General features: G+C 48.5%; 52 protein-coding genes (1 of these 52 running past the window's edge). 21 read left to right on the top strand and 31 right to left on the bottom strand.

All coding sequences use genetic code 11. The features are described from left to right. The 5 genes from ftsW to ACPEPR_RS04805 all read right to left on the bottom strand — a co-directional run. Positions 1 to 440: the 5' portion of a putative lipid II flippase FtsW gene (ftsW, locus tag ACPEPR_RS04825; RefSeq protein ID WP_160241699.1), read on the bottom strand. It extends 757 nt beyond the left edge of the window; 440 of the gene's 1,197 nt are visible here — the first part of the coding sequence; its start codon is at positions 438 to 440; its stop codon lies beyond the left edge, outside the window. Positions 441 to 454: 14 nt separating this feature from the next. Next, positions 455 to 1,807, bottom strand: coding sequence for a UDP-N-acetylmuramoyl-L-alanine--D-glutamate ligase (gene murD, locus ACPEPR_RS04820; protein ID WP_423562029.1), 1,353 nt, complete (start codon positions 1,805 to 1,807; stop codon positions 455 to 457). 154 nt (positions 1,808 to 1,961) lie between these two features. Beyond that, positions 1,962 to 2,210 carry a DUF6587 family protein gene (locus ACPEPR_RS04815; RefSeq protein ID WP_016659699.1) on the bottom strand — a complete coding sequence of 83 codons (249 nt, stop codon included), beginning with the start codon at positions 2,208 to 2,210 and terminating at the stop codon, positions 1,962 to 1,964. Positions 2,211 to 2,235: 25 nt separating this feature from the next. Then, a complete protein-coding gene (feoB, locus tag ACPEPR_RS04810) occupies positions 2,236 to 4,089 on the bottom strand; it encodes a ferrous iron transporter B (protein WP_005181591.1) in 1,854 nt (617 codons plus the stop codon). Further along, positions 4,086 to 4,346: a FeoA family protein gene (locus ACPEPR_RS04805; RefSeq protein ID WP_005181588.1), complete on the bottom strand. Its 261-nt coding sequence runs from the start codon at positions 4,344 to 4,346 to the stop codon at positions 4,086 to 4,088. The genes feoB and ACPEPR_RS04805 overlap by 4 nt, the downstream gene beginning before the upstream one ends. A gap of 168 nt (positions 4,347 to 4,514) precedes the next feature. Here ACPEPR_RS04805 and xerD point away from each other — a divergent pair, with 168 nt between their 5' ends. From xerD to thrC, 4 genes are all read left to right on the top strand, one after another. Continuing rightward, the gene (xerD, locus tag ACPEPR_RS04800; protein ID WP_005181586.1) at positions 4,515 to 5,432 is read left to right on the top strand and encodes a site-specific tyrosine recombinase XerD; all 918 of its coding nucleotides are present in this window, start codon (positions 4,515 to 4,517) and stop codon (positions 5,430 to 5,432) included. Between the two features lie 97 nt (positions 5,433 to 5,529). Continuing rightward, entirely contained in the window at positions 5,530 to 6,342 is an 813-nt protein-coding gene (locus ACPEPR_RS04795; protein WP_286427363.1) for a DsbC family protein, read from the top strand. Between the two features lie 122 nt (positions 6,343 to 6,464). Next, positions 6,465 to 7,769: a homoserine dehydrogenase gene (locus ACPEPR_RS04790; protein ID WP_016659702.1), complete on the top strand. Its 1,305-nt coding sequence runs from the start codon at positions 6,465 to 6,467 to the stop codon at positions 7,767 to 7,769. 57 nt (positions 7,770 to 7,826) lie between these two features. Continuing rightward, entirely contained in the window at positions 7,827 to 8,972 is a 1,146-nt protein-coding gene (gene thrC / locus ACPEPR_RS04785; protein ID WP_286424737.1) for a threonine synthase, read from the top strand. A gap of 92 nt (positions 8,973 to 9,064) precedes the next feature. On the opposite strand, the gene ACPEPR_RS04780 is transcribed toward thrC, so the two are convergent. Beyond that, positions 9,065 to 10,147, bottom strand: a complete 1,083-nt coding sequence (locus ACPEPR_RS04780) for a serine hydrolase (RefSeq protein ID WP_127799456.1) — start codon at positions 10,145 to 10,147, stop codon at positions 9,065 to 9,067. 217 nt (positions 10,148 to 10,364) lie between these two features. Here ACPEPR_RS04780 and gacA point away from each other — a divergent pair, with 217 nt between their 5' ends. The 3 genes from gacA to ACPEPR_RS04765 all read left to right on the top strand — a co-directional run bounded on the left by gacA (position 10,365) and on the right by ACPEPR_RS04765 (position 14,010). Then, on the top strand, positions 10,365 to 11,000 hold the full coding sequence (gene gacA / locus ACPEPR_RS04775; RefSeq protein ID WP_005181577.1) for a response regulator transcription factor GacA: 636 nt from the start codon (positions 10,365 to 10,367) through the stop codon (positions 10,998 to 11,000). Between the two features lie 14 nt (positions 11,001 to 11,014). Continuing rightward, a complete protein-coding gene (locus ACPEPR_RS04770) occupies positions 11,015 to 12,583 on the top strand; it encodes a sensor histidine kinase (protein WP_423562027.1) in 1,569 nt (522 codons plus the stop codon). A 71-nt stretch (positions 12,584 to 12,654) separates the two neighbouring features. Then, a complete protein-coding gene (locus ACPEPR_RS04765; protein ID WP_171526345.1) occupies positions 12,655 to 14,010 on the top strand; it encodes a sigma-54-dependent transcriptional regulator in 1,356 nt (451 codons plus the stop codon). Positions 14,011 to 14,026: 16 nt separating this feature from the next. Here ACPEPR_RS04765 and ACPEPR_RS04760 read toward each other — a convergent pair whose 3' ends face one another. The 4 genes from ACPEPR_RS04760 to lptF form a co-directional block, all read right to left on the bottom strand. Beyond that, positions 14,027 to 15,196, bottom strand: coding sequence for a S41 family peptidase (locus ACPEPR_RS04760; RefSeq protein WP_005181572.1), 1,170 nt, complete (start codon positions 15,194 to 15,196; stop codon positions 14,027 to 14,029). A gap of 23 nt (positions 15,197 to 15,219) precedes the next feature. Further along, complete coding sequence (gene gpmI, locus ACPEPR_RS04755) at positions 15,220 to 16,767, bottom strand: 2,3-bisphosphoglycerate-independent phosphoglycerate mutase (protein WP_005181570.1); 1,548 nt, start codon at positions 16,765 to 16,767, stop codon at positions 15,220 to 15,222. Positions 16,768 to 16,885: 118 nt separating this feature from the next. Beyond that, on the bottom strand, positions 16,886 to 17,956 hold the full coding sequence (gene lptG, locus ACPEPR_RS04750; RefSeq protein WP_005181568.1) for an LPS export ABC transporter permease LptG: 1,071 nt from the start codon (positions 17,954 to 17,956) through the stop codon (positions 16,886 to 16,888). Between the two features lies 1 nt (position 17,957). Continuing rightward, complete coding sequence (gene lptF, locus ACPEPR_RS04745) at positions 17,958 to 19,058, bottom strand: LPS export ABC transporter permease LptF (RefSeq protein WP_005181567.1); 1,101 nt, start codon at positions 19,056 to 19,058, stop codon at positions 17,958 to 17,960. 158 nt (positions 19,059 to 19,216) lie between these two features. Between lptF and ACPEPR_RS04740 the strand changes: the two genes are divergently transcribed. From ACPEPR_RS04740 to ACPEPR_RS04725, 4 genes are all read left to right on the top strand, one after another. Continuing rightward, positions 19,217 to 20,665: a leucyl aminopeptidase gene (locus tag ACPEPR_RS04740; RefSeq protein ID WP_005181565.1), complete on the top strand. Its 1,449-nt coding sequence runs from the start codon at positions 19,217 to 19,219 to the stop codon at positions 20,663 to 20,665. Continuing rightward, positions 20,658 to 21,065: a DNA polymerase III subunit chi gene (locus ACPEPR_RS04735; RefSeq protein ID WP_005181563.1), complete on the top strand. Its 408-nt coding sequence runs from the start codon at positions 20,658 to 20,660 to the stop codon at positions 21,063 to 21,065. Before ACPEPR_RS04740 ends, ACPEPR_RS04735 begins: the two co-directional genes overlap by 8 nt. Positions 21,066 to 21,088: 23 nt before the next feature. After that, positions 21,089 to 21,709 carry a cell division protein BlhA gene (gene blhA / locus ACPEPR_RS04730; protein ID WP_016659708.1) on the top strand — a complete coding sequence of 207 codons (621 nt, stop codon included), beginning with the start codon at positions 21,089 to 21,091 and terminating at the stop codon, positions 21,707 to 21,709. A 208-nt stretch (positions 21,710 to 21,917) separates the two neighbouring features. Continuing rightward, positions 21,918 to 22,136 (top strand): hypothetical protein, encoded by a 219-nt coding sequence (locus ACPEPR_RS04725; protein ID WP_005181560.1) that lies wholly within the window; start codon positions 21,918 to 21,920, stop codon positions 22,134 to 22,136. Between the two features lie 82 nt (positions 22,137 to 22,218). Here ACPEPR_RS04725 and ACPEPR_RS04720 read toward each other — a convergent pair whose 3' ends face one another. From ACPEPR_RS04720 to glnK, 7 genes are all read right to left on the bottom strand, one after another. Beyond that, positions 22,219 to 22,764: a VTT domain-containing protein gene (locus tag ACPEPR_RS04720; RefSeq protein WP_168384664.1), complete on the bottom strand. Its 546-nt coding sequence runs from the start codon at positions 22,762 to 22,764 to the stop codon at positions 22,219 to 22,221. 112 nt (positions 22,765 to 22,876) lie between these two features. Next, positions 22,877 to 23,536: a riboflavin synthase gene (locus tag ACPEPR_RS04715; RefSeq protein ID WP_005181557.1), complete on the bottom strand. Its 660-nt coding sequence runs from the start codon at positions 23,534 to 23,536 to the stop codon at positions 22,877 to 22,879. 27 nt (positions 23,537 to 23,563) lie between these two features. After that, positions 23,564 to 24,853: a DNA adenine methylase gene (locus ACPEPR_RS04710; protein WP_005181555.1), complete on the bottom strand. Its 1,290-nt coding sequence runs from the start codon at positions 24,851 to 24,853 to the stop codon at positions 23,564 to 23,566. After that, a complete protein-coding gene (ribD, locus tag ACPEPR_RS04705; RefSeq protein WP_160243613.1) occupies positions 24,850 to 25,938 on the bottom strand; it encodes a bifunctional diaminohydroxyphosphoribosylaminopyrimidine deaminase/5-amino-6-(5-phosphoribosylamino)uracil reductase RibD in 1,089 nt (362 codons plus the stop codon). The genes ACPEPR_RS04710 and ribD overlap by 4 nt, the downstream gene beginning before the upstream one ends. A 23-nt stretch (positions 25,939 to 25,961) precedes the next feature. Continuing rightward, positions 25,962 to 26,420 carry a transcriptional regulator NrdR gene (gene nrdR, locus ACPEPR_RS04700; protein WP_005181550.1) on the bottom strand — a complete coding sequence of 153 codons (459 nt, stop codon included), beginning with the start codon at positions 26,418 to 26,420 and terminating at the stop codon, positions 25,962 to 25,964. Positions 26,421 to 26,559: 139 nt separating this feature from the next. Beyond that, positions 26,560 to 27,963: an ammonium transporter gene (locus ACPEPR_RS04695; RefSeq protein ID WP_075174920.1), complete on the bottom strand. Its 1,404-nt coding sequence runs from the start codon at positions 27,961 to 27,963 to the stop codon at positions 26,560 to 26,562. Positions 27,964 to 28,025: 62 nt separating this feature from the next. Further along, complete coding sequence (gene glnK / locus ACPEPR_RS04690) at positions 28,026 to 28,364, bottom strand: P-II family nitrogen regulator (RefSeq protein WP_004650081.1); 339 nt, start codon at positions 28,362 to 28,364, stop codon at positions 28,026 to 28,028. Positions 28,365 to 28,640: 276 nt separating this feature from the next. Here glnK and ACPEPR_RS04685 point away from each other — a divergent pair, with 276 nt between their 5' ends. Both ACPEPR_RS04685 and ACPEPR_RS04680 read left to right on the top strand, forming a co-directional pair. After that, entirely contained in the window at positions 28,641 to 28,868 is a 228-nt protein-coding gene (locus ACPEPR_RS04685; protein WP_168384663.1) for an accessory factor UbiK family protein, read from the top strand. A gap of 69 nt (positions 28,869 to 28,937) precedes the next feature. Beyond that, positions 28,938 to 30,425, top strand: a complete 1,488-nt coding sequence (locus ACPEPR_RS04680; RefSeq protein ID WP_104473381.1) for a YifB family Mg chelatase-like AAA ATPase — start codon at positions 28,938 to 28,940, stop codon at positions 30,423 to 30,425. 58 nt (positions 30,426 to 30,483) lie between these two features. Here the strand turns inward: ACPEPR_RS04680 and ACPEPR_RS04675 are convergent, their stop codons facing one another. Next, a complete protein-coding gene (locus ACPEPR_RS04675; protein WP_423562026.1) occupies positions 30,484 to 31,218 on the bottom strand; it encodes a TorF family putative porin in 735 nt (244 codons plus the stop codon). Positions 31,219 to 31,977: 759 nt separating this feature from the next. On the opposite strand from ACPEPR_RS04675, the gene ACPEPR_RS04670 reads away from it, so the two are divergent. Next, entirely contained in the window at positions 31,978 to 33,294 is a 1,317-nt protein-coding gene (locus ACPEPR_RS04670) for an OprD family outer membrane porin (RefSeq protein ID WP_423562025.1), read from the top strand. 102 nt (positions 33,295 to 33,396) lie between these two features. Here the strand turns inward: ACPEPR_RS04670 and ppa are convergent, their stop codons facing one another. Together ppa and ACPEPR_RS04660 are read right to left on the bottom strand one after the other, a co-directional pair. Further along, positions 33,397 to 33,921: an inorganic diphosphatase gene (gene ppa, locus ACPEPR_RS04665; RefSeq protein WP_005181532.1), complete on the bottom strand. Its 525-nt coding sequence runs from the start codon at positions 33,919 to 33,921 to the stop codon at positions 33,397 to 33,399. 117 nt (positions 33,922 to 34,038) lie between these two features. After that, entirely contained in the window at positions 34,039 to 34,440 is a 402-nt protein-coding gene (locus ACPEPR_RS04660; protein WP_005181530.1) for an MAPEG family protein, read from the bottom strand. Positions 34,441 to 34,543: 103 nt separating this feature from the next. Here ACPEPR_RS04660 and ACPEPR_RS04655 point away from each other — a divergent pair, with 103 nt between their 5' ends. Then, a complete protein-coding gene (locus ACPEPR_RS04655) occupies positions 34,544 to 34,930 on the top strand; it encodes a hypothetical protein (protein ID WP_016659719.1) in 387 nt (128 codons plus the stop codon). 36 nt (positions 34,931 to 34,966) lie between these two features. Here ACPEPR_RS04655 and ACPEPR_RS04650 read toward each other — a convergent pair whose 3' ends face one another. From ACPEPR_RS04650 to ACPEPR_RS04625, 6 genes are all read right to left on the bottom strand, one after another. Then, positions 34,967 to 36,643 carry an AMP-binding protein gene (locus ACPEPR_RS04650; RefSeq protein ID WP_168389915.1) on the bottom strand — a complete coding sequence of 559 codons (1,677 nt, stop codon included), beginning with the start codon at positions 36,641 to 36,643 and terminating at the stop codon, positions 34,967 to 34,969. A gap of 149 nt (positions 36,644 to 36,792) precedes the next feature. Continuing rightward, complete coding sequence (parC, locus tag ACPEPR_RS04645; RefSeq protein ID WP_016659721.1) at positions 36,793 to 39,012, bottom strand: DNA topoisomerase IV subunit A; 2,220 nt, start codon at positions 39,010 to 39,012, stop codon at positions 36,793 to 36,795. Between the two features lie 257 nt (positions 39,013 to 39,269). After that, positions 39,270 to 40,589 (bottom strand): niacin transporter NiaP, encoded by a 1,320-nt coding sequence (locus tag ACPEPR_RS04640; protein WP_005181520.1) that lies wholly within the window; start codon positions 40,587 to 40,589, stop codon positions 39,270 to 39,272. A gap of 144 nt (positions 40,590 to 40,733) precedes the next feature. Next, on the bottom strand, positions 40,734 to 41,378 hold the full coding sequence (locus tag ACPEPR_RS04635; RefSeq protein WP_005181518.1) for a trimeric intracellular cation channel family protein: 645 nt from the start codon (positions 41,376 to 41,378) through the stop codon (positions 40,734 to 40,736). Positions 41,379 to 41,441: 63 nt separating this feature from the next. After that, positions 41,442 to 41,909 carry a YchJ family protein gene (locus ACPEPR_RS04630; protein ID WP_104489945.1) on the bottom strand — a complete coding sequence of 156 codons (468 nt, stop codon included), beginning with the start codon at positions 41,907 to 41,909 and terminating at the stop codon, positions 41,442 to 41,444. A 79-nt stretch (positions 41,910 to 41,988) separates the two neighbouring features. Next, entirely contained in the window at positions 41,989 to 43,566 is a 1,578-nt protein-coding gene (locus ACPEPR_RS04625) for a TerC family protein (RefSeq protein WP_005181513.1), read from the bottom strand. Positions 43,567 to 43,903: 337 nt separating this feature from the next. Here ACPEPR_RS04625 and ACPEPR_RS04620 point away from each other — a divergent pair, with 337 nt between their 5' ends. Continuing rightward, positions 43,904 to 44,524 (top strand): TIGR00730 family Rossman fold protein, encoded by a 621-nt coding sequence (locus ACPEPR_RS04620; protein WP_160243619.1) that lies wholly within the window; start codon positions 43,904 to 43,906, stop codon positions 44,522 to 44,524. A 77-nt stretch (positions 44,525 to 44,601) separates the two neighbouring features. Here the strand turns inward: ACPEPR_RS04620 and ACPEPR_RS04615 are convergent, their stop codons facing one another. Continuing rightward, positions 44,602 to 45,567 carry a hypothetical protein gene (locus ACPEPR_RS04615; protein WP_016659723.1) on the bottom strand — a complete coding sequence of 322 codons (966 nt, stop codon included), beginning with the start codon at positions 45,565 to 45,567 and terminating at the stop codon, positions 44,602 to 44,604. Positions 45,568 to 45,727: 160 nt separating this feature from the next. Continuing rightward, positions 45,728 to 47,542 (bottom strand): choice-of-anchor I family protein, encoded by a 1,815-nt coding sequence (locus ACPEPR_RS04610; protein ID WP_423562024.1) that lies wholly within the window; start codon positions 47,540 to 47,542, stop codon positions 45,728 to 45,730. 176 nt (positions 47,543 to 47,718) lie between these two features. Between ACPEPR_RS04610 and mdtD the strand changes: the two genes are divergently transcribed. The 5 genes from mdtD (at position 47,719) to ACPEPR_RS04585 (ending at position 52,921) form a co-directional block, all read left to right on the top strand. Next, positions 47,719 to 49,110: a multidrug transporter subunit MdtD gene (gene mdtD, locus ACPEPR_RS04605; RefSeq protein ID WP_005181486.1), complete on the top strand. Its 1,392-nt coding sequence runs from the start codon at positions 47,719 to 47,721 to the stop codon at positions 49,108 to 49,110. A 75-nt stretch (positions 49,111 to 49,185) separates the two neighbouring features. Next, the gene (locus ACPEPR_RS04600) at positions 49,186 to 49,971 is read left to right on the top strand and encodes a glycoside hydrolase family 25 protein (RefSeq protein ID WP_180061734.1); all 786 of its coding nucleotides are present in this window, start codon (positions 49,186 to 49,188) and stop codon (positions 49,969 to 49,971) included. Between the two features lie 49 nt (positions 49,972 to 50,020). Then, the gene (locus tag ACPEPR_RS04595) at positions 50,021 to 51,034 is read left to right on the top strand and encodes an MBL fold metallo-hydrolase (protein ID WP_423562023.1); all 1,014 of its coding nucleotides are present in this window, start codon (positions 50,021 to 50,023) and stop codon (positions 51,032 to 51,034) included. A 9-nt stretch (positions 51,035 to 51,043) separates the two neighbouring features. Further along, the gene (gene dinB, locus ACPEPR_RS04590) at positions 51,044 to 52,099 is read left to right on the top strand and encodes a DNA polymerase IV (protein WP_005181477.1); all 1,056 of its coding nucleotides are present in this window, start codon (positions 51,044 to 51,046) and stop codon (positions 52,097 to 52,099) included. Positions 52,100 to 52,567: 468 nt separating this feature from the next. Further along, positions 52,568 to 52,921, top strand: coding sequence for a RidA family protein (locus tag ACPEPR_RS04585; RefSeq protein ID WP_005181474.1), 354 nt, complete (start codon positions 52,568 to 52,570; stop codon positions 52,919 to 52,921). A 38-nt stretch (positions 52,922 to 52,959) separates the two neighbouring features. Here the strand turns inward: ACPEPR_RS04585 and ACPEPR_RS04580 are convergent, their stop codons facing one another. From ACPEPR_RS04580 to ACPEPR_RS04570, 3 genes are all read right to left on the bottom strand, one after another. Then, the gene (locus ACPEPR_RS04580) at positions 52,960 to 53,493 is read right to left on the bottom strand and encodes a DUF2726 domain-containing protein (protein ID WP_005181471.1); all 534 of its coding nucleotides are present in this window, start codon (positions 53,491 to 53,493) and stop codon (positions 52,960 to 52,962) included. A gap of 313 nt (positions 53,494 to 53,806) precedes the next feature. Further along, positions 53,807 to 56,206 carry a YgiQ family radical SAM protein gene (locus tag ACPEPR_RS04575; protein ID WP_104473390.1) on the bottom strand — a complete coding sequence of 800 codons (2,400 nt, stop codon included), beginning with the start codon at positions 56,204 to 56,206 and terminating at the stop codon, positions 53,807 to 53,809. Between the two features lie 118 nt (positions 56,207 to 56,324). After that, positions 56,325 to 57,554, bottom strand: coding sequence for an MFS transporter (locus tag ACPEPR_RS04570; RefSeq protein ID WP_423562021.1), 1,230 nt, complete (start codon positions 57,552 to 57,554; stop codon positions 56,325 to 56,327). Positions 57,555 to 57,671: the final 117 nt, after the last annotated feature.

Genomic DNA, 57,671 nt, shown 5'->3' with positions numbered 1-57,671 from the left:
TCGGCGGTAAAAATCGCCATCATCACCTTGGCCACTTCTGAAGCCTGCAAGGTAAACCCGGCCACCCGAATCCAGCGTTTGGAACCATTCACTTCGGTACCGACCACCAGTACCGCAATCAGCAAGGCAATGGTAATAATCCATAAAAAGAAGGTGTTATTGAACCAGAGGTTTAAGGGAACTTTATACACGGTATAGGCGGCAATTAGCGCTACCGCAATTGAAATACCATGCCGCAGTACATAATGGAAGGCATTTTCATGCATACGCTCGGCATAGGGCATTGAGGCAGACGCCACCATAATCGAGCCGATACAGAGCAAGGCCAATACGCTAAAAATGAGCACATTGCGCACATTCACTTCGGCCGGTAACCGCGGTAACCAGCGCTCATAGACCTGATTGATTTTATTGATCGTTGTCTGAGCAAAGCCAGCCATATCCCAAATCCTTATTATTCTTGACCAAGTTCGTTGACATAAGCCACGAACTGACGACCACGTTCCGGATAGCCCGAGAACATATCAAAACTTGCACATGCAGGTGACAATAACACGACATCCTGCGGCTGGGTATGCTGCTGGCACAGTGTGACCGCCTGTTGCAGACTGTCGGCATGGAGCAGCGTAGTGGTGCCCTGTACTGCCGCTTCAATCAGCGCGGCATCTTCACCAATCAACACTGCCAGTTTGGCATATTGACTGAGCGCCTGACGCAGTGCCTTAAAGTCCTGGCCTTTGCCCTGCCCACCTAAAATCATGGCCACCTGACCACCATACGGCTGAATTGCTGCACCCAAACCTTCTAGTGCCGCAAGGGTGGCACCAATATTGGTGCCTTTGGAGTCGTTATAATAACGCACGCCTGCGACCTCTTTGACGAATTCACAGCGATGCTCCAGACCTTTAAAGCTTTTTAAAGTGTTCAGCATACTGTCCATCGGCAGGCCAATCGCTTCACCCAGCGCCAGACAGGCCAAGGCATTGGCAATATTATGCGTACCCTGAATATACATGTCGCTGCTTTTCAGCAGACGTTCACGGCCACGCGCCAGCCAAATGGTGCCATCTGTTTCTTTTAAAATACCGAACTGGTTGATATCTGGTGCGTTCAGGCCAAAGCTCTGCATAGGGGTGGTATCTGGCACCAGCGGACGGGTCAGTGCATCATCACGGTTATACACCACCTGTTTCACGCCCTGGAAAATACGGTGTTTGGCGGTGTGATAACCGAGCATGTCACCATGACGGTCCAGATGGTCTTCACTCATGTTCAGCACCACCGCCACTTCAGCATTCAGGTTTGACGTGGTTTCTAACTGAAAGCTGGAAAGTTCCAGAATATACAGCTCCGGATCATCTTTGGTTAAATCCAGCGCCGGACGGCCCAGATTGCCTCCAACCGCGACCTTCTTGCCAGCATCGGCAGCCATCAGGCCAATTAGCGTGGTTACAGTACTTTTGGCATTGGAGCCGGTAATGGCCACAATTGGCTTGTCGGTAGCACGGCGCAAAATCTGGATTTCACTGACCACCGGAATGCCCTGTGCCATTGCCGCCTGAATTTCTGGCAGTTTTGGATCAAGCCCCGGACTGATGATAATTTCTTCAGCAGACAACAGCAGTTCCTGGTCAAACTGGCCAAAACTGGTCTGAACCTCGGCCGGAATCTGGTCATAACCGGGGGGTGTCGCTCGAGAGTCTGTTACGGCAACGCGGTAGCCCTGATCATGCAAGAAGTTGACTGCTGCAACACCTGAAATGCCAAGACCTGCCACAACTTTTAATCCACCGCGTTGTATTAACATTTGAGCTCCATCAATGATTTGGATTTTAAACTGCGGAAATGTTAGCACTTTGGGGTTTTGAATGCTTTTTCTGTTTGCAGTTTCTGGAAAAAATTTTGTGTCAGTGCGTAAAAAAGCCGTCATAGAGATGACGGCTTTTTTGATGCTCAAGGGCTTACTTCCACTTGACCCCTTGTACTTCAGTTTTCTTGCTGGCCTGCTCCGACACCGGACAATCACAGCCACCACCACAACCGGCAGCCATTTTCGGTCTGAACCATTTGCCCAGCGTGTGCCAGCCTTTTGCCGTACAGGCATCCGACAACTTCAGAAAGACTGAATTTGAAGTCTTCGGGAATACCTTTTTGAAGACCACCAGCGTGCTCCACATCACCAATACCGCCACAATCAATACTTCAATCATTTCAGTCTCCTTTTTTTGTTTCGGCTTAAGCCAACAGGTTGGATGCAATCTGATAGGTCAGGAATGACATCAAATAGGCCAGACCAAACAGATACACGGTCATAAAGCCCACTGTTTTCCACGATGCCGTTTCACGGCGTACCGTGGCCAGCGTCGCCAGACAGTGCGGCGCATAAATAAACCAGACCAGTAGCGATAAACCGGTCGCCAATGACCAGCCCAAGTCACCACCGCTGCTGATGATGCTGGCCAGACCATCGGCCATGGCATCTTCGTCCCCTGACAGGGCGTAAATGGTACCCAGTGCAGCCACCACCACTTCACGGGCTGCCATTGCTGGAATCAAGGCAATACAGATCTGCCAGTTAAAGCCCAGTGGGGCAAAAATTGGCTGCATGATATGGCCCAGCATCCCGGCAAAGGTATAATCAATCGCTGGCATGGTCGCGCCTTCTGGCGGCTGCGGGAAGGTACACAGGAACCAGAGCAGAATCGACAGGGCAAAGATGATGCCACCGACCCGTTTCAGGAAGATTCGGGCGCGATCCAGCAAACCAATCCAGACGTTTTTGATGTCCGGGAAACGGTAACTTGGCAGTTCCATCAACAGCATGTGATCGGACTTGTCTTTCTGGAAAAACTTCAGCACAAAAGACACGCCTAGCGCACTTAAAATACCAGCCATATACAGCGCAAACAGCACCAGACCCTGCAGGTTAAATAGGCCCCATACCGTTTGTTCCGGAATAAAGGCGGCAATTAACAGCGCATACACCGGTAAACGCGCGGAACAGGTCATCAGCGGTGCCACAAAAATAGTGGTTAAACGGTCACGCGGGTCGCTAATACTGCGCGTTGCCATAATCCCCGGAATCGCGCAGGCAAAGCTGGACAGTAACGGAATAAAGGCACGGCCACTTAAACCGGCTTTAAACATCAGTTTATCCAGCAAGAATGCAGCGCGCGGTAAATAACCGGATTCTTCCAGCATCAGAATAAAGAAGAACAGAATCAGAATTTGCGGAAGGAACACCACCACACCACCGGCGCCGGCAATAATCCCGTCCACCACCAGACTGTTCAGTAAAGGATGGGCAATACTGCCACCAATTACTTCACCCAGCCAGCCAAAGAAGGTTTCAATCCCGTCCATAAATGGGGCTGCCCAGGCAAAGACCGCCTGGAAAATGATAAACATCATGACCGCCAGACTGACCAGACCCAGCACCGGATGCAGGAACACCTTATCCAGGAAATCGGAACGTTTATCTTCCTGATCGACGTATTGCACCACATCATTCAGCAGGGTTTCGACCTTCTGATGGGCATCGCCTTTCAGACCGGTCAATTCGGTATGTGGCAGCGCATATTTACCCTGATCCAGCGCATTCATCAGGTTTTCAATCCCGGAACGGCGCACGGCCACGGTTTCTACCACCGGCACACCGAGGCGCTCAGACAGTTTCTGGGTGTTGATCTGCATGCCACGACGACGCGCTTCGTCCATCATGTTCAGCACCAGCAACATTGGACGACCCAGTTCAATCATTTCCAGTACCAGACCCAGATGCAGCTTCAGATTGGTGGCATCAACCACACACAGGAAAGCATCCTGCTGGCCTTCTTCTGCCAGTTTGCCCTGTACCACATCACGGGTAATGGCTTCGTCCGGGCTGGCAGCATTCAAGCTATAAGTGCCAGGTAAATCCAGCACCCGTACCGGCTTGCCTGAAGGTAAATTAAAATGACCGACTTTACGTTCGACCGTTACGCCGGCATAGTTGGCAACTTTCTGGCGTGTACCAGTTAAATGGTTGAATAATGAGGTTTTACCGCAGTTAGGATTCCCTACAAGGGCAATACGTAAGGCATCACTCATGTAGTGACTCCATCTTCAATTTCAATTTTCTCTGCTTCATTTTTGCGTAAGGCAAAACGGGTAAAACCGACCTGAATCAGAATCGGGTCCCCGCCAAAAACACCTTTGGTAATGACCTGAACGCGCGTGCCCGGCACAAACCCCAATGTTTCCAGACGGCTGGCCACCAAGTCATTGTGTGACTCGCCCCCCTCATCCTGCCGGATAATCTGGCGGATAATGGCCGTCTGCTTTACCTTTAACTCTGATAAACGCACTGTGAAATTCCTAAGCTCTTTTAAATAGTATACAAACAAATGAGAATAATTAACAAATAAGGATTGATTACGTTTCCGTTCTTATATCACATCGACAGCCCGGAAAAATTACTCTACATTGGAGAATTCCAATGATCTTGATCGAATTCTTAAATTAAAGTGATCCACATGCTCAATAAAAAGCCCCGCATTCCTGCACCTGTCACCATTCCGGAACATTTAAGCTATTTGCAGGGCTTTCGCGATCATCTAGTAGCACAAACCGTCAGTCCACATACCCGCAATGCCTATCTGTCCGACTTAATGTTATGCAGTGCCTGCGTGCCCAGTTCGATGCTGGACTGGAGTCATGATGATATTTCCGATGTCCTGATTGAATTGACCAAACAGCAAAAAAGCCCACGTTCGATTGCCCGCTGCCTATCGGCCTTAAGGGCTTTTTATAAATTTCTGCGTGAACAGAAACTGCGCGCCGACAATCCGGTCGCCGCACATAAAACCCCAAAACTGGGCCGGGCCTTGCCCAAAGATCTGTCCGAAGCCGATGTTGAAGCGCTAATTCAGGCACCGGATGTCAATACAGCGCTGGGCCTGCGTGACCGGGCCATGTTTGAAGTGCTGTATGCCTGTGGGTTACGGGTGTCTGAATTGCTGAATTTACGTCTGGAGCTGATTAACCTGAAACAGGGTTATTTGCGCATTGTCGGCAAAGGCAATAAAGAACGTCTGGTGCCTTTAGGCCAGGTCGCCTGTGAATGGGTAGAACACTATCTGCAAGAGGCGCGGCCGCAGCTATATAAAACCAGCACCGATTATTTATTTCTGACCCAGCATGGCGGCATCATGAGCCGGCAGAACTTCTGGTATGCGATTAAACGCTATGCACTACAGGCCGGGATTCAGGCCGAATTATCGCCGCATACCTTACGCCATGCCTTTGCCACGCATCTGCTCAATCATGGCGCGGACCTGCGCGTGGTGCAAATGCTGCTGGGGCATAGCGACCTGTCGACCACACAAATTTATACCCATGTCGCGCAGATTCGCATGCAGCAGCTGCACGCGACCCATCATCCTCGCGCTTAACCGCACTGCCGAAATACGACCAAGAAGTTTTCGATCGGTCATTTTTTTTTGTTATGCTAGCCTCCTTGTTTTTATATCGATAAGAAAAGGGTTAGCAATGACATTTACCCGCGCGAAAATTGTAATGGCCATGACACTTGCTGCAGGCCTGGGCCTGACGGCATGCTCGAGCAATAATGATGAGAAAAAACAAACCACGCTTACGGCCAGTGCACCGGCAACCGGGGAAGCCTCTACCCTTTCTGAACGTAATGCCCAGCAGCGTCTGGTCAAAACCCTGGAACAGCATTTTAAAACTGCTGGCATTCAGGCCAAAATCACTGAAGTTAAAACCACGGAAGTCCCGAATCTATACTGGGTCAGCCTGGAAGGCATGTCTGCGGTCTATGCCACCAGCGATGGCAAATACATTTTCCAGGGCGATGTGATCCGTTTAGGCGACAAACAGCTACATAACGTCGGTGAGAGCCTGCAAGCCGGCACCAATAAACAGATTTTTGCCAGCCTGAAAGAGCAGGACCTGCTGATCTATAAAGCCAAGAGTGAAACTAAACACGTGATTTATGTGTTTACCGATGTCAGCTGTCCATACTGCCACAAGCTGCATGAACATATGGATGAGCTGAACAGCAAAGGCATTGAAGTGCGCTATATTGCCTGGCCACGTGGTGAACAGTTTATTCCGGCCATGGAAAGCGTCTGGTGTAGCCAAGACCGCCATGCGGCCTTTGATCAGGCCATTGCCGGTGCTGAACTGCCTGCCGCCAGCTGCAAAACACCAGTACGTGAACACTATCAGCTGGGTCTGAATATCGGGGTGAACGGTACACCGGCAATCTATAGTGCAGACGGGATTTACCTCGGTGGTTATCTGTCGCCAAGCGAATTGCTGAAGCGTTTAAATAACTAATTTTAATGGGTTAAATTACTGTTTTTTATAGATCAAGAGAAAGTGATTTCTACGCTAGAGTCTTCAGCTTTTTTTAGCTATGATCTAAGCTCGCTTAAAATTGATTAAATATGGAGTGTGACGTGAAACCAGTTCGTCTGGCAATCCTCGGTCTTGGTACTGTGGGTGGTGGTGCCCTTAAACTATTAAAAGAAAATGCTGCTGAGATTAAACGTCGCACCGGTCGTGAAATTGAAATTACCTATGTCGGCACCCGTCGTCCGCGTCCAGACCTGAACCTGCCAGAAACGGTCAAACAAAGCTCGGATCTGCTGGATATCGTGCGTCAACCGGATGTAGATGTCGTGGTTGAAGTCATGGGTGGGATTCATCCTGCATATGAAGTCATTATGGAAGCGATGAAACACGGCAAACATATTGTCACCGCAAACAAGGCCTTGCTGGCTGAACACGGCAACGAACTGTTTAAAGCCGCGGATGATCATGCCGTTCAGATCGCTTATGAAGCTGCGGTAGCTGGTGGTATTCCAATCATCAAGGTGATTCGTGAAGGTCTGGCCGCGAACAAGATTGAATGGCTGGCGGGTATCATTAACGGTACCGGTAACTTCATCTTAAGCGAAATGCGTGAAAAAGGCCGTGCCTTTGCCGATGTGCTGAAAGAAGCGCAAGAGCTGGGTTATGCCGAAGCCGATCCAACCTTCGACGTTGAAGGTATTGATGCAGCACACAAGCTGACCATTCTGGCCTCATGTGCATTTGGTATTCCGCTGCAATTTGACAAGGTGTATACCGAAGGCATTAGCAAAATTACCGCGCAAGATGTCAAATATGCCGAAGATTTAGGTTTCCGTATCAAGCATTTAGGAATTGCACGCCGTACCGATGCCGGCATTGAACTACGTGTGCATCCAACCCTGATTCCTGAAGAAGAACTGATTGCCAATGTGAATGGCGTGAAAAATGCGGTGCTGGTGCAGGCCAATGCAGTCGGTCCAACCCTGTATTATGGCGCCGGTGCCGGTGCAGGCCCCACCGCTTCAGCAGTGGTTGCTGACGTGGTCGATATTGTCCGTGACATCTCCTATACCGAAGACGGTGCAGGAACAATTCCGCAACTGGCCTTCGAAGCCTTAACCGACTTGCCAATTTTAAGCCGTGAACAGATGACCACGGGTTACTATATTCGCATTAATGCCGAAGACCAGACCGGTGTACTGGCCGATGTCACCACTATTTTAAGCCGTGCCGGTATCAGTATTGATGCCATCATGCAGCAATCTCGCTTAAAAGACCTTATCCCTATCGTGATTCTGACTGACCCAGTTCAGGAATCAAAAATGGATGAAGCGTTACAACAAATTCAAGCTTTGCCTGTGATTCATGGCGAAATTGTACGAATTCGTTTAGAATCGCTTGATAATTAATCGGGTCAAGGGGAATATTTCCCCTTGCCAAGCTCTACACACAATTGGAACATCATCATGTCGAATGCCAATCGTTATACTGGTTTAGTTGACCGTTATCGTGACCGTTTACCAGTGTCTGCAACTACACGTGCAATCTCTCTCGGTGAAGGGAATACCCCGCTAATCAAGCTTGAGAACATTCCACGTATTATTGGCAAGAACGTTGAAATTTATGTGAAGTATGAAGGCTTAAACCCGACAGGTTCATTTAAAGACCGCGGTATGACCATGGCCGTAACCAAAGCGGTTGAAGAAGGTTCAAAAGCCATTATCTGCGCCTCTACCGGTAACACTTCTGCAGCGGCAGCAGCCTATGCAGCGCGTGCTGGTATCAAAGCGTTTGTGCTGATTCCTGAAGGCAAAATTGCCATGGGTAAAATGGCACAGGCCATGATGTACGGTGCCATCACCATGCAGATTCGCGGTAACTTTGACGATGGTATGCGTCTGGTGAAAGAAGTGGCCGATCAGGCTCCGGTAACCATCGTAAACTCGATCAACCCGTACCGTCTGCAAGGTCAAAAGACCATTGCCTACGAAATCGTGGATGAACTCGGCCGTGCCCCAGACTACCACTGCCTGCCAGTTGGTAACGCGGGCAACATCACTGCACACTGGATGGGTTATACCGAAGCTGTGGCTAACCAGCCTGCAGACCAGTTTGAACAAGTGGTTTATGATGCGGCAACGGATGCCTTTACTGGTCCAAAACCGGAAGGTTTACCAGTTATGGTCGGTTATCAAGCCTCTGGCGCTGCGCCATTCTTACGTGGTGCGCCAGTTGAAAACCCGGAAACTGTAGCCACTGCAATCCGTATTGGTAACCCGCAAAGCTGGAACCATGCCAAAGCTGTAGTTCGTGATTCACAAGGCTGGTTCGATGAACTGACCGATGCAGAAATTCTGGAAGCTCAGCGCATGCTGTCCATGTACGAAGGCGTGTTTGTTGAGCCTGCATCTGCAGCATCCATTGGCGGCGCGATGCGTGACATTAAAGCCGGTAAAATTGCAGAAGGTTCAGTAATTGTATGTACTGTTACTGGTAACGGTCTGAAAGACCCAGACACTGCAATGAAACAGTGCCAAGATGCGGTGATGCTGTCGATTGACGCTACCATGGATCAGGTTCGTGATTCTATCCTTTCAAATATGAATCAATAATTCCGGTTTGAAACAAAAATCCCTGCTCATGCAGGGATTTTTTTATGGCTGAGGTTTTAAGTTCTGCACGATTTCGCACAGAACAGTTCAGCTTAAATCCGTTTTGGTAACTGGCTGGTCCAGGACATTAAACGGGTGGCATCGTTATTACGCGCCTGGGTATTGCTGGCCCCTAAAATAATCACCACCGCCGGACGTGAATTTAAAGTGGTGTGCATCACCAGACAACGCCCTGCTTCATTAATAAAGCCGGTTTTAGACAGGTTAATATTCCAGCCACCATTACGCACCAGCGAATTGGTATTGTTCGATTTCAGCACCCGATAACCTAGGTTAAAGTCATAGCTTGGCGTGGTCGAAAACTGGCGAATCAGGCCATATTGTGACGCGGTACTGACCAGAATACCTAAATCACGCGCCGATGATACATTGCGCGGGTCCAAACCGGTTGATTCGGTAAAACGGGTCGAATGCATGCCCAGCTCACGCGCTTTGTTGTTCATGGCAGCCACGAACGCGCTGCGTCCACCCGGATAGGTACGTGCCAGCGCTGCTGCGGCCGGGTTTTCTGATTTCATTAAGGCAAATAATAAGGCTTCAGCACGGTTCATCTTGTCGCCCACACGCAGGGTCGAACTCGAGTTCTTGCCTGCTGCACCGGCAAAATCAATCTGCTGCAAGGTAATTTGCTCAGACATATTTAAACGCGCATCCGCCGTCACTACCGCAGTCATCACTTTGGTAATTGAAGCAATCGGCAACGCGGTATTGGTATTTTTACTGTACAGCACTTCACCAGTATTGGCATCCATCACCAGTGCGGCACGTGCGTTCACAGTGGGCTGGTTGCTATAGGATGCAGTATCCAGAATCGGGCTGGTTCTACTGACCGTGCTGGCGGGCGCCGGTGTGCTGGAACTGCGGACCGTGGTGGTAATTTTGGTTGAGCCTTGTGGTGATGGTTCCACCACCTGCTCGGTCACAGAAGTCGTGGCGGTGGTCATCACATCGCCATTCAGCAGCTGATTGGCCTCTTCAGATGACCAGCTTAGCGTTGCCTGGGCGTTACTCCCCGAGGAAGGGTTCATGACGATTTCAGCAGTACTGACTGAACTCATGCCGAGCAGAACCGATGCTCCCAGCACATGCATTAATAACTTCTTAGAATTTTTCACTATTGCTTACTCAACTCAGGGAGGTAAGATACATTTGCGTATTACCTCAAATATGCCTTACATTTACAACACAGCACGGAACCAATTTTAGCCTCCGACATTGTGCAGAATTTTTCACTTTAGGTTAAGAATAGGATGGCCAATTTTGTCGGTTGATTGCAAGCTAATTTTGCTATATGTAACAAAAAAGATGATTTTAGTGAGAGGGAGAGTCTAGGTGATCACAGTTTTAGTGGTAGATGATCATGAATTGGTTCGTACCGGCATCTGCCGTATGCTCGAAGACCATACCGATGTTCAGGTCATTGGACAAGCTGAATCTGGGGAAGAAGCCATTAATCTGGTGCGCCAGCATCATCCCAATGTGGTCCTGCTTGACGTGAACATGCCGGGCATTGGCGGGGTGGAAACCACGCGCCGTTTATTACAGACTGCCCCGGAAACCAAGGTATTGGCGGTCAGTGGTCTGGCCGAAGAACCCTATCCTTCTTTATTACTCAAAGCCGGTGCCAAAGGCTATATCACCAAAGGTGCACCTGTCTCGGAAATGGTGCGTGCCATTAAAAAAGTCATGCAGGGCGGTAAATATTTTAGTGCCGATATTGCCGAGCAACTGGCCAGTTCCTACCTGTCAGACACCCAGCAATCACCGTTCGACAGCCTGTCGGAACGTGAAATGCAGGTGGCAATGATGGTTGTGAACTGTATTAGCGCGCAGGAAATTGCTGACAAGCTGTTCGTCAGCGTGAAAACCGTAAACACCTATCGCTACCGTATTTTTGAAAAACTGAATATCGACAGTGATGTCAAACTGACCCATCTGGCCATTCGCTACGGATTAATTAAACCTTAAGCGGTTTAAGCCTCATGGATATCCGCCGTACGCAAGCTGAACTGAACCAGTACCATCTCGGGCTATGGTACGGGGCGTATCGGCTGATAATTGCCTTCTGTTTGCTGCTGATTTATTTACTCACCACTCAAACTCTCAATCATGATTATCAGCATCCACGGCTGTATGCCGCCAGTCTGGTGCTGTATTTTATTTTTAGCTGTGCCCAGCTGCTGTATTTTCGCTATGTCCGGCACAGGATTCCGCTACAACTCACGCTGATTTTCAGTGTTGATATACTGGTGCTCAGCAGCCTGACCTTTGCGCTGGATGGACCGAGCCTGCATTTAAGCCTGCTGTTTGTGATTGCGATTTTCGCCGCGACGTTATTGCTGGAAAAAAGCAAGGCGCTGTTCATTACCCTGGTGGCAATGATTTGTGTCACCTATCAGCATTTTGTTGGCACATTACTGGATTTTTCCTCTCTGGATCGCATCGGGCAAAGTGCCCTGCTCTCGTTCCTGTTTTTTATTATTTACCGTTTTGGCCAGATTGCCGTCCGCCGTTTCCAGATTCTGGAGCACCTGAACTTTTCCCAATCACTGGAACTGAACCGGCTAAAGAATATTAACCGCTATATTCTGGAACAGACCGATATGGGCTATCTGGTGCTGGATGAAAACTGCCATATTATGGTCAGTAATCCGGCCGCCTGCCATTTGCTGGGTATTAATCCGCTGTATGCTTTCGACAAATATCCACTGTATAAAGTACAGCCCGACCTGTTTCAATTATTGCAGTTTGACCAGCTCTCTAACGGCGAAAAATTCCAGTTTGAATCGCAGCTCAGTCATTTCCTGATCCAGATTCAGGTACAAAAGCTGGTGGTGCCGCAGCAGACCTTAACCTTGCTGGTGCTGCAGGATGCACGGCAAATTAACCAGCGTGTGCAGCAACTGAAACTGGCAGCACTGGGCCAGCTTTCGGCCAGTATTGCCCATGAAATCCGTAATCCGCTGGCGGCCATTGTCCAGGCCAATCGCCTGCTGGCTGGCAGCGATACCGATCAACAGCAGATGCTGAGCCAGATGATTGACAAGCAGTCGCAGCGCATTGACAAGATCATTGATGACACCCTGAGCATGGTGAAAAATAAGGAAACCACACCGGTGCAGATTGATCTGGCGCGTTTTATTCCGCAGCTGATCCAGGATGATCTGGCCGATCTGGCCAGCCAGATTCAGGTCAGCCAGCCCGAACCTCTGCAGATTCTGTTTGATGAGTCCCAGCTGCGTCAGGTGCTGATTAACCTGATCCGTAATGCCCAGCGCCACAATGCGCCGGATCATCCGATTGAACTGCAACTTTATCGCCAGCAGGACACGGTCTATATGGATGTCAAAGATTATGGCAGCGGCGTGGCTTCACATGATATTCGCTACCTGTTTCAACCATTTTTTAGTACCGAAATTAGCGGAACTGGTTTAGGATTATACTTATCACATAGTTTCTGCGAAGCCAATCGGGCCAAGCTGCGCTATGTAGAACAAAAACAAGGAGCATGTTTCAGGATTGAATGCTCACCTGTTGACGTAAATAAATAGTTTTTTGGGGAAGTTTAGTGGAACAACCACTCGTTCTCTTCGTCGATGACGAGGAAGATTTATGCACGCTCATGCAAATGACATTGGCGCGCATGGGGATTCAAACACACGTGGCACACCGGCTGGAGCAGGCACGCCAGTTACTGTCCAGTCATCACTATGATGCCTGCATCACCGATCTGAATTTACCTGATGGCAATGGCCTGCAACTGGTCGAGCTGATTGCCCAGCATTTTCCGCAGCTGCCGGTTGCGGTGCTGACGGCCTATGGCAATATGGAAATTGCCATTGCCGCGCTCAAAGCCGGAGCCTTTGATTTTGTCAGCAAACCAATTAACCAGAAACACCTCGAACAATTACTGGAAAAAGCACTGAATCAGCCGCTGTTTAAAGCACATAGTCAGGAAGCAGACCAGCTGGAACAACGGATGCTGATCGGGCAATCTCTACCGATTCAGCAACTGCGCACCACCCTGAAAAAAATTGCCCGCTCGCAGGCACCGGTGTTTATTAGCGGTGAATCAGGCACCGGGAAAGAAGTGGTGGCCAATCTGGTGCATCGCCTCAGCAACCGCAGTGACGGGCCTTTTATTGCCATTAACTGTGGCGCGATTCCGGGCGATTTGATGGAAAGCGAATTCTTCGGCCATAAAAAAGGCAGCTTTACCGGTGCAGCGCAGGACAAACAGGGCCTGATTCAATCGGCACACGGCGGTAGCCTGTTCCTGGATGAAATTGCCGAACTGCCGCTCAATATGCAGGTAAAACTGCTGCGCGCGGTGCAGGAAAAACGGATTCGTCCGGTCGGTTCCGATACGGAAATTGATGTTGATTTCCGGATTATTAGTGCCAGCCATCAGGACCTGGAAGCGTTAGTCCAGCAAGGCCGGTTCCGTCAGGATCTGTTCTTCCGGATTCATGTGATGGATATTGTGTTGCCACCGCTACGTGAGCGTGGTCAGGATATTTTATTGCTGGCCCAGCATTTTATTCAGAAAATTGCCCAGGAATGGGATATACACAGCAAAACCCTGTCAGAACGTGCCCAGCAGTTTTTGCTGGAACAGTATTATCCGGGTAATGTGCGTGAGCTACGCAATATCATTGAACGCGCCATGACCTTGAGTGATGATGATGTGATTGATCTGCCACATCTGCAGACCGCACCCTTACGCAAAATGGCACCGCTGGCCGAGCCAGAAGCTGACCCGGCAACACCGGTTACAGCTGATGCCCTGCCCGCTGCTCCGCGTAAACTGCCGGAAGAAGGACTGGAGCTGTTTCTGGAGAAAATCGAAAAAGAGATTTTGCTGAATGCACTGAATCTGACCCATTGGAACCGGACCCTGGCTGCGAAAAAACTGGGGATGTCGTTTCGTTCCCTGCGTTATCGACTAAAGAAATTCGGACTGGATACCGATGAATAAGGTGCGAACCCTGCGCCTATTTATGACTTAACAGTAGCTCTGCAACATGATCCAGATAATTGTCTTCTTTCATATCCTGTTGCAGTGCATAGCGCTGGTTCGGTTCAATCCCGACCCCTTCAATCATTTTGCCTTGCGGGGTGTAATAGTGAGAAACCGTCATTTGTAAGGCGGTGCCATCTGACAGCGGAAACAGCTTCTGTACCACCCCTTTGCCATAACTTTTTTCACCAATCACCCAGGCACGGCCATGATCTTTTAAGGCGGCAGTAAACACTTCTGCAGCCGAGGCCGAACGCTGGTTAATCAGCACACCGACCTTTAGATTCTGGAATTCAAAACTCGGTAAAGCCTGAAATTGCTGGTCGCCTTCAGCGCGGCTTTTGGTAGAAACAATCACGCCCTGATTCAAGAACAGATCGGCCGATTCGACTGCCGAGGACAGCAAACCGCCCGGGTTATTGCGCAGGTCAAACAGTACCGCCTTTAGCCGTGGTGTGCTGTACTGTTCGATCAGTTCCTTGATTTCATTGGCAGTATCTTGCTGGAAGACTTTGACTTTAATCAGTAGTACCTGATTACTCAGCATCTGCGCCTGAATATCGGTTTCGACTTTTCTGTTGCGTACCAGACGAATCGGCTGCGCACTTGCGGTCAGTTGCAAGGTGATATTGGAGCCAACCGCGCCCATCAACAAGGCATTGACCTGATCCTGATTGAGCTTTTGCAGTTCCTGATTGTCGATTTTAAAAACCGAAATACCATTACGCAGGCCTTGTTTGGCCGAGTCGGCATCGGGTCTTAAATTATGAATCTGCCATTGATGCTGCTGGGCATCGTAACGTAAATTAAAATCGACCGAGGCCAGATCGCCTTCGGTATATTGCACCAAGGCACGGTAATCTTCGGCATTCAGATAACGCGAATACTGGTCCAGTCCGGAAACCAGACCTTGAATGGCTTGAGCAAACAAAGCTTCGTCACTTTTTTCCGTGACATAATTGGCTTTGACCAGCCCATAAATTTTGACAAACTGCTGGATCGATTCGACCGGCACTTCAACATAGTCCTGCTCGGTAGTTTCTTCCAGTGCAAGCGGATCTTGATCTTCTGCCGCCCAGACAGGCAGGTTCACACACATCATCAATGTTGTTGCAACAAGCATGCGTTTCCAGTGTGGAACCATCCTTTCACCTATCTGTTGGCAGTTTATGGAGTCAGGGTAATTAAATTACGCCCTTGCATTTCTGCAGGAATTGGCAGTTGCATCAGACTCAGTAAAGTCGGTGCCACATCGGCTAGAACACCACCCTCTGCAATCACCGCCTGGGTCGGGCCGGCATAAATAAACGGCACCAGCTCGGTAGTATGCTGGGTATGGACCTGACCACTGTCATAGTCCTGCATCTGCTCGACATTACCATGGTCGGCAGTAATCAGCATATGACCCTGCTTGGCCATTACAGCTTCATACACACGGCCCAGACAGGTATCCACTGCTTCTACCGCTTTCACCGCTGCATCAAACACACCGGTATGACCCACCATATCGCCATTGGCATAGTTGACCACCAACAAGTCATATTCACCTGAATTGATCGCTGCCACCAGCTCATCTGTCACTTCATACGCGCTCATTTCTGGCTTGAGATCATAAGTTGCTACATTTGGTGATGGAATCAGAATGCGCTTTTCGCCCGGATATTCATCTTCACGGCCGCCACTAAAGAAGAAGGTCACGTGTGCATATTTTTCGGTTTCGGCAATACGCAGCTGGGTTTTACCCAGGTCTGACAGGTATTCACCGAGCGAGTTTTTTAATGCTTCTGGCATATAAGCCACAGGTGCATCAATGGTGGCCTGGTAACGGGTCAGCATCACAAACTTGGCCAGCTGCGGCACCACTTTACGCTCAAAACCGGCAAAGTCGGTTTCCACAAAGGCTTTGGTCAGTTCACGGGCACGGTCTGCACGGAAGTTCATGAACACCACGCTGTCGCCATCCTGAATTGCCGCAACCTCACCAATACGGGTAGCTTTAACAAATTCATCGCTTTCATCGGCTGCATAAGCTGCGTCCAGACCAGCTACGGCGGTTGCTGCAGTACGGACTGCTTCACCTTCTGTTAACAGACGATAAGCCTGTTCTACACGATCCCAACGATTGTCGCGGTCCATGGCAAAATAACGGCCGATCATGCTGGCAATCCGGCCTTGGCCTGGATATTGGGCAAACAGGGCATCCAGTTTTTGCAAAGAGGGCTGCGCACTTTTTGGCGGAGTATCACGGCCATCCAGAAATGCGTGTAAATAAACAGTTGCACCACGTTTCAGCGCCAGCTCCGCCATTGCCACAATATGGTCTTCATGTGAGTGCACGCCACCTTCCGACAGCAGGCCCATTAAGTGCACGGCACCGCCCGCAGCTTTGGCTTTCTCGACTGCATCGACCAGCACTTCATGTTCAAAGAAAGCACCGGTACGGATATCTTTGGTAATGCGGGTAAAGTCCTGATATAGCACACGGCCGGCACCCAGGTTCATATGGCCCACTTCGGAGTTACCCATCTGACCATCTGGCAGGCCCACATCTTCACCTGAACCTGAAATCAACCCATGCGGATGCTTTTCCTGCATAGCGGTCAAATTTGGACGTTGTGCCGCCAGGAACGCATTGTCCTCAACAGCTTCACGATGCCCAATACCATCCATAATGACCAGTACGTGAGGGATTTTGCCTGCAGTTGCATCCGTCATAGTTCACACTCTTTTAGTCTACAAATTAATCGCATATCTTACCGAATTTTCAGTTCGGACACCATGCACGGCTGATGGTTTCAACCGTGCCACACTATCGTTTTGTTCAATTGCCGGCTTATCGGGCGCGTTGCAGCAGATAACCACCCACCACAAACATCAGAATAATCGGGATAAACACAAACCAGGCCGGAGATGGCGCATAAATCAGGCTGGCATAACCGAGGAAATCCTGTAAATAGAAGAAGCCCAGGCCGACAAACAAGGCAATCACCAGACGGAAACCCATCGACTGCTGGCGCAGCGGTCCAAAAATAAAGGAACAGGCAATCAGCACCAGCGCAATCAGGGCAAATGGAGAACCAACTTTTTGCCAGAAAGCCAGCTGATAGCTTTTCGGCACCTGACTGTACTCATGCATATAGCTCATGAAACTGACCAGCTGACTGGGTGATAAATCTTCCGGGTCGATGGTGACCATGTGTACATATTTTGGTTGCAAAGCCAGCGATAAAGGCTGCGTGGCCTGCTGATCAGCAATAGCATTGCCCTCTGGCAGAATGTCCATTTGGCGGCTGTTTTGCAGTGACCAGGCGCCATCTTCGACAAACTGGCCCTGCTCGGCATTTAAGGTACCGCGTAAGCGGAAGTTATCATCAAAGTCGATGACCTGAATATTCTTCAGTGTGCCCTGCGAGTTGGCATAGTCAATATAAATAAAGCGCTGCCCTTCACGGGTCCAGTAGCCTTTGACTTCACCGAGTTCAGCCACGCTACGATGTTTCTTGACGCTTTCTGCGCGCTCGTTGGTATAGGGAATCACCCATTCACTTAAGGCAAAAGACAGCACCACCAGAATGAGTGCCGAACGCACCACCCAGCCGACAATCCGCCACAGGCTGATACCGGCGGCACGCATCACAATCAGCTCACTGTTTGAGGCCAAGGTACCCAGACCCAGCACTGCGCCAATTAATGCGGCAATCGGGAGAATTTCATACAGATAACCGGGCGCACCCCAGAGCACATGCCATAGCGCATCCAGCGCGCCATAGCCTTCTTTTAGGGAACCGAGTTCACCCAGATAGGTAAATAATACCTGTAAGCCGGACAACACCGCGGTTGCCCCCAACATCGCCAGTGCGGTCGTTTTGGTCACATGCTTGGCCACTATACGACGTGCGAACATATTAAGACCTCACTCGCTGAATCTGTTTCTTGATTTTGGGTGCCAGTTTCTGTTTACGCGAGAACAGCGCCGCCGCAATGGCATAGACCATCAGCACCAGCGGATAGGCCCAGATACCCATTTCTTCTTTACTGATCCGGGTTTTGACCGCCATTAACGCCACAATTAGGCTGGCAAAAATCAGCAGGGCCGGAAACAGTTTTAAATAACGTCCCTGACGCGGACTGACTTCAGATAAAGCCACGGCCAGCAGCAGTGCCACCAGAATTGAAAACGGCACAAAGATTCGCCAGCCCAGTTCACTGGCCACCACCGGGTCCTGACGGTTATCCCACAGTTGCCCGATTGGCAGGGCTTCCACTTCTGTACTCTGGAATTTGGCTTCCTGATCGCTTTCCAGACGTAAGCGATAGCTGGCAAATTCAGCCTGAGAATATTGCGGACGATCCGGATAAATTTCATAACGGCGACCTTCGACCAGATCGACCACATTGGCCGGGTCATTGGACAGTTCAATCCGGGTCGCTTCTTTGGCCAGAATCATGATATCCGGTTTGCCCGGACGGTCGGCACGCTGGTAGAAGAAAATATCTTTCAGATTACGCCGGTCTTCTGACAGGTCGCCGGCATAAATGGTATAGGGCCCCGAAGAAATAAACTCTTTTGGCCGTACCAGATCGAAACCGGTACGGACCGCCTGATTGGTGGTCAATTCTTCAAACTGGCGAATCCCCCACGGCGCTGCCCAGACCATCAGCATGGCCTGCACCGCCAGAAATACCACCGTCATCGGGACTAATAAACGTGCCAGTTGGTTACGACTGACGCCGCTGCCGTTTAATACTGCCATTTCATGGTCGACATAAAGCCGGCCAAACACCAGCATTAGGCCAATAAAAAAGCCCAGTGGCAAAATCAGGGTTAAAAATTCCGGCAGACGGTAGCCAATAATGCTAAACAGAATCCCCGCATCCAGACGCCCCTGCGCGGCGACGCCAAAATACTTGATCAGCCGGCCACCCATCATGATCAAGGTCAATAAGGCAATCACAACCAAGGATGTCGACACAACTTGCTTGACCAGATAACGCCGAATAATCAAATTAATGCTTCCAGAAAACGAGGGAATAAAACTAGCGATAGTTTACCCGAATGTTGAAAATATAAAACCTATACTGTTGTTTCACATTGAAACTCTATTCATGAAAATGTTTCAATGGTTTAATGGTTTTAAAATTTTAAAAGGCCTATATAACGCATATGAAACTGACGATTCATCCGACATACCAAGACAATGTCACCGCAGCTGCTTTATTTATTCTGGTCGATGCCAATACCCTTCGTACAACCGCAGATCACTATAAAATCAAAAATTTAGATAGCATCACCCAGGCCGTACAATTTAAATCCGGCTTTAATGAAAGCTTAAGCCTGACAGCACAGGACAACTTGCCGGCATTCAGCCAGCTGATTGGCCTTGGTTCAAGCAGCGAATTACAGCCGGCTAAACTGGCCAAACTGGCGCAAACCATTGTAAAAACCGCACAGAAGAAATTTAGCAGTATTGCGGTAGATCTATCAGTCCTGCCACAAGAACTGCATTATATTTTTGCCTTGAGCCTGACCCAGGCCGCCTACGGTTTTGATGAATTTAAAACCAAAAAGAATGAATTTGTATTAGAGCAGATTCAATTGATTGCCACACAAAGCCCGTTAACTGCCCATCAGCTGAAATTTATTGAAGCGGTACATACTGGTCAGAATTTTGCCCGCGATTTAGGCAACCGTCCGGGGAACATCTGCTTTCCGGAATATCTGGCTGATCAGGCACTGGCACTGGCAGAAGAATTCCCGGATTTACTCAAAGTAACCGTGCTGAATGAACAGCATATGGCTGACCTGGGCATGGGTGCGTTCCTTGCGGTCAGCAAGGGTTCCGAGCGTCCGGGCCGCATGATTACCCTGGAATACAAGGCCAATCTTGAGCAGGCACCTATTGTACTGGTCGGTAAGGGTATTACCTTTGATACCGGCGGTATTTCCCTGAAACCGGGTGCTGGCATGGACGAAATGAAATTCGATATGTGCGGTGCAGCCTCAGTCTTGGGGACCGTACGTGCGCTGTGTGAATCACGCTTGCCGATTCATGTGGTGGCAGCCATTGCCGCAGCGGAAAATATGCCATCGGGCAAAGCCACCCGTCCGGGCGATATTGTCACCACCATGAGCGGTCAGACTGTCGAAATCCTGAACACCGATGCTGAAGGCCGTCTGGTGCTGTGTGATGCGCTGACCTATATCCAGCGTTTTAACCCGGCACTGGTCATTGACGTGGCGACCTTAACCGGTGCCTGTGTGATTGCGCTCGGTTCGGTGTTAACCGGTCTGTTCACACCAGATGATGAACTGGCACAGGAACTGACCCAGGCCGGCCAGCAGAGTTTTGACCGCGTATGGCGTATGCCGGTGATTGATGACTATCAGGAACAATTAGATTCACCTTTTGCCGATATTGGCAATATTGGTGGTCCAAAAGCCGGTTCTGTGACTGCAGCCTGCTTCCTGCAACGCTTTACTCGTGACTATCGCTGGGCGCATCTGGATATTGCCGGCACTGCCTGGAATTCAGGAACCCATAAAGGTGCCACAGGCCGTCCGGTACCGCTACTGATGCAATTCCTGGCTAACCGTGCAGAGCAGCATGGCTAAAGTCAGCTTTTATCTGTTTGAAAAAAGTCCTGAACGGCAAGTGGACAGCACTTGCCGTTTATGCCGGAAAATCCTGCGTGAACCACAGCGCATCTGGCTGTATAGCGCAGACCCGGCATTGCAACGGGCGCTGGATGAACGGCTGTGGAGCTTTGATGCCGGCAGTTTTATTCCGCATGGTATTGATGAGCCTACGGCACAGGTCTGTATTTCAGCGCAGTTGCCAACTGAAAATGATTGGATTGTGTTTAATTTTAACGAACAGGCTCTTGAACAGTTCGCCAAATTTAGTCACATTATCGAAATCATTGAAAATCATGAAACCGCCAAACAGCTTGGCCGGGAAAAATATAAACAATATCGTCGTTTAGGCATTGAGCCGCAAACCCACAAATTATAGAACCACCCCAAAGGAGATGCAGCGTGGCATTAAATGTTGGTCCAGATTTTAAACAGCGCTGGTTAACTGCGCCTGAAGCTGTGCGTCAGACCTTTATTGATGACCTGCATCGGATTAGTGAGGTGCTGCAACCGGACAGCGACCTCAAACGCTGGGTGGAGTACGATCAGCAGCAACAGCAACAGTCCTTTCAGAAAATTGATCAGGCCTATGCCGAACTGAAAATCCAGTTAATTGAAGAAGCGCGTATTCGCCGCCAGCAGATGCTAGAACAACGTCTGGCCCAACAACGCGCTGATCAGGCCGCGTATGCGCAGGCTCTGTATCAGGATGAACTGCAACAGTTTGCCGCGCAGACCGAAACCCTGGCCAGTTTACGCACCCAGCTGGATCAGGAGATTCTGGACTACACTGCGCGTTATCAAAAAAATCCGGAAAATGGTAGTTTCAATTTTGCCAAAGGCGTGCGTATTGCCGATGAACAGATTCTGTCGGAACTCGACAGTGTGCGGGTACGTCTGGAACTGGAAGCCGAAACCCGGATTGAAGAAGCAGTACAACAGTTCCGCAGCCAGCTACAAGCCGCTGCCCAGGAAGAAATTGAATATATTTTAAAACATTCCCAATTTTCCAAAGAGGCCTAAATGTCGGCCTTCTGGCGTGAAAAACCCGGCATGGTGTCAGTAAATGCAGATTTAAACCGGCCCATCTGAAAGATCAATCGGGTGTGAGGCAGAATTTCTCGCCCAAGTGTCATGAAAGTGAAATATTTTTGTCACAAGATAGTCATACTTTGAATAGCAGTACTGCTGCCTTTTAAAGTAAAAATTATTTTTATAATTAGGGTTTAAAATGGGTATCTTGACACAAATATCGAGCAAAATTGATCATCTGCATAGTGGTGAACAATGGCATATTACTGCTCAGGATTTATTAATCAGCCGTGCAGATTTCCAGTCGCTTTATATTTACCTGACCAAAGAAGCTGAAAAAGGTACATTTTCTTTAGCACCGGTTGCCGAAGCCAGTCCACGTTTAGGCGGTACCTCTGTCACAGTGATCAAGCACTAAGGTCAGCGAATTTCTCCCCGCAAGATAAAAGTCCACCCCGCGTGGGCTTTTTTGTGCATGCGGTTTCTCTGCACTGTTGCTATTAAAAAATATGCCCCAGCCACGACAGGATATTACCCAGCCCGTAACCGATGACCAATAAAGACACAATCCAGATAATACCACCGGCAATGTTATAGGCCGTAAAGCTGGCGATGGGCATATGTCCGGAACCGGCGGCAAACGGCGCGAAAGAACGGACAAAAGGAATAAATCGGGCAATAAGAATAGTTTTACCGCCATGCTTCATAAAATAGCGGTTGGTTTTGACGATATATTCCGGTTTGAAATAGCGCGAATGGTCATTAAAAAACTTCAGCCCCAAGACCTTGCCGGTATAGTAATTCACGCTATAGCCAAGAATAGAGGCCAGGCACAGTAAAATCGCCATATAGTGTAAATGCACCACATCGGTGGTTGAACATAAGGCGCCAATGGCAATCAGCAGACTGTCTCCCGGCAGGAAAAACATAAATACCGAACCGGTTTCCGCAAAGATAATTAAAAATAAAATTGCATAAATCCAGACCCCATAGTTGTTGAGCAACACAGGCAGCCACTGTTCAAAATTTAGCAAAAAATCAATCATCTACACTTAACCAACGTAAGTTACTCTGTTTCGCGCAGCCTGAATTATCGCTAAAAATAAAAAAACAGTCTAATTTTTTCAATCAGACTGTTCTGTACAGCAGCGTCAGGACTTATTTTAAGAAGCCATTTTCGGCCAGAAAGTCCATGCTGATTTTTGACTGTGCCGTGGTTTCTGCGGCTTTTTCACCGAGCAGTAAACGCTCGATATAACGCGCCAAAACATCCACTTCCAGATTGACTTTGCTGCCAGTTTTCCAGGTACCAATATTGGTACGCTCTGCGGTATGCGGAATCAGGTTCAGGCTGATTACACTGCCACGTAAATGGTTAATGGTCAGGCTGATGCCATCTACAGTCACCGAACCTTTTTCGGCCAGATATTTGGCAATTTCAGCCGGTGCAGTCACTTCAAAATATAAAGAACGCGCATCTTCACGCACCAAGGTAATTTCACCCACGGCATCGACATGACCACTGACAATATGTCCGCCAAAACGGGTGGTCGGTAACATGGCTTTTTCCACATTCACCGGCTGGCCAACTTTCCAGTTACCTAAGGTAGTCCGGTTTAAACTTTCCCGTGACACATCGGCCGCGTACCAGTTATCGCCCCACTCAATCACGGTCAGGCAGATGCCATTGGTGGCAATCGAATCCCCCAGATGGACATCGGACATATCCAGATCGGTCTGAATACGCAGGCGGACATCACCACCGACACTTTGCAGGCTGTCCACTTTGCCCACGCTTTCAATAATTCCTGTAAACATAGTCTTTTCTCTTATTGTCTCTAGTGCTTACCACAAGGCCAGTTGGGTGCTAACACCGCTGGTATCGACCCCGCCCAGCTCGGCAAAGTGATGCAACTGCCCCAGCAACTGCCGGATTGGCGGGCCAGACTTGGCATGAGTATCGGTAATCACAATAAACTCCAGTACCCGTGCGCGTTCAGACTGACGCTGCTTGCTGACCCGGTAACGTGGTACATCCTGGGTTAACAGGCTGACCCGGCCACGTTTTAAATTGGCCTGCAACAAATCCACTGCACTGATATTGCCATCGGTGGAGTAACTGGTCAGGATATACCGTGCATTAATGGTCTCTAACAGCTTCTCATACGCTTCTTTGGCGTGCTTGGACGAGTTATACGGACTCGGACGCTCTTTACGCCAGGCACGGTCAATGCCGCTCTTAAAGCCTTTGGTATCCGGGGTTGGTAAATCGACCTGATCCCACAAGGTTAAGGCATTTAACACATGATAGTTACTGCTATAAGCATGCTGGTTATATGGCGGATCTAAATACGCCACATCCACTTCAAAACCGCTCATCTGGTTGGCCAGATGCTGGGCATCAACACACCACATTTCGGCAGCCGGACGTTTCGGATCACCAATTTCACAGAAGCGGCTTGGGGTTAACCACAACAAAGATTCAATCCGTTCCAGTGCAGTCTGGGTTTTACCACCCCAGCCATGGTGGAAACTTTTAAAGACCCCGGAGGTGTTGCTGACAAAACTGGCCGAATACAACAAAGGCGCCAGCAGCGCGCTCATCTCGACATCATCAATCGCGCCTTGCGCCTGCCAGGTGGCAATCTGCTGGCGGATGGCATCAATACGCATCCCGTTACGGCGTTTAAAGAATAAACGGTCGCGGGTCGGATCATAAATTTCATCATTGCGTGGGCACAGGTTATGCGTGACCCAGCCTTTGACTTCTGGCAAACGGTTTAAATAATCAATTGCTTTCTGATAACCGCCCAGCTCTTTAAACGCCGGCGCTTCCACACAAGCCAAAATCGCATGATTCAGCGCATGGCTATACGGTTCCCAGTCATTGGCAATTACCCGATAGCCATTTTGTCGGGCCAGACGTGAAACCACGCCTGAACCGGCAAAAAAGTCAGCGAAGATCGGGGCGCGGCCGCCTTTGTTCAGGGTGCCGGTCTGCTCCAGCGCTTCCAGAATCAGATGTAACAGACGACGTTTATTCCCCAGATAAGGAACCAGCTGATGGAAAAGATATTCATCTGTCGTACGTGCGGCGTGACGACGTTTGTGATAAACCGTAGACTCTGAATTCATAACGTCTCTTGAGAAGGGGTTAACCTTAAGCGCACATCATCACCGAATTGAGTGACGTCGCAAAGTTTAAATCGAAGTTGTTGTGCCATACGCTCAAATTCTGCCTGAAACATGGCACGTGCAGACCGGCCTAACAGGGTCGGAGCCACATAACTGATCACTTCGTCGACCAATTGCTGCTGTAAAAAGGCGGTCGATAATGTTGCACCGGCTTCAATCAGCACATCATACAGCTGATACTGCTGCACCAAAGTTCGAAGTAGTTGATCCAAAGGCTGAACCTCGAGCTGGATCACGCCCAGCGCTTCCAGCTCGGCCCGATACGGACCCATCACCATCACACTGTCCGGCTGCTCGAGCAGTTTGGCGGTTAAGGGTAAGCGTCCCTGACGGTCTAGCACCAGCCGTTTCGGCTGGGCAATGCTGCTGATGTCCTGATGTATCGCCAGCTGGCGGACATTGAGCTGACAGTCATCGGCCAGTACGGTTTCAATCCCGGTAATCACCACTGCTGAAATTGCGCGCCAGTGCTGCACATCCAGACGGGCCGGATTGCCGGTAATCCATTTCGATTCACCGGAGGCCATGGCAGTACGGCCATCCAGACTTGACGCCACTTTTAAGCGGACATAAGGCTGACCCGTGGCCATGGCTTTTAAAAAGCCCAGATTCAGCTGATGCGCCTGCGGTTCCAGCACGCCTACCTCCACCTGAATTCCGGCATCGCGCAGAATCTGCACGCCTTTACCAGCCACCAGCGGATTCGGATCAGGACAGGCCACTACCACTCTGGCCACACCGGCTTCGACCAGACCTTTGGCACAAGGCGGGGTACGTCCATAATGCGCACAAGGTTCCAGAGTCACGTAAGCGGTTGCACCGCGGGCGGCATCGCCGGCATCACGTAAGGCAAATACTTCGGCATGTGGCTGTCCGGCACGCGGATGATAGCCCTCACCCACCAGCTGTCCGTCTTTAACCAGCACACAGCCCACATTCGGATTCGGTTTGGTCGAGTACTGTCCGAGTCGTGCCAGTTCAATGGCACGCTGCATCCAGATTTGGTCTTGAGTTAACTCGGACATGTCACCACTCTTGCGCGTTGAGCTTAGTATTCACGTTGCTGCATTTGTTCAATTTGACGGCGGAAGGCTTCCACATCCTGAAAGTCCTGATACACCGAAGCAAAACGCACATAGGCCACATGATCCAGCGAGAATAAAGACTGCATGACAATTTCCCCGATGGTGCGTGATTTAACATCACGTTCGCCCAGACGGCGGATTTGCAGCTGGATATCACTGAGTACCGTTTCAATCTGTTCCTGAGTCACGGGACGTTTTTGCAAGGCATGCATCAATGAACGGCGCAGTTTGGCTTCATCAAAGGGCTCATTTTTACCGTCCGATTTAATGACGCGTGGCATCACCACTTCATAACTTTCAAAGGTGGTAAAACGTTCACCACAGCTAATACATTCACGACGTCGGCGAATTTGACAGCCTTCAGCTGCCAGCCGTGAATCAATCACTTTACTGTCTGCGGCGTTGCAAAATGGACAATGCATAGTGGTTTAATTGAACAAATCCAGTTGATTTGAGAGTGTAGCAAAAAAACAGGATTTTGTAGAGTTTTACGCAATATATAGAAAAAAAACAGCCCTTTTGGGCTGTTTTACACAATATATTGATTATGCTGCTGAAAGATTATTCAACCCGTTCACCATGCTGGCTTAAATCCAGACCCATGCGTTCATCATCAGATTCAACACGGATACCAATTACCAGATCAATCACTTTCAGGATGATGAAGGTTAATACTGCAGAGTACACAATGGTGGCAATCACACCTTCCACTTGCACCCACAGCTGACCCATCAGGCTGGCAGGTGCCGCATCGCCCATAATGAATTCGCTGGCAAAGAAGGCGGTTAAAATTGCACCTACAATACCACCCACGCCATGCAGGCCAAAGGCATCTAAAGAGTCATCGGCTTTCAGGGCACGTTTCAGTGCAGTAATCCCCCAGAAGCAGACCACGCCACCAATCAGCCCCATGGCTAAGGCACCACCGACGGTGACAAAACCTGCTGCCGGGGTAATGACCACCAGACCGGCCACAGCACCTGAAGCACCGCCTAATACAGAGGCTTTACCACGGACCACTTTTTCAGTCACTAACCAGGCCAGTGCGGCTGCAGCTGCGGCAACTTGAGTCACCACTAAAGCATAACCTGCTGAACCATTGGCGCCCAGCGCAGAACCACCATTGAAACCAAACCAGCCTACCCACAGCAAGCTTGCACCCACCACAGTTAAGGTCAGGTTGTGCGGTGCCATCGATTCACGGCCCAAGCCCATACGTTTGCCCAGCATATAGGCAGCCACCAGACCAGCCACACCAGAGTTAATGTGTACCACGGTACCACCAGCGAAATCCAGCGCGCCATCATTGCCTAACCAGCCGCCACCCCAGACCCAGTGGGTAATAGGTGCATAGACCACCACCACCCAGATGGCAATGAACGCAACAAAGGCCCCAAATTTCATCCGCTCTGCAATCGAACCGCTAATAATGGCCACGGTAATAATCGCAAAGGTCATCTGGAAGATCACAAACAGAATTTCAGGAATGGTGCCACTCAAGGCATCGGTGGTAATACCGGCCAGCATGAACTTGTCTAGGCTGCCAATAAAGGCATTGCCTTCGCCAAAGGCCAAGGTATAGCCAATAATTACCCAGACCAGACTGACCACTGCGGCCGCAACAAAACTGTGCGCCATGGTGCTGAGGACGTTTTTCTTGCGCACCATACCGCCATAGAACAGGGCCAAGCCCGGAATGGTCATGAGTAGGACAAGTGCTGTTGAGACCAGAATCCAAGCGGTATCACCAGTGTCTAACACGGCTTCTTCTTCAGCCGCTGCCACTTCAGGTAAAGCAGTTTCTGTAGTGATGATATCGCTTGATTCAATAAGCGCAGGTTCCACAGTATCATTTACTGTGATTTGTTCTGAAGGAGTTGGCGCTGTTACGGCTTCTTCAGCCCAAGTAACAGAACCACCCAAAAGCGCGCCGGACAGGCCGAGCGCAAGTAGCATTTTTTTCATTCGTATCCCCCAACCTAGTTTTTGTGAGTTATTAGGTACTCAGCAAACTTCGTGCCAATTACTTAAACAGCATCTGCACCTGTTTCACCTGTACGAATACGGATGACCTGTTCCAGATTCGTCACAAAAATTTTACCGTCACCGATTTTGCCGGTGCTTGCTACACGGGTGATTGATTCAATCACTGAATCCACCATCTCATCACTAATGGCGATTTCGATTTTCACTTTTGGTAGAAAATCAACAACATATTCTGCGCCACGATACAGTTCAGTGTGACCTTTCTGACGACCGAAGCCTTTGACTTCAGTGACAGTGATCCCTTGAACACCAATTTCTGACAGTGCTTCACGCACGTCATCTAATTTAAAGGGTTTTACAATTGCAGTTACGAGCTTCATGTGTGTTTTCCTTCGGCTTATTTCACCAGTAAGGTTTTATGTTCAAATTTCATGCCAAAACTCCTAAGGTCGGGGGAAATTAGAAGTTACGGCATGTGATTTATTTATATCTTATTTTATACCTTTCTCATGCACCAATCTTCAAAAAATAAACATTTTTCTGTAGAGATTTACGATCTCCGGCATCGAATAAAACCATATTTCATCTGAAACACTATAGTCTGGGCCAGAGCAATGCTACACTGCGCTTTTCAGTCCACTGGAATGGAATTTATTATGATAGAAACCTTATTACAGGCCATCTTAGAACAGGTCGATCAACCGAAAAAAGATTTAGAACATAACCTGCGTGCCCTGCTAAACGAAGCCGTCAGCAAAATGGATCTGGTGTCCAAAGAAGAGCTGGACCGTCAGCGCACTGCACTGAATAATGCCAATCTTCGTTTAAATGAACTGCTGCAGCAGGTAGAAGCACTCGAACAAAAGATTTTGAACAAAGAATAAGCACCTTCTTAGTGCAACAAAAGACGCATAACGACCAAAAATAACGCACCAAAACGGAACATAACAACAATGTCTTTTGCCAAAATTTATACGCGGGGTCTGCTTGGACTGAATGCCCCGTCCATTGAAGTTGAAGTCCATTTAAGTCAGGGTCTGCCCTCCTTAACCATTGTCGGTCTGGCCGAAGCCGCGGTCCGTGAAAGTAAAGACCGGGTTCGCTCGGCCATTATTAACAGTGGTTTTCAGTTTCCCACCAAACGTTTGACCATTAATCTGGCCCCGGCCGATTTACCCAAAGATGGCTCACGTCTGGATTTACCGATTGCCTTAGGCATTCTGATTGCTTCCGGACAATTGCCCGAACAGGCCGCAGAAAACCTGGAATTTATTGGTGAACTGGCGCTGGATGGCCAGTTACGCCCGGTCACCGGCACTTTAAGTATTGCCATTGCCTGTCAGGCGGCCGGCCATCAACTGGTATTACCGGAACCCAATGCACAGGAAGCCGCACAATTGCCCGACTTTCAGGTGTTTGCGGCCAGTCATCTGAAACAGGTCTGTGAGCATCTGGCGCAGGCTGCGCCCCTACAGCCTTTTGCAGCAAGCTCGGAAACCCGCTTGGAACGCTATGCTTTTGACCTGGCGGATGTCAAAGGACAGCTGCGACCTCGGCGTGCCCTGGAAATTGCCGCTGCCGGTGGCCATTCCTTGCTCTTTAAAGGTCCACCCGGTACAGGCAAGACTCTCTTGGCCTCACGTCTGGCCAGTATTTTGCCGCCCCTGAATATGCAGGAAAATCTTGAAGTTGCCAGTATCTATTCAATTGCCAATACCCCACATCGCTTTGGACAGCGGCCGTTTCGAGCCCCACATCATACCGCTTCAGCGATTGCACTGGTCGGTGGTGGCTCGCATCCGAAACCGGGCGAAATTACCCTGGCTCATTTAGGTGTGCTGTTTTTAGATGAACTGCCGGAGTTTGACCGTAAAGTGCTGGAAGTATTGCGGCAGCCCTTGGAATCCAAAGAAATTGTGATTTCCCGGGCATCGCGGCAGATTACCTTTCCGGCCAGTTTCCAGCTGATTGCCGCGATGAACCCCTGCCCGTGTGGCTATGCATTTAATCAGGATATTCGCTGCCAGTGTTCTTCGGAAATGATCAAGCGTTATCAGAACCGGATTTCTGGGCCATTACTGGATCGGATTGACCTGCATATCGATGTGCCTCCTCTGCAAGCTCATGAATTACAATCTACACAACCGGTAGAAGATTCTGCAACCGTTAGGGAGCGTGTGATAACTGCCTACGAACTGCAAATGCAAAGACAGAACAAGCTGAATATGGCATTAAACCCAAAAGAATTAGAGCAATTTGCGCCACTAAATGCTCAGACCAGTAAAATGTTTGAACTTGCCCAACAAAAGTTAAATTTATCTGCCCGTGCTTATCATCGGGTATTACGAGTAGCACGAAGCATAGCTGATTTAGCTGAGAATTCAGAAATTCAGCCTCAGCATTTATCGGAAGCTTTATCTTATCGAGGTCAGCAAAGCTAAACGATTGGACAATAAAAATAAAAAAAGGCGACATTTGTCGCCTTTTTTCTATAAGAGATTAGAAGCTATAACCAAGCCCGAATACCACTTTATTCTTTTGTTTTTCATCAAAACGGTCATAACCACCAATGATGTAGTTCATGCTGGCAGTGACACCTGTATCACCCAGTGGTTTACTTAGACCGATGTCAAAATGGCGGAAGCCAAAACTTTCAGTCGTTCCTTCAATAAAGTCACCTGATTTTTCATAAGCATATAAACCCAGAGCGGTATCTAGACTGAAATCATTCGGCAAGGCGTAGCTATAAGTACCTTTAATATAAGTATCCCCCGCATTCCCCCAAGTCGTATCTTCAAGAAGGGTTTGTGCCGTAACACCTAAATCCTTATAGCTCATACCCAATAACAGCTCAAAACCATTGGATTCCACATCAGATTCATAATAATGATAGTAAGTCGTACCGATGGTTAAACCTAAGTCATCATTTACTGCATGGCTATAGCCTAGATAGAAGTTATTTTCAAAAGCATCACGTCCTTCCTCAGCCAAAGAATAATCCAGGGTAGATCCCCACCAGCCTGCATAGAAACCAGAGGCATGGGTATAATCCAGTCCACCTTGCAAGGTTGCTCCGCTATTTTCAGGCACGTTGGTAATACCACGCAGGTTATAGCTCGATAATACACCGATATTGCCAGATACTGAGTGCGGAGATGTAGGCTCATCTGCAAAAGTAAAACTGGATGCTGAAGCTACTGCTGCAACTGCTAAAGCTTTTAAAGTGAATTTCATTGTTAGATTCCCCCAACCGTCCGCAGACGTTTTTAGTTGTGTTTTTAAACTCAACTTAAGCTTTGCAATAGCTATGCCAACACTGGCATCTGTTCAAAAAGAATGATTTCAATTTTTCTTTAATTAGTTTCAACCTATTATTTTATATAAACTTTTAATATCAGATAAAAATTTAAAAACAGCATGATACTTTTTCAATCCTACTGATGTGCGGATCATTTCACTGCGTTGGGAGATAAACCAGATCATTTATATTTGCTTACATCATGCGCTATTTTGAGTCGCTTAATCATTCAAAAGCTTTTTTCTGCTTAAAAAAAGTGCAATCTTGCATTCCACTAAAATGCACTGATTCATGAGATAGTTCTAATCATAGCTTCAACGAAATGCATAAAAAATTCAGCGAGATAAATCTTTTATGTACGTTTTACTCCCTGTAAAGTGCCAAATTTTCTCTATCTTCACACTGTCTAAAACCGCATAATCACAAATTATTTTTTGAATAAAAAGTATAAACACAGTACATTAAAGCGCGAAAATTGCCTTCCTGTTTTGAGAAGCAAATTTTCTGCAATATGACCCAGGAAGGGTTTTTTACAAGAGCAAGGATTGAAACTGTATACGCTAGCGTTTGCATTTTTCTCAAAGAAAAATGGATAAAACGGTATCTTTTTTACAAATTCCCTATAAAATTCTTCCGGTTTCTGGGTTCTTTTTAAACAAATTGAAACATAACATTCTGGATGAGGCTCTCTCCCAATGCTAAACGCGAAAAAATTAACATTAGCAGTCCTGGTACAAGCTGCTTTAATTTCTACAGCTGTTGCCAGCGAGCAAAGCGAAGCTAAAGGTTTTGTTGAAGGTGCAGAAGGTTCGGTATTATTCCGTACTGGTTTTATTCACCGTGACAAGATTGACAATAGAAAAGACCAAAGCTCTTATGCACAAACCGCAATTGTTCAACTTGAATCTGGTTATACCCAAGGCACTGTAGGCGTGGGTGTGGGTGCAGTAGGTGACTGGTCATTTAAACTGGGCAGCAATAACAACTCAGCCAACAATATGATTCCACGTGACAACAATGGCGAACCATATGACCAGTGGGCTCGTGGTGGTGTCAATGTCAAAGCACGTATTTCCAATACTGAAGTACGTTACGGTACCCAAGTTCTAGACCTGCCGGTATTGGCCAGCAACACGGCGCGTTTAGTTCCAGAATATTTCACTGGTGTTTTAGCCACGAGCCGTGAAATTAATGGCCTGGAATTAACTGCCGGTAAATTTACCAAAAACCAGTTCTCTGACCAGATTGCCACCGATCAAAATGATTTAGATCGTGCCATTGTGTGGGGTGCACGTTATCAGGTGAATGATCAGCTGAATACAGCGTATTTTGGTGTAGACAATAAAGACCGTTTAGAGCGTCACTATGCCAATGTTAACTATAAGCATCCATTGGCAAACCAAAGCAGCTTAACCTTTGACTTTAGCGGTTATCATACTGATTGGGATGCAAAGGCAGACGGCACTGCTCGCACTTACTCGCATACTTCAAATGACTTTAATAACTTAAGCAACAGTATTTGGGCACTTTCAACCACCTATAATACTGGTCCACACAATATTATGGTGGCATACCAGCAAAATACAGGTAATACAGGTTATGACTATAACCTAGGTGTAGGTGTTGCAGATGGTGGCCAAACCATTTATATGCCAAACTCCTACCTGTCTGATTTCGTTGGTAACGATGAGAAATCTGTACAACTCCAATACACTTATGACTTTGCTGCAATGAATGTTCCTGGTTTAACTTGGACATCAGCCTTTGTATATGGTTGGGATATTGATGTACCAACAGCTACCGACCGTTCAATGTTATTAACTGATGATGCACAAGAACGTGAATTCTTTAACCAGGTGAAATACACCGTTCAATCTGGCTTTGCTAAAGATGCCAGCTTACGTGTACGTCATTCTTACTACCGTGCAAGCGATGAATACCAAGTAGACAGATACATTGGTGACACCAATGAATGGCGTTTATTCCTAGATATCCCGGTGAAATTATTCTAATTTCCTGACGATGGTCTAAATCAAAAAAACCTGCACACTGTGCAGGTTTTTTTATGACGTCCTCACTGAACAAGACAGATCAGTGAGGGGGAAAAAGCCGTATTATTTTGCAGCTTCAATCGCTTTTAATACTTCAGCTTTGGCAACGTCTGCGCCTTCCCAACCGGTCAATTTCACCCATTTGCCTGGCTCTAAATCTTTATAGTGGGCAAAGAAGTGTTCAACCTGTTGAATCAGTAACGGTGGAAGATCGGTATATTCTTTCACGTCTTTGTAAATTGGGGTCAATTTGTCGTGCGGTACCGCGATCAGTTTCGCATCAATACCACCGTCATCTTCCATGTTCAATTTACCGACCGGGCGGCAACGAATTACTGAACCTGGTTCAACCGGATGTGGTGTTACCACCAATACGTCTAATGGGTCACCATCTTCAGACAAAGTATTTGGCACATAACCGTAGTTTGCTGGGTAGAACATTGCAGTACCCATGAAACGGTCTACAAATAACGCATCAGAATCTTTATCAATTTCGTATTTGATTGGCGCTGCATTGGCAGGAATTTCAATGATTACATAGATATCATTTGGCGCATCTTTACCCGCTGGGATATTGCTGTAGCTCATGGCATCACTCTTTCACAAATTAAATTTTTTAAACCGCGTCAATTATAACGGGTTTCGGCTATTAATGACTTCGCGATTATACATTCATGACATAAAAATAGATATTTTGCTGTGCAATCACGCGGTCAGTTTAATCACCAGCAGCAATAAACAGATCGGGCAAAGTAACGATAATAACCAGATAATCGAGCGCAACGTCGCCCAGTTGGCCAGATAACACAGGCCGTACAGCAGACGAAACACCAGATAGGCAATGCCAAAGGTCATAATAATAAACTGCGGAATCACCATATATTCGGCCAGTAAAATGGCGGCAATAAACAGCGGCAGACTTTCAAAGCTGTTTTGCTGGGCAGCATTGGCACGCGCCGCCAGACCGGTAGTATTGGCTAAAAAAGAACGTGGATTTTGATTATCTTCAGATTTAAAGCCGCCAGCCATTTTTGCAATTACTGCAAATAAATAAGGCAACAGGCAGGCGATTAGAATCAGATAGACGATTCCACTAATACTTTGCATCTATTTTTTCTCATCGGAATTCTTCAAAACTTTATCATAGCATGGTGTTTTAAGCATAAATTTTGTTAAATAGGGTGTTTTTATTCATTGTGTAGGATTCATGATGGTCAATCCTGATCAAAAAGAAATGTTCGATGTACTTGAAAAACAGCGCCAGCATCAGCTGCAAGTCGATCGGGCCTTAAAAATTGTGATTCCCATTGTGGCCTTTTTATTAACGGTCATCTGTTCCAACCTGAATATCTGGTCGACCCTGTTTACCTTTGTGGTGCTGTGGGTGGCCCTGTATGCTGTGGGAATTAAACGTCTACCTTTATGGCACTGGGTGACCGTAATTCTGGTATATTGCCTGATTGATAATATTTTAAGTTATGGCAGCTTCCATTCCTCCGGTTTTAGCCGTCAGTTTGGCTCGATGTTTATTTTCCTCGGGGTGATGGGGGTTGGACGTCCTTACTTCGACCGCTGGCTAATGAAAAAAGAGAATTAAAAAAAGCGCCCTTAGGCGCTTTTTTTATTGCAGAATTTATGCAGTCTTACGTAGGTCTTTACGCAGGATTTTACCTACGTTAGATTTCGGTAATTCATCCATAAATTCAACATAACGTGGGCGTTTATAACCGGTCAGGTTTTCTTTGGCAAAGGCCAGAATTTCTTCTGTGGTCAGCGATGGATCTTTCTTCACAACGAACAGTTTTGGCACTTCACCTGATTTTTCATCTGGTACACCAATTGCAGCCACTTCCAGTACTTTTGGATGTTTCGCCACGACTTCTTCAATTTCAGAAGGATAAACGTTAAAGCCAGATACCAAAATCATGTCTTTCTTACGGTCAACAATCTTCACATAGCCTCGTGAATCCATAACACCAATGTCACCTGTACGGAAGAAACCATTAATCATCACTTTGTCGGTTTCATCTGGACGGTTCCAATAGCCTTTCATGACTTGTGGACCACGGATTGAAATTTCACCCTGCTCGCCCAATGCTACTTCATTGCCGGCATCATCCAGAATTGCCACTTCAGTTAATGGCAATGGAATACCAATCGTACCGCTGAATTCTTCAGACGCTGGCGGGTTCGCGGTAGCCACCGGTGAAGTTTCAGATAAACCGTAACCCTCAATGATGTTGGTGCCAGTCACTTTTTTCCAGGCTTCCGCTGTAGATGGTAATACAGCCATACCGCCGCCCATCGCCATTTTCAATCGGCTGTGATCAAGCTGTTTAAACTCTTCATTGTTCACAAGTGCATTGAATAAGGTGTTCACCGCAGGGAAGAAAGTTGGTTGATATTTGCGTAATTCTTTCATTACCGCAGGTAAGTCACGCGGGTTTGGAATCAATACGTTTGCCTGACCTTTATACATCCCGTAAAGCGCGCACACCATAAATGCAAAAATGTGATACAGCGGCAATGCACAGAAAATACGGTCATCTGGCTGACCATCTTGCGCACCAAATTTACTTTGGAAAATACCATCGCATTGCAGCATGTTTGCCACAAGGTTGCGATGCGTTAATTCTGCACCTTTAGATACCCCTGTCGTACCACCAGTATATTGCAGTACTGCCGTATCGCTTAGGGTCAGGTTTGGACGCTTGTAGTTGCTGACATTGGCTTTCGACATGGCCGCATTGAACTTGACATGCCCCGGAAGATCCCACGCCGGAATCTGTTTACGCACTGAGCGTAAGACAAAGTTCACCAACGTACCTTTTAGGGTGCCCAGCATGTCACCTACAGAGGCAACCACGACGTGCTTGACTGGGGTTTTACCCAGAATCGCCTGATATACAGAAGCGAAGTTTTCAATAATTACCAGCACTTCTGCGCCAGAATCATTTAACTGATGCTCAAGTTCACGTGAGGTATACAGCGGGTTTACATTCACCAGCACCAGACCGGCACGGAATACACCCAACGCCACCACTGGATATTGAAGAACGTTTGGCATCATCACTGCAACACGTGTGCCTTTGGCCAAGCCCAGACCTTGCAAATAGCTTGCAAATTTACGGCTTGCTTCTTCCAGTTCAGCAAAGGTCAGCACTTTATCCATAAAGATAAAGGCATCACGTGAACCAAACTTCTGGAAATTACGTTCAAAGATATCAACCAGTGACGTATTCTCCGGTGGCAACTCTACAGTTTCTGGAATCCCTGTCTTTCGGTATTCTTCAAACCAAATTTTTTCCATAATGCCAATCTCTCCAATCAGTAATCCTTAGTATTCAACTGTTTTATACACTGCCGCACTTCATTTTTTGGCTTGTTTATGTACAGCAGTGGATCCATTTTCACGAATTCGATTCATATATAACGTATTTTATGTAAACAACGCTAGTCTTATCTCTGAATCAACAGTTTATTTGCTTTTTGATATCCCCGTGGTAAAAGCTGTCCCTTGGTTCCTCTCTTACCGATATACTTCTGCAAGTCATCACCTTTTAATTTTAACTGCTGTTGTCCTGCAAACACTTGAATTATTTCATCTAAATTTAGCATTGTCATGGATACAATCTGATCTTTCGGTTCAAGTTGTATCAATTTATTACCTTTACCTTTGTTCAGCACCGGTAATTCTGCCAGATCAACAATCAGTAAACGGCCGGCAGAACTGAGTAGCGCAACATGACTGAACTGCTCAATAGTTTGCAGATTCATCACGCTGGCGCCTTCAGACAGGCTCAGGAAAGCCTTACCGGCTTTGGCATTGGTATCCAGCTGTTTGGCTTGGGTTTTAAAGCCATAACCTTTGCTGCTCATGACCAGAATTTCAGCCTGATCTTCTGCCACAAACACCTGTTTAAAGCCGACCCCGCTGGCCGGTGATAAACGTGAACTGAGCGGTTCACCCAAACCACGCGCCGATGGCAGGCTGTTAATGGCCACACCATAACTGCGTCCAGTGTCATCCAGCACATAGGCACGCTGGTTGGATTTGCCTTGGGCGTGACTTAAATACTGGTCACCAGCGCGGAAATTCAGGTTTTCGGCATCGACATCATGGCCTTTGGCACAGCGAATCCAGCCAGCTTCAGACAGCACCACGGTTACCGGATCAGCCGGCAGCATGTCCTGTTCATTAATGGCAGTGGCTTCAGCGCGCTGCACGATTGGTGAACGGCGGTCATCACCAAACTTTTTGGCGTCGTCTTTTAACTCCGTAATAATCAGGTTTTTTAATGATTCCGGATTGGCCAACTGTTCACGAATTGTGGCAGCCTTGGCCTCCAGTTCTTCCTGTTCGCGACGGATTTCCATTTCTTCCAGTCGGGCCAGATGACGCAACTTGAGTTCCAAAATGGCTTCAGCCTGAATCTCATCAATACCAAAGTGCGCCATCAGCTCTGCTTTGGGATGATCTTCTTCGCGGATAATCCGGATCACGGTATCAATGTCTAAATAGGCAATCAGCAAGCCGGCCAGAATATGCAGGCGTTTTTCAATCTTGTTCAGATGATATTGCAGGCGGCGTGTGACGGTATGTTTACGAATCTCGATCCATTCCAATAAAATCTGGCGAATCGATTTCACCTGTGGACGACCATCGGCACCAATCATGTTCATGTTGACCCGATAGCTCGATTCCAGATCGGTGGTCGCAAACAGATGGCTCATCACTGCATCAGCATCAATCCGGTTAGAACGCAGCACAATCACCAGACGGGTCGGATTTTTATGGTCCGATTCATCCCGTACATCGGTCACCAGCGGCAGTTTTTTGGCCTGCATCTGGTCGGCAATCTGGGTAATCACTTTTGAACCAGAGACCTGATACGGTAAATCACTGATAACAATTTCATTTTTTTCAATGGTATACACCGCACGCATGCGATAACTGCCGCGTCCAGTGGTCTGAATCTTTAACAGTTCATCTGGCGGGGTAATTACTTCAGCCCGGGTCGGTAAATCCGGGCCAGGAATATATTCTGCAACCTTGCTATCGCTTAAATTCGGATTACGGATCAGGGCGATGGTGCCTTTAATGATTTCACGCAAGTTGTGCGGCGGAATATCGGTGGCCATACCCACGGCAATGCCGGTGGTGCCATTGAGCAGGATATTTGGAACCCGTGCCGGCAAGGTCACTGGCTCTTTTAGGGAACCATCAAAGTTGTCCTGCCAGTCGCAGGTGCCCTGACCGAGTTCAGACAGTAACAGGTCACTATATGCGGATAATTTGGCTTCGGTATAACGCATTGCGGCAAAGGATTTTGGATCATCCGGTGAACCCCAGTTGCCCTGCCCTTCAATAAATGGATAACGATAGCTAAACGGCTGCGCCATTAACACCATGGCTTCATAACAGGCCGAGTCACCATGCGGATGGTACTTACCCAGCACATCACCGACCGTACGTGCAGATTTCTTTGGTTTACTGCTTGGCTTGAGACCCAGCTCGCTCATGGCATAGACGATACGGCGCTGTACCGGTTTCAGGCCATCGCTGATATGAGGCAATGCACGGTCCATAATCACGTACATGGCATAGCTGAGATATGCTTGTTCAGTAAATTCTGCTACGGAACGGTTTTCTGTCGCATGATGCGCGAGGCTTGTCATAACAACCTGTAATCCTAAATTAATGCGTTATAGTTTTGACGTTCTTATGCTATGCCGCAGCCGCGGCCAGCACAAGGGTAGCCGATCACACTCTGCGACAATTTATGTCTTATGGCGTAAAAATATCCATTTTAGGCGCGTCAATCAACTGAAAAATACACAAGTCTGACTGCACGTTGAAAAACATATTCCAGAAATAAAAAAGATGCGCCGGCACAATAGCCAGCGCATCTTGCATTGTCTGTATGAGCGGCTGCTTATAAACCAATCGACTCCAGGGTCTTGCCGCGGGTTTCCTCACCCAGCAGCACAATCACCAGTGCCACGGCCAGCAGCACCGCGGTAAACATCATAAATACATAGCTAAAGCCGTTGTGCATCACCATCATCTGGGTCACCACCAAAGGCGCAACAATACCGCCCATACGGCCCACCGCCGAAGCCCAGCCGGAACCAAAGGCACGGATATTGGTTGGATACTGTTCCGGCGTATAGGTATACAGCACACCCCAGGCGCCTAGGTTAAAGAAGGACATCAGGCAACCCCAGAACACGATCATGCCGACGCTGCTGGCCTGTCCAAAGAAGTAGGCTGATACCGCACACAGCCCAATAAAGCCGGCCAGTGTGGCTTTGCGGCCAAGTTTTTCTACCAGCCAGGCCGCCGCAATATAACCCGGCAACTGCGCCAGAATCATGATCAGCACATATTCAAAGGACTGCACAATAGTATAGCCTTCCTTGACCAGCAGACTTGGCAGCCAGGTAAAAATGCCATAATAGGAATAGACAATGCCGAACCAGATCAGCCACAGCATGAGGGTACGACGCGCAAATGGCCCCGACCACAGCTGGGCAAAAGAAATATTCTGTTTGGCGGCCACCGGTTTCACTTCCAGCTGTTCAATCACCTCGACACCGCAGCGGCGTTCCAGACTTTGTACTAGTTTGTGCGCTTCTTCGACCCGGCCGCGGTTAATCAAATACGGCACCGATTCCGGTACTTTTTTCCAGATGACCCAGGCATAGAGCGCCGGCAAACCACCAATTAAAAAGGCCATATGCCAGTCAAAGGTCGGAATCACAAAATAAGACACCAGCGCCGCACAGAGCCAGCCCAGCCCCCAGAAGCTTTCCAGCAGCACAATAAAACGGCCCCGCACATGCGCCGGAATATATTCACTGACCAAAGTCACCGCAACCGGCAACTGCCCGCCCAGCCCTAAACCGACAATAAAGCGGAAAAACAGTAACCAGCTTAAATTTGGGGCAAAGGCACAGGCCGCTGTGGCCAGGCTATAAATCACCAGGGTCGTGGCAAATACGGTTTTACGCCCAATCCGGTCGGCCAACCCGCCGGAGAACACCGCACCAATGGCCATGCCAACAAAACCAATTGACACCACCCAGCCTTTTTCTGCCGGGCTCATTTGCCAGTCTTCCGCCATTTTGGCCAGAATAAAGGAGATTAAACCGGTATCCATGGCATCAAACATCCAGCCCAGTCCGATGACCCATAGCAAGGTATAGTGGAACTTACCAATCGGTAAGCGTTGTACACGAGAAACTAGATCCATAATAAACGCTCTGACAGGGTGGAGAGGAAAACGCGGATGGCGCGCCTGGTTATTGTTATGACAACAGCAATCAGCTTTGATTTTAAAGACAATGACCGCTATCTGGATAGCGGTCATGCCGTTTAATTTATAGGAGATTTGTGGCTAGGAGGCATCTTTGGATGAGGCCGACTGCTCATCATCATCCTTATAAATGAATTTTGGCATTTCCAGACCAAAATAGATCGCAATTAAACGTAAGGTAAAACCAAAAATCAGCGTGGCGATAACAGTTAGTTCTAGCGACAGGCCAATTTCAATACAGACCCAATAGCAGATCACCGACACAAAAGAGATACTGGCATACAGCTCACGGCGGAACACCAGCGGCACATCATTACACAGAATATCACGCAGAATCCCGCCCGAGACGCCGGTCAGCACACCGGCCACCGCCGACACCACAAAACCGTGGCCCATTTCCAGCGCAATCTGGCAGCCAATAATGGTAAAGCCAATCAGGCCCAAGGCATCCAGCACCAGGAAGATGGAACGCAGATGGCGCATCCATTTGGCAATTAAAATGGTGACAAAGGCTGCCGCACAGGTCAGCACCAGATATTCCGGATGCTTGACCCAGGTTAAAGGATAATGGCCCAGCAATACATCACGTACCGAGCCGCCGCCCAGTGCGGTGACACAGGCAATCAGGGTCACCCCAAACCAGTCCATGCTTCGCCGTCCTGCCGACAATGCACCTGTCATTGCTTCTGCAGTAATGGCAATAATATAAATGACCAACAGCAACATGAACTGCCCTTCTTTCACTAGGGGAATTGATGCGTGTTATCATAAGCGAAAATACGGCAAATGTTATAAAAATTGCGCACAACATTGCTTAAATTTCTTGCCCGAACCGCAGATACAGGGCTGTTTCATGGTAATCTGCTGATCGGTGGTCGGATCAAGAAAATACCACGCACCCTGATGTTTGACGAAATGCGATACTTCATGATGTATCTGCGGCTGGTTGCCATCCTGATAATAGGCCTTGAATTCGACCTGGGCATGGCTTTTGTCTAGCTTTTCCTGAGCACTTACGATTTCCAGTTTTAACCACTGGTTGGCGCTGCTCCAGTCCCGAATAGCGGCCACATCCAGAGCCTGCTGCTGACCAAGTGCGGTGGTTTTGACAATATAATCAATCTGCTGCAAGGCAAAGGCACTATAGCGTGAACGCATTAGCTGAGCGGCAGTTTGGGCCTGCTGCTGACCTAAATGCAAAGGCTGGCAACAACTGTGATAAAACCCAGCGCCACAAGGACAAGGCTGTTCTGACATAAATATTTTCCAAAAAAATAGCCTGACAATGCAGGCTATTTTAACGGAACTGAATCGGAAAACAGGAATATTCTGAGTGCTACTCGGCTGGCGGCTGTGGCAGCACATGCACCTTCTCGATTTTATGCCCGTCCATGGTGACCACTTCAAAAATATGATCATCAGCCAGCAGACGTTGGCCATTTTCCGGCAAACGGCCGAGATGGAACAGGATATAACCCGACAGGGTCGAATATTCTTCCAGCTCATTGACCAGATCACGACCGAGCAATAACGAGACATGGCGGATATCAGTTGAGCCATCCAGCATCAGGCTGCCATCTTCCAGGGTTTCTGCAACCGCGTCGAGGGTATCTTCATCCGGGAATTCACCGGCAATGGCTTCCAGTACATCAATCGGGGTGACCACACCTTCAATCGAGCCATATTCATTCAGTACAATTGCCATTTGCAGCGGCGCCTGACGCAGCTGTTCCATCACCATCAATACCTGCGCATTTTCATGCACAATCACCGGTTCGCGCAGATGTTTTTCAAAATCCAGTACGCCGGTTTCAATAAATTCATTCATGACCTTATGGGTCAGCACCACCCCGGCAATATTGTCCAGCTCGCCATGCACCACAATTAAACGTGAATGCGAGGTATTCATCAGCTGGGCCTGAATACTGTCCTGGTCTTCATCTAAATCCAGCCATTCCAGTTCCGGTCGCGGGGTCATCACCGATTTTACCGGACGCTCGGCCAGACTGAGTACGCCCTGCACCATCACGGTATGGTAGACGCTGTTCTCTTCGGCAAAGACTTCATCGGCAAAAGCACGTGTCGCCAACACTTCTTCCGGACTTGGATGCTCCGGTTCCGGCCCGTTCGGTTTGCCGCCGAGCATCCGCATCACCGCGGAAGCAGTGCGATAACGCAGGTCAGTGGTGGTGACCATTTTTTCCTGATTTTTGCGCATGGCTTGGTTCAGGAACTCGATCATCACCGAGAAACCAATCGCGGCATATAAATAGCCTTTTGGAATGTGATAACCGAAACCTTCCACCACCAGCGAGAAACCGATCATCATCAGGAAGCACAGGCACAGAATCACCACGGTTGGATGTTTGTTAACAAAGTCCATCAGCGGTTTAGAGGCCCAGAGCATAATACCGATAGCAATGATCACTGCGATCATCATCACCGACAGCTCTTTGACCATACCCACCGCGGTAATCACACTGTCGAGCGAGAACACCGCATCCAGTACCACAATCTGCACAATCACCATCCAGAAAGTGGCGTGTACCGGATTTTCTTCTTTCAGTTGCGGCTTGCCTTCAATACGCTCACGCAGCTCCATGGTGCCTTTAAACAGCAGGAACACCCCACCAAACAGCAAGATCAGATCACGACCGGAGAAGGGATGATCAAAAATATGGAACAGCGGATTGGTCAGGGTCACCACCCAGGCAATTGACGCCAGCAGAATCAGGCGCATGCCCAAAGCCAGAATCAGCCCGACCACCCGTGCGGCGTTACGCTGTTCCGGTGGTAATTTTTCAGCCAGAATAGCAATAAACACCAGGTTATCAATACCTAGCACAATTTCCAGAATAATCAGGGTCAGCAAACCCACCCATGCGGCTGGATCAGACATCCATTCAAAAATCATGGGCGATGCTCCACGAGTATCGTTTTGGCTGTGCGACAGCCAAGACCGGCTGTTTCAAAACCTGGGGAATGAAAGGGAAAAAGAAAAGAGATTAAAAGCGGCTGTTGTTGTATGGTGCGATAGTGTCCACTACCCATGACGGTTCTATTGTTGTCAAACACAATTTCAGTATAGAAAAGATTGGCGCCAGAATCACTCTTTTTTTGGCCTGGTCACGGTTGTGCTGCATGCTTTAACAATTCTTTGCAATCACACTGCACGGCGCTGGCATTGTTTGTCATATTTTTTGCATAAGCTAGAGCAGACAAAAAGAACATGTTAAGGTGAAACAAGAATCATGAATAGCGTAGTAAAAATGACTGATAATTTAAAACACCCCTCTCCTAAAACAACACAACCTTTAATTGCTTTATATTGCGGCTCACGTTCTGGAAATAAACCAGTGTATCAGGAAAAGGCCGTGGCACTGGCACGCCGTCTGGCGGAAAATGGCTTTGGTCTGGTCTATGGCGGCGCCAGTATCGGTTTAATGGGTCAGGTCGCCGATGCCGTGGTTGATCACGGTGGTGAAACTGTAGGCGTGATTCCGGAATTTATGCTGGATTATGAAATTGCCCATCATCGTCTGACCGAGTTGCATATTGTACACAGCATGCATGAACGTAAAGCCCTCATGGCCGAACGTGCCAGCGCCTTTGTGGCCTTGCCGGGCGGACTGGGTACCTTTGAAGAAATTCTGGAAATTGCCACCTGGAGCCAGTTGAACCAGCATCAAAAACCGATGATGCTGTATAACGTCAATGGCTTCTATGATGCGCTGATTGCCCAGCTTGACCATGCCGTGACTGAAGGCTTCCTGCCGCCGCAGCACCGCGCCAAGCTGATTGTCTGCAATCATGCCGATGAAATCCTGACCGCATTACATAATCTGGATGCACCGCAGCACGTTGCCATTTAAAGCGCTTGAACCCAAAAGTCCAGAAAGAAAAAGCGAGCCGAAGCTCGCTTTTTTTGTACTTGATGTTCAGTCCATGCTTAGCCTGAAATCAGGTTATAGAACCATGGCAAAGTGGTCGCCAGGAATACCGACATGGCCAGACCAAACATCAGTTTCATCGCATCTTTGCTGACATTGCGTGAGGTACGGTATTTGCTAACCCCGTTCACAATCATTGAGATGGCAAATTCACGACCGGCCAACAGACCCAGGAATACCCAGGTGGTACTCATCGGGATATTGCTCCACTCTTTGAAAATCAGCAGGATCATTGCATAGATAAAGTCCACGATGGTCGCAGCACGTACATCGGTAACATCGGTTTTGGTATCGACAATCTTCTGGATGGCACCACCACGCTGGTACAGAATAACCCCCAGCAAGATCACAAAGACCGTAATGGCAAACATCAGGAATTCAAACGGTACCTGACGCGGCACATACACGAAGATGTTGGCCAGATCCTGAATCAGCCACTGGCTCCACAGGAAACCGGTAGATAACCATTGCAGAATCACCCATTTGGTCGAATGTTCCTGATCTTTGGTCTGATTAAAGTACACCGTCATTTTGTTGGCCACAAAACGATAGATGATCAGCGCCGCCAGGAAGGCCACCGCATAACCCATCATGGACTTGACCATCATCGAGCCCAGGCTCGCAGGAGAGAAGATGGTCAACACCAAGAAGGTGGTACTGACCGGAATACCATATTTAGTCAGTAGCAACAGTAAAACCGGCGGCACAATATACAGCCAGGTAATTCCGCCTTCAGGGAACGGAATGGTTTCCAGTCGCCCATAAGAGGCATCACCGACGCCCGATGCATACCAGCCATAGACCAAGACCACAACCAGGATACTGCTGATATACACCCACAGTACCCACCAAGGACGATGGGAGTTAGAAGAAATAAAAGTCCCTAAGGTTTGAGGTACATCATTTCCGACAATAGAATAGGCCGCCAAACAGAAGCCGATTACCATTAAAAGTTCAATTGTCATAAGAACAAAGCCTATGTTCAAAAAGGGAACACCACCCCCAATTGGGCTGGCATTAGCTTAAAATGATGACAATACTATTTCAGTTCTATGACATTTTAGTGACAATGAAAATTTAAAATAAAAAAAGAGCACCGTAGTGCCCTTTCTCTTTTTTGCTCACTTATTTCAGGTTCAGCTGATATACCGCGGTGCTGCCGCTGACTTCATTGCCCACCACCAGTAATGGCTGGCCATTAGGCGAGTCCTTTGCCTCAATAAAGACCAGACCTTCCGGGCCTAAATCACCGGCCTGCCCCAGCTCAATTTGTTCAGTGCTCGCACTCATCTCACGGCTATTCAGATACTGCACAAAACTTGGTGCAGATGGAGTCGATACATCATAGACCATCACCCCGCCAGCACGTTCCAGACCAATAAAGGCAAAGGTTTTGCTGCCAATCTGGCCCAGCGTCACGCCTTCAGGTTCAGGGCCTTTGTTGTCACTGCGGTTATCCATGCCTGCTTCTTCATGGTTGGCATTGAAAATTTCCGGATGATGCTCGGCAATGTACTGCTCAAAATCATCCCCTGAATCCCAGACCCGTTCCAGACCGTTTTGCGCGCTATTTTCTGTCCAGATACTGACCGAGCGTGCACCAAAACTATAAAGATGGTCATATACCAGATTGCCGCGTTCATTCAGCTTTGGCGTACCATCGGCATTTTTCTGGTAGCCTTCAGTCCAGGTAATATTCAGACGACCCAGCAGATGATCTTCACGGCAGTCACCGGCATTGCCTGCCGTGGCACCGCAGTAACGAAAATTATCCGGATTCAGCTCGGCACCTTTGGCCAGCTGGCTTAAGTGCGCCGGTAAATCATCGCCTAAACGGCGGGAAAAGCCCTCGGCATGTACCAGATGTTTCACTCGCCATTCTTCAACAAAACCTTTGCTGGTGTCGTTATTAAAATATTCTGGTGTGTCTTCGCCCCAGGCGCGCGCATCGCCTTCATTGGCGGTCACGATATAGGTTTTGCCGGCCACATCAAAGCTGGCAATTGCATCTGGCATATACAGACCGCGCACATTGGCCCAGGTCTGGATCTTAATACTGCCCGTTCCATCAACACCATCGGCATCGCTGACATCCATGCCATTGCCGTCCAGACCATGGTCTTTAAAGCCCAATGGATACACCGCCAGTACTTTGGCATTGACCACATCAATTTTGGCCAGCGCATTGTTTTCCTGCAATGCGGCCCAAGCCGTTTTGCCATCTTGCGATACCGTAATATATTCCGGTTCAAAATCCTGCGCCGCGGTCGCATTTGGCCCGAAAATACGCACGCCCTGGGCACGCAGCGCCGCTTCCTGACCATTAAAGGCTTTGAAGTCTGCAGTGCGAACCACAGGCGCTGTTAAATTACTCAGCTGAATCACGGAAATTGAACCTTCCGGATCAACCTGATAATCGTCCGATGGCTCACCTTCATTGGCCACCAGCAGGGTTTGACCATCCGGGCTAAAAGTCAGCATATCCGGCAAGGCACCAACCTGCACATGCGCCAGTTTGCTCAGATCTTTGGCCTGATACAGCGCCACATAACCCGGATCGGTTTTGACGGCAGCCTGAATCGCAATTGCCACAATACCGTTATGCACTGCGACACTGTTTACTTCCGCGCCTTCAGCAATATCATGGACCTGAATCTCGGCAATTTTAACCGGCTGATTTGGCTGGCTTAAATCGAGTACATCCAGCACCCCGGCCTGCGCATTGACCACAAACAGGCGTTTGCTGGCGGCATCATAGGCCGGAATTTCTGCGGCACTTTCTGCAAAAATGCCCGACTGATAGGCCCCAATTTTGCTCAGTTCAATGGTATTGGGGGTTGGATCGACCGGTGCAGGACTGACCTGATCATCATCACTGTTACACGCTGCCATCCCCACGGCCAACATGGCCACCCAAAGTGATTTCAATTTTAATTTCATAGGTTTAATTTGATAGTGTTTAGAATATGAACAATTTATAAACATCTGGTTGCAGTGCCATGACGTTTTGATTGCAGTTTTCTGACAGGGTCAGGCCGTCACGCGGCAACGCTTTAGATACGACATCCGCGCCAGATTGTTTTACACTAGGCAAAATTCCACCATGCCCGCTAATTATGACTGCCACGCCAACCCATCAAGCCCTGCAACCCGAATTCAGATTGTTGGTGCTGCTGGTGTCGATTGGCTTTTTTATGCAGGGCCTGGATACCACCATCATCAACACCGCGTTGCCGGCCATTGCCGAGAATTTGCAGGAAGATCCGCTGCGAATGCACAGCGTGGTGGTGGCCTATGTATTGTCAGTGGCGGCCTGTATTCCCTTGAGTGGCTGGCTGGCCGACCGTTTTGGCGTGCGCAACACCTATTTTTCCGCCATTGTGATTTTCACCCTGGCCTCCATTGGCTGTGCCTATGCCAGCAGCCTGAATGAACTGCTGTTTTACCGGGTACTGCAAGGCATTGGCGGCGCGTTCTTATTGCCAGTTGGTCGTCTGGCGATGCTAAAAATCATTCCCCGCACCCAGTTTTTATCGGCCATGAGCCTGATGAGTCTGGCCGGTCTGATCGGCCCCTTAATTGGACCTACTTTGGGCGGTTGGCTGGTCGAAGTGGCCTCATGGCACTGGATTTTTCTAATCAATCTGCCGATTGGCATTTTAGGCGTCTTGATTACCTTTAAAGCCATGCCAAACATCACCGAGCCGAGCGTGCCGCAATTTGATTTCTGGGGATTTATCCTGTTATTGATTGCCATGGTCGGGCTGTCACTGGGCATTGAAAACGTGGCCAGTCCGCTGTACTCGCTGTGGTGGAGCATTGCGCTGGTCCTGCTCGGTCTGCTGAGTGCCGGCCTGTATGCCTATCATGCGCATACTCATCAGAATGCCCTGTTTCGCAGCAAGCTGTTCCGGCACCGGATTTATGCGATCGGGATTCTTGGGAACTCGATTGCCCGGCTGGCCGGCAATTCAATTCCCTTTTTACTGCCGCTGATGCTGCAACTGGCCTTTGGCTTTGAGCCCTTTGTGACCGGCCTGATGATGATTCCGACCGTACTCGGTTCGCTGGCCTCAAAACCGATTATCCGCCAGCTGATTCAGCGCTTTGGTTATCGTCAGGTGCTCATCACCAATACCTTGCTGGTCGGGGCCTGTATCGCCAGTTTTGCCCTGACCACGGCCGACACACCCATCTGGTTACGCGCGCTGCATTTCTTTATTTTCGGTCTGCTCAATTCACTGCAGTTTGTGTCCATGAACACCCTGACCTTAAAAGATTTACCGCAGCAAGATGCCAGCAGCGGCAACAGCTTCCTGTCGATGATCATGATGCTGTCCATGAGTATTGGCGTGGCCTTGGCCGGAACACTGGTCAATCTGTTTAGTGCCTATTGGGGACCGGAGCAGGTGGTCGCGGCCTTCCATGCCAGCCTGATCTGTCTGGGCAGTATCAACCTGCTGGCTGCAATGATTTTCTGGAAAATTCCGAAAAACACCCCGGTCTAAAGCCGCGTGGAATGCTAGCCGCCGTGCAGGCTTCGCGTTATGATCAAAATTGAACCCTGAAGATCTGCCTTGCCTATGTCTGCACGCCCTGCCCGCCGTTCTGTCCAGCCCCTGACCTATGCTGCGGTTGCCATCTGCGGCGTGGTGCTGATGGCGGCCTTGCTGTATTGGGGCGTGCTGCATACCCGGCCAGCCACCGCACAGGACTATCCGATTCAGGGCTTTGATGTTTCGCATCATCAGCAGCAGATTGACTGGCACAGGATTTCACCGGAAAAATACCGTTTCGTCTATTTAAAAGCCACCGAAGGCGGCGATTTTAAAGACCGTAAATTTCAGGACAACTGGCTGGCCGCGCATGAACAGGGCTTTCTGGTCGGCGCCTATCATTTTTATCGGCTGTGTCGTGATGGTCAGGTGCAGGCACAGAATTTTATCGACAGCGTTCCGAAACAGGCCAACAGCTTGCCACCAGTGATTGATCTGGAATACGACAGCAACTGCATCAACACCTATACCCGGGAACAGTTGCTGCATGAAATTGGGGTGATGCATGACGCGCTGCAACAGCACTATGGCAAACAGCCGATTTTTTACATTTCCAGGAATTTTTATAATATTGTACTGGTCAATCAGTTCCCGCAGGTGCCGCTGTGGGTACGCGAATATCAAGGCAAACCGGCCTTAAGTGGCAATCCCGACTGGCTGTTCTGGCAATATAGCAATCGTGGCCAGATTACCGGCATTGCCACTCCGGTCGATCTGAATGCCTTTTATGGCGATGAACAGGACTGGCAACAGTTTCTGAAGGCCAACCAGATTGTGGAACCATCTAAACATAGTGCGGATACAACCCCTTAATACTCATACCAACAAGATAAAAATAAAAGCTGACAGGGATATTGTGCGAATGACACTGAAATACAAGATTTTGTCAGGTCTGCTTGGCCTGATGTTACTGCTGATTGCACTCATCATCTATATGCTGCAGCCCTCCGGCAAAGTGCAGGATTTCCAGCCATGGCTGTATCAGCCGGCAGCAACCGCACCAGCGGGCTACACGGTCAAATTCTTTGGTGTATCGACCTTACTGTTTGATGATGGCCAGCAACAGCTGTTGATTGATGGCTTCTTTAGCCGGCCGAGTCTGAGTCAGCTGATGTTTAGTCAAATTAACAGCCAGCCAATCGTAATTGAACATGCGATTGAGCTCCATCAATTGCAACGAACGCAAGCCATTCTGGTGACACACTCGCATTATGACCATGCGCTGGATATCCCTCTACTTGGCCAATTGCTGCCGCAGGCTAAAATTATTGGTTCCCGAAGCACGCTGAATATTGCCCGTGGTGCTCACTTGCCCGAAAGCCAGTTACAGCAGCTGGTACCTTTACAACCGATGCAGATTGGCAACTTTACTGTCACCGCTTTCCCGTCCCAGCATACTCCGCCAACTGCAGTGAATAATGATCTGGGTGAGGAAATCCAGCAGCCACTGAGCCTGCCGGCACGGTTTTCGGAGTTTAAAGAAGGCCATAGCTTTGACTATCTGATTGAATATGAAGGTCATAAAAGTCTGGTCAAGGCCAGCACCGGTTTTATTCCCGAACAGCTCAAACAGCTACAGGTCGATCATCTGTTTCTGGGCATTGCCCAGCTGTCCAGGCAACCGGAACAGTATCAGCAGCAGTATCTGGCAGAAACCTTGCAGCACCTAAAACCCAAGGTGCTGATTCCCATCCATTGGGATGATTTTTTCCAGCCGCCAGAACAGCCGCTACAGTTTTTACCACATCTGGCCGATAATACCCCGAAGAGTCTGAATACCGTGATCAAGGCCGCAGCACAACAACAGACCCAAGTGCTGCTGCTCGATCAACCGTATGCTTATCCGCTAATGACAGCCACGGATGTCGCGCGTTAAGATGGTGCCATGAGAAAAATCATTCATATTGATATGGATGCGTTCTATGCCTCGGTCGAGCTAAAAGAGCGTCCAGAGTTACAACATCTGCCGGTGGTGGTGGCATCACATCATCCGCGTGCAGTGATTGTGGCCGCGTCCTACCCGGCGCGGGTGTTTGGGCTGCGCTCGGCCATGTCAATGAGTCAGGGCCGGAAACTGTGCCCGCAGGTGATTGTACTGGAACCGAATTTCCAGAAGTACCGGGAAGTGTCGGCACAAATCCATCAAATTTTTCAAAAATATACTGCAATCATTGAACCGCTGTCGCTCGATGAAGCCTATCTGGATGTTAGCGAAAACCTGCAGCAACTCCCCAGCGCCACAGAAGTAGCAATGCGCATCCGCGAAGATATTTTTCAGACCACCGGCCTGACTGCATCTGCCGGCGTGGCACCCAATAAATTTCTGGCCAAAATTGCCTCGGACTGGCATAAACCAAATGGCCTCTACGTAATCAAACCCTCGCAGGTGCAGGCCTTTATTCAGGATTTACCCTTAAAGAAAATTCCGGGCGTGGGCAAGGTCATGCAGGAAAAGCTGAAGGCCTTGGGTCTGGAAACCTTGGGCGATCTGCAACAGGTCGAAGAAGGCCTGCTGATTCAACGTTTTGGCAAATATGGCAAACGTCTGTTTTTATATGCACAAGGCATTGATGAGCGCCCCGTTCAGGCCGAACGCAAACGCCAGCAGATTTCCAAAGAAATCACCTTTGATGATGATTATGTCCTCAGCCAATGCACGCCCTACTGGCCACAGCTGCTGCAACAGGTCTGGGCCAGTCTGGAAAAAAAGCAGCTCTGTGCCCGCGGCGTGTCAGTCAAACTGAAACTGAAAAACTTTCAGGTGTTACAGCACAGCAAAAGCTTTCAGCATATTTTTACTCATCCGCAGCAGCTGGCACAGGCGTTACAGCTATTAATTGAGGAAATGCATATTTCGCCCCAAGAAAAGTTCCGGTTAATTGGCGTGGGAGTTTATCAACTGTCCTCACCAGCCCAGCAGCCACAGCTCAGCCTACTTTAGGCTTAAAATTGTGCAGGAATTGATCAAAAGAATAAAAATGATACAAAATGCGCTTCACAATGGGCAAAATTAGAGTAATCTATCTGCGCAATACATTTATCCATGTATGTGCTGAGATGCTGAAAATCACCTTTACTTTCAGCATGCTGTCCTGTGATTGGCGTGATGATCTATCCGAATATTACAGGACAACTCTGACGTTCCCATGGATGGCTGTATCGTCTCCCGCCTTGCTGTAACCTGCTTCTTTTTATCTGATTTTCTATCGCATTATCCCGATCTATTCCCTTCAGATCACCGGCTTTTTGCGTCCTAAAATTCCCATTTTTCAAATCAAAATCGCCACAAGATTGATGGATTTCTGTACCAACTCCGGCAGCGCTGGTGTTCTGTACTGGCGCTTCATGGCAATATAGTCACATTGCCAGAGCAGCCGAGGTGCTGCTTGCCCATCTACAGGATTTTGTTATGACCGTACAACGTTTACATGTCGCACAGCGCTATTCAGAAATTGCCATTTCAGGCCATCTGGTGCATTTGGCCGGCCAGCTGGCAGAAGACACCAGCCTGGATATTCGCGGTCAGACCCGCCAGACCCTTGAGATAATTGACCGTTTACTGGCTGAAGCCGGCACCGATAAAAGTCATATCATGTCAGTCATGATTTTCTTAAAAGATATCGAGCAAGACTATGCAGCCATGAATGAAATCTGGGATGCCTGGGTCGCCGATATTGAAGCGCTGCCCCGTACCTGTGTGGAAGCCAAGCTGTATCAGCCCGAAGTCCTGGTTGAAATGACTGTGGTCGCGGTTAAACCATAAAAATTTGAGATAAAAAGCATCTGTTTAGATGCTTTTTTTCAACCCAACGCGCCCATTCTGCGCGCTGAGGCCGGATAGAACGCCAATTTCTTTTTTGGCAGATCAAGCGCCTCCAGATTTTCAGCGCCCTCCAGTAACCCAAATTCTTCACGCAACTGCTGATATTCCGGCACCTGATCAAAGCTGATTACGGTATAACCGGCCATCCGCAGCAATTCATTCTGATACTGAATATGCTGACGTTTTAAGGTCAGGGTATCATCCAGGGTAATCACGGCCAGTACCTGATAAGCATCATCCAGCACCACAAAGTCCGCCACCATATTGCGGTATTTATTGCGGGTACGCGGCAGTTTGGTGGTCAGTAGTGCATCAAAAGACACATGGGTCAGCACGGTATGGGTCGGTAAAATTTCTTTCAGCCGGGTATAGGTCAGCTGCTCATTCAAACTGAAAATAGCGCGGCGTTTCAGGGTACTGTCGGTCTGGCGTTTGGCCTGAATGGCATGCCTGGCTGCCATGATCAGCAACCCTGCCAGAATAAGACTTGCGAGAATAATATAAACAGTCATGAGGTTAATCCTTTAATACTCTATTCTTATAATTTATTCGGTATCTCACCGATTATTTTTCAAATACAAGTATAACGTTTTGCTTATTATAAATAGGTTAAATTTAAGAAACTTAAACCAATGCTGACGAAAGATGCATAAACACTGACAGTCTGTTGCAGAGCAAGTTTCCAGGAAAAACCATCTCCTTGTTTTTCCTCAAGCTAATGTATACCAACTTTTATGAGCTTCACAATTCTTTTCAAACCGATTGTCTGACAAATCCGACAAAATGTGAACCAGAAAAAGGACGCACTTGGCGTCCTTTCCTGATTTAAGCACGAGATTTTGGCTTAGACTTACCTTTGGCCTTTGCACCGCCAAATGGACGTTTTTCGCCGGTTTCACGTGGAGGCAAACCGGTATGCTGGGTCAACATCTGGCCTTTTTTCGGACGATTCGACTGACCCTGATTTTGCCCTTGGCCACGGTTGCCATGCTGACCGGTACGTTTCTGTGAATCTCCGGCCAGGGTCGAGTTTTTCTTACGCGCTGACTGGTACTGCCCTTCCGTACCTTGCGGCTGATAGGTTGGAATCAGATGCTGCTTGGAATTGCCAATCAAATCGGCACGGCCCATCTCTTTTAAAGCCTCACGTAACAATGGCCAGTTGTTTGGATCATGGTAACGCAAGAAGGCTTTGTGCAGACGACGACGTTTCTCTCCTTTCACAATATCGACATCTTCGGTATAACGCGCCACTTTGGCCAGCGGGTTTTTACCGGTGTAATACATGGTGGTGGCGGTGGCCATTGGCGATGGATAGAAGGTCTGTACCTGATCGGCACGGAAACCATTCTTTTTCAGCCAGATCGCCAGGTTCATCATGTCGTAGTCGGTGGTGCCCGGATGCGCCGCGATGAAATACGGAATCAGATACTGTTCCTTGCCGGCTTCCTTGCTGAAACGATCAAACATTTGCTTGAAGCGGTCATAGGTACCAATACCGGGCTTCATCATCTTCGATAACGGACCTTTTTCGGTATGTTCTGGTGCAATCTTCAGATAACCCCCAACGTGGTGGGTCACCAGTTCACGCACATATTCCGGATTCAGTACCGCCAGGTCATAACGCAGACCGGAACCAATCAGAATCTTTTTAATGCCTTTAATCGCACGTGCTTTACGGTACAGCTGAGTCAGTGGCGCATGATCGGTATGCAGGTTCTGACACACGCCCGGGAATACACAAGACGGCTTACGGCAATTCTTTTCAATTTCCGGATCTTTACAGTGCAAGCGGTACATGTTGGCAGTTGGACCACCCAAGTCCGAGATAATCCCGGTAAAGCCCGGTGCGGTATCACGGATTTTTTCCACTTCACGTAGAATCGACTCTTCCGAACGGTTCTGGATGATGCGGCCTTCATGTTCGGTAATCGAACAGAACGTACAGCCCCCAAAACAGCCACGCATGATGTTCACCGAGAACTTGATCATGTCGAACGCCGGGAAACGTGCATCGCCATAAGCTGGATGTGGCAGACGTGCATATGGCAGGTCAAACACATAATCCATTTCTTCAGTGGTCAATGGAATTGGTGGTGGATTAATCCAGACATCACGCTCGCCGTGTTTTTGCACCAAAGCACGTGCGTTGCCCGGGTTAGTTTCCAAATGCAGAATACGGTTGGCATGTGCATATAGCACCGGATCATTAGCCACGTCTTCAAAAGATGGCAAACGAATAACCGCCAGTTCACGTGGTGGCAGTTTATGCTTAATGGCTTTTGAGGCCGGTTGCAGCTGAACAATCTGCGTATCAGCATCCAGATTGTCGCCTTCACGGACAATCGGATTGGCTACTATTTCTTTCTGGAAATTTTGGTACTGGCTTAAGCTGTTACCCTTTTCTTTTTCAACTTCACAGCCATCAATATCTTCAGTCATCACATACGGATTGATGATCGGATCGACACGGCCAATGGTATCGACATCATTGGAAGCGATTTCGACAAACTTGGCTTTGGCCGCACGGTTATGTTTATTGATGATAAAGGCAGTACCGCGCACATCGGTGATATCGGTAATTTTTTCGCCTTTGGCCAGACGGTGCATCACTTCAATAATGGAACGCTCGCCATTACCGTACATCAATAAATCGGCTTTTGAATCCATCAGAATTGAACGACGGACTTTATCTGACCAGTAATCATAATGCGCAATACGACGCAGTGAACCTTCGATCCCGCCAAGCAACACCGGCACATCCGGGAAGGCTTCACGACAGCGCTGGCAATACACGGTTGCAGCACGGTCTGGACGTTTGTTCGGGACATTGTCTGGTGAATAGGCATCATCCGAGCGGATTTTGCGGTCCGCGGTATAACGGTTGATCATCGAGTCCATATTGCCGGCGGTGACGCCCCAGGCAATATTCGGTTTACCTAAGGCACGAAAGGCCTCGACATTGGTCCAGTCAGGCTGCGCGATAATTCCGACCCGGAAACCTTGCGCTTCCAGCACACGGCCAATAATACCGGATACAAAAGATGGATGATCAATATAGGCATCGCCGCAGACCAGAATAAAGTCACAGCTATCCCAGCCGAGTTGGTCCATTTCCTCGCGTGACATCGGCAAAAATGGCGCGGGTTCAAAACATGACGCCCAATATTTGTCGTAATCAAACAACGCTTTTGGCGCGGTTTGAGCGGTATAAGCAGTAGACATGGCTAGCAATTCTCGGCTGGCAGATGGAAGATCAGAAAAGATCGAAAGATGAAAGCCGAGTATTTTAGCATGAATTCCAAGTGGCTTGCTTGATTATAATTTATACAAAATCAAGTTTTTAATTTTTAATCTGTGCCGTGGGTGCAGTGCTGCTTAATTTTTTCAGATATAGGGTCAATATCAGGCCCAACAACAGCAGACTTGCGATAAAGATCAATAAGCCAGGCCAGTCCCAGCGCTCCCAGATCAGACCGCTACCACTGCCGAGCACGCTCGAGCCCAAGTAATAGCAGAACAGATATAAAGATGAACCCACCGCCCGATACTGTAATGATTGCACCGTCACCCAGCTGCTACAAAGAGAATGTGCTGCAAAAAAAGCAAAGGTAAAAATCAGCAGCCCGACTAACACGACCGCCAGCTGATTCAGTAACATTAGCGCCAGACTGGCCCACATCACCAGCAGCATCAACGGTAACACTTTTTCCCGGCCAAACTTTTGTCCCCACTGTGCTGCCCGTGGTGAACTGTAAATTCCAGCCAGATAGGCCACAGAAATCAGCCCGATCCAGGTTTGTGGCAAAGCAAAAGGCGCATCCAGCAGATGATAGCTCATGTAGTTAAATAGCGAGACAAAACATCCCATCAGAATAAAGCCCTGAAGAAACAGAATTCTTAATTTTGGATCGGCCAGATTTTTGGCAAAGGCCTGTTTAAAACGCGACAACTGAATCGGATAGGACTGAAAATTTCTAGAATTGGGCAACAGCCAGTAAAACAGAATCGCAATCGCCAGGTTAATCACACCAATGATTAAAGTTGCATATTGCCAGGAAATAAAATCCACCAGAACTCCGGCAATTAAACGGCCACTCATGCCGCCAATTGCGGTGCCTGAAATATATAAGCCCATGGCAAAGCCAACATCTTTGGCCGCAATTTCTTCGCCAATATAGGTCATTGCCACCGCGGCCACCCCACTGACTGCCATGCCAATCAGGACACGGGTGCTGAGAAAAAATGACCACTGTGGCAATAAGGCACTGGCTATTAACAGTAAGGCCGCAGAGAACAATGCCACGACCATAATCAGTTTACGCCCGACCCGATCTGAAATCAGGCCGGTAAATAATAAAGCGGCAGCCAAGGCAAAGGTCGAAAAAGATAGGGGAAAACTACTTTGAGTCGGGCTGACCTGAAAGAACTGCGCCAGAATCGGCATCATCGGTTGGACGCAGTATAAGGCAGAAAAGGAGGCAAAACCGGCCAAAAACAAAGAGAGAAGAATGGCCTTAAACTGAGGAGAATCGTGCTCAATTTGCTGAGTCTGGCTTTGGGAATCTGACATATACACTCCAATTATGTTATGAGTATACGCCGGTTCCGGTTAAATTGGGGGCTTCAATTTCAACCGATTAAAAGCTGGTTTAAACGGAGAGAAGAACCCTCGATAAATTCTACTTTC

This window comes from Acinetobacter sp. AND/436, assembly GCF_049546925.1.
GTDB classification, from domain to species: Bacteria; Pseudomonadota; Gammaproteobacteria; order Pseudomonadales; family Moraxellaceae; genus Acinetobacter; species Acinetobacter indicus.
Note: the sequence above shows the minus strand (reverse complement) of the source record. Positions and strands in the feature narration are given on the sequence as shown.

Coding starts and splice junctions, on each gene's coding strand:
- ACPEPR_RS04610 (WP_423562024.1), bottom strand. CDS start 47,542: ATGAAATTAAAATTGAAATCACTTTGGGTGGCCATGTTGGCCGTGGGG.
- ACPEPR_RS04635 (WP_005181518.1), bottom strand. CDS start 41,378: ATGTTGCTGTTGGTCATTTATATTATTGCCATTACTGCAGAAGCAATG.
- parC (WP_016659721.1), bottom strand. CDS start 39,012: ATGACAAGCCTCGCGCATCATGCGACAGAAAACCGTTCCGTAGCAGAA.
- glnK (WP_004650081.1), bottom strand. CDS start 28,364: ATGAAGCTCGTAACTGCAATTGTAAAACCCTTTAAATTAGATGACGTG.
- murD (WP_423562029.1), bottom strand. CDS start 1,807: ATGTTAATACAACGCGGTGGATTAAAAGTTGTGGCAGGTCTTGGCATT.
- ACPEPR_RS04570 (WP_423562021.1), bottom strand. CDS start 57,554: ATGTCAGATTCCCAAAGCCAGACTCAGCAAATTGAGCACGATTCTCCT.
- ACPEPR_RS04695 (WP_075174920.1), bottom strand. CDS start 27,963: ATGAAAAAAATGCTACTTGCGCTCGGCCTGTCCGGCGCGCTTTTGGGT.
- dinB (WP_005181477.1), top strand. CDS start 51,044: ATGAGAAAAATCATTCATATTGATATGGATGCGTTCTATGCCTCGGTC.
- ACPEPR_RS04735 (WP_005181563.1), top strand. CDS start 20,658: ATGGCTAAAGTCAGCTTTTATCTGTTTGAAAAAAGTCCTGAACGGCAA.
- lptG (WP_005181568.1), bottom strand. CDS start 17,956: ATGTTCGCACGTCGTATAGTGGCCAAGCATGTGACCAAAACGACCGCA.
- ACPEPR_RS04580 (WP_005181471.1), bottom strand. CDS start 53,493: ATGACTGTTTATATTATTCTCGCAAGTCTTATTCTGGCAGGGTTGCTG.
- ACPEPR_RS04575 (WP_104473390.1), bottom strand. CDS start 56,206: ATGTCTACTGCTTATACCGCTCAAACCGCGCCAAAAGCGTTGTTTGAT.
- ACPEPR_RS04650 (WP_168389915.1), bottom strand. CDS start 36,643: ATGGAAAAAATTTGGTTTGAAGAATACCGAAAGACAGGGATTCCAGAA.
- ACPEPR_RS04740 (WP_005181565.1), top strand. CDS start 19,217: ATGAAACTGACGATTCATCCGACATACCAAGACAATGTCACCGCAGCT.
- ppa (WP_005181532.1), bottom strand. CDS start 33,921: ATGAGCTACAGCAATATCCCAGCGGGTAAAGATGCGCCAAATGATATC.
- ACPEPR_RS04620 (WP_160243619.1), top strand. CDS start 43,904: ATGAATAGCGTAGTAAAAATGACTGATAATTTAAAACACCCCTCTCCT.
- ACPEPR_RS04670 (WP_423562025.1), top strand. CDS start 31,978: ATGCTAAACGCGAAAAAATTAACATTAGCAGTCCTGGTACAAGCTGCT.
- feoB (WP_005181591.1), bottom strand. CDS start 4,089: ATGAGTGATGCCTTACGTATTGCCCTTGTAGGGAATCCTAACTGCGGT.
- ACPEPR_RS04615 (WP_016659723.1), bottom strand. CDS start 45,567: ATGACAATTGAACTTTTAATGGTAATCGGCTTCTGTTTGGCGGCCTAT.
- thrC (WP_286424737.1), top strand. CDS start 7,827: ATGTCGAATGCCAATCGTTATACTGGTTTAGTTGACCGTTATCGTGAC.
- ribD (WP_160243613.1), bottom strand. CDS start 25,938: ATGTCCGAGTTAACTCAAGACCAAATCTGGATGCAGCGTGCCATTGAA.
- mdtD (WP_005181486.1), top strand. CDS start 47,719: ATGACTGCCACGCCAACCCATCAAGCCCTGCAACCCGAATTCAGATTG.
- ACPEPR_RS04595 (WP_423562023.1), top strand. CDS start 50,021: ATGACACTGAAATACAAGATTTTGTCAGGTCTGCTTGGCCTGATGTTA.
- xerD (WP_005181586.1), top strand. CDS start 4,515: ATGCTCAATAAAAAGCCCCGCATTCCTGCACCTGTCACCATTCCGGAA.
- ACPEPR_RS04640 (WP_005181520.1), bottom strand. CDS start 40,589: ATGGATCTAGTTTCTCGTGTACAACGCTTACCGATTGGTAAGTTCCAC.
- ACPEPR_RS04585 (WP_005181474.1), top strand. CDS start 52,568: ATGACCGTACAACGTTTACATGTCGCACAGCGCTATTCAGAAATTGCC.
- ACPEPR_RS04710 (WP_005181555.1), bottom strand. CDS start 24,853: ATGAATTCAGAGTCTACGGTTTATCACAAACGTCGTCACGCCGCACGT.
- ACPEPR_RS04630 (WP_104489945.1), bottom strand. CDS start 41,909: ATGTCAGAACAGCCTTGTCCTTGTGGCGCTGGGTTTTATCACAGTTGT.
- ACPEPR_RS04675 (WP_423562026.1), bottom strand. CDS start 31,218: ATGAAATTCACTTTAAAAGCTTTAGCAGTTGCAGCAGTAGCTTCAGCA.
- gpmI (WP_005181570.1), bottom strand. CDS start 16,767: ATGACGGATGCAACTGCAGGCAAAATCCCTCACGTACTGGTCATTATG.
- ACPEPR_RS04770 (WP_423562027.1), top strand. CDS start 11,015: ATGGATATCCGCCGTACGCAAGCTGAACTGAACCAGTACCATCTCGGG.
- ACPEPR_RS04685 (WP_168384663.1), top strand. CDS start 28,641: ATGATAGAAACCTTATTACAGGCCATCTTAGAACAGGTCGATCAACCG.
- ACPEPR_RS04765 (WP_171526345.1), top strand. CDS start 12,655: ATGCAAATGACATTGGCGCGCATGGGGATTCAAACACACGTGGCACAC.
- ACPEPR_RS04725 (WP_005181560.1), top strand. CDS start 21,918: ATGGGTATCTTGACACAAATATCGAGCAAAATTGATCATCTGCATAGT.
- nrdR (WP_005181550.1), bottom strand. CDS start 26,420: ATGCATTGTCCATTTTGCAACGCCGCAGACAGTAAAGTGATTGATTCA.
- ACPEPR_RS04625 (WP_005181513.1), bottom strand. CDS start 43,566: ATGATTTTTGAATGGATGTCTGATCCAGCCGCATGGGTGGGTTTGCTG.
- ACPEPR_RS04655 (WP_016659719.1), top strand. CDS start 34,544: ATGGTCAATCCTGATCAAAAAGAAATGTTCGATGTACTTGAAAAACAG.
- ACPEPR_RS04795 (WP_286427363.1), top strand. CDS start 5,530: ATGACATTTACCCGCGCGAAAATTGTAATGGCCATGACACTTGCTGCA.
- ACPEPR_RS04600 (WP_180061734.1), top strand. CDS start 49,186: ATGTCTGCACGCCCTGCCCGCCGTTCTGTCCAGCCCCTGACCTATGCT.
- ACPEPR_RS04680 (WP_104473381.1), top strand. CDS start 28,938: ATGTCTTTTGCCAAAATTTATACGCGGGGTCTGCTTGGACTGAATGCC.
- ACPEPR_RS04660 (WP_005181530.1), bottom strand. CDS start 34,440: ATGCAAAGTATTAGTGGAATCGTCTATCTGATTCTAATCGCCTGCCTG.
- ACPEPR_RS04715 (WP_005181557.1), bottom strand. CDS start 23,536: ATGTTTACAGGAATTATTGAAAGCGTGGGCAAAGTGGACAGCCTGCAA.
- ACPEPR_RS04720 (WP_168384664.1), bottom strand. CDS start 22,764: ATGATTGATTTTTTGCTAAATTTTGAACAGTGGCTGCCTGTGTTGCTC.
- ACPEPR_RS04815 (WP_016659699.1), bottom strand. CDS start 2,210: ATGATTGAAGTATTGATTGTGGCGGTATTGGTGATGTGGAGCACGCTG.
- ACPEPR_RS04760 (WP_005181572.1), bottom strand. CDS start 15,196: ATGGTTCCACACTGGAAACGCATGCTTGTTGCAACAACATTGATGATG.